At 39.6% G+C, this 57,671-nt stretch carries 51 protein-coding genes and 1 other annotated feature (1 of these 52 only partly in view); of the genes, 8 read left to right on the top strand and 43 right to left on the bottom strand.

The genetic code is table 11. The features are described 5' to 3' along the window. Positions 1-132: 132 nt before the first annotated feature. From ACYSNQ_RS12070 to arfA, 7 genes are all read right to left on the bottom strand, one after another. Positions 133-1,101 (bottom strand): glycoside hydrolase family 43 protein, encoded by a 969-nt coding sequence (locus ACYSNQ_RS12070; RefSeq protein ID WP_426083677.1) that lies wholly within the window; start codon positions 1,099-1,101, stop codon positions 133-135. Positions 1,102-1,110: 9 nt separating this feature from the next. Next, positions 1,111-2,631 carry an alpha-N-arabinofuranosidase gene (locus ACYSNQ_RS12065; RefSeq protein WP_426083675.1) on the bottom strand — a complete coding sequence of 507 codons (1,521 nt, stop codon included), beginning with the start codon at positions 2,629-2,631 and terminating at the stop codon, positions 1,111-1,113. Beyond that, positions 2,628-3,197: a DUF624 domain-containing protein gene (locus tag ACYSNQ_RS12060; RefSeq protein WP_426083673.1), complete on the bottom strand. Its 570-nt coding sequence runs from the start codon at positions 3,195-3,197 to the stop codon at positions 2,628-2,630. The genes ACYSNQ_RS12065 and ACYSNQ_RS12060 overlap by 4 nt, the downstream gene beginning before the upstream one ends. Positions 3,198-3,207: 10 nt before the next feature. Next, positions 3,208-4,074 carry a carbohydrate ABC transporter permease gene (locus ACYSNQ_RS12055; RefSeq protein ID WP_426083671.1) on the bottom strand — a complete coding sequence of 289 codons (867 nt, stop codon included), beginning with the start codon at positions 4,072-4,074 and terminating at the stop codon, positions 3,208-3,210. A 12-nt stretch (positions 4,075-4,086) separates the two neighbouring features. Continuing rightward, positions 4,087-4,983, bottom strand: coding sequence for a carbohydrate ABC transporter permease (locus ACYSNQ_RS12050; protein ID WP_426083669.1), 897 nt, complete (start codon positions 4,981-4,983; stop codon positions 4,087-4,089). Between the two features lie 222 nt (positions 4,984-5,205). Next, positions 5,206-6,477 carry an ABC transporter substrate-binding protein gene (locus ACYSNQ_RS12045; RefSeq protein WP_426083667.1) on the bottom strand — a complete coding sequence of 424 codons (1,272 nt, stop codon included), beginning with the start codon at positions 6,475-6,477 and terminating at the stop codon, positions 5,206-5,208. Positions 6,478-6,505: 28 nt separating this feature from the next. After that, a complete protein-coding gene (gene arfA / locus ACYSNQ_RS12040; protein ID WP_426083693.1) occupies positions 6,506-7,987 on the bottom strand; it encodes an arabinosylfuranosidase ArfA in 1,482 nt (493 codons plus the stop codon). A gap of 221 nt (positions 7,988-8,208) precedes the next feature. Here arfA and ACYSNQ_RS12035 point away from each other — a divergent pair, with 221 nt between their 5' ends. Continuing rightward, complete coding sequence (locus tag ACYSNQ_RS12035) at positions 8,209-9,099, top strand: ArsR/SmtB family transcription factor (RefSeq protein ID WP_426083665.1); 891 nt, start codon at positions 8,209-8,211, stop codon at positions 9,097-9,099. A 425-nt stretch (positions 9,100-9,524) separates the two neighbouring features. On the opposite strand, the gene ACYSNQ_RS12030 is transcribed toward ACYSNQ_RS12035, so the two are convergent. Beyond that, complete coding sequence (locus tag ACYSNQ_RS12030) at positions 9,525-10,604, bottom strand: GntR family transcriptional regulator (RefSeq protein WP_426083663.1); 1,080 nt, start codon at positions 10,602-10,604, stop codon at positions 9,525-9,527. A gap of 204 nt (positions 10,605-10,808) precedes the next feature. Continuing rightward, a complete protein-coding gene (locus tag ACYSNQ_RS12025; protein WP_426083661.1) occupies positions 10,809-11,540 on the bottom strand; it encodes a GntR family transcriptional regulator in 732 nt (243 codons plus the stop codon). 167 nt (positions 11,541-11,707) lie between these two features. Here ACYSNQ_RS12025 and ACYSNQ_RS12020 point away from each other — a divergent pair, with 167 nt between their 5' ends. The 3 genes from ACYSNQ_RS12020 (at position 11,708) to add (ending at position 15,298) form a co-directional block, all read left to right on the top strand. Beyond that, complete coding sequence (locus tag ACYSNQ_RS12020; RefSeq protein ID WP_426083659.1) at positions 11,708-13,000, top strand: PTS sugar transporter subunit IIC; 1,293 nt, start codon at positions 11,708-11,710, stop codon at positions 12,998-13,000. Beyond that, the gene (locus ACYSNQ_RS12015) at positions 12,993-14,012 is read left to right on the top strand and encodes an ADP-ribosylglycohydrolase family protein (protein ID WP_426083657.1); all 1,020 of its coding nucleotides are present in this window, start codon (positions 12,993-12,995) and stop codon (positions 14,010-14,012) included. The genes ACYSNQ_RS12020 and ACYSNQ_RS12015 overlap by 8 nt, the downstream gene beginning before the upstream one ends. 266 nt (positions 14,013-14,278) lie before the next feature. Continuing rightward, positions 14,279-15,298, top strand: coding sequence for an adenosine deaminase (gene add, locus ACYSNQ_RS12010; RefSeq protein ID WP_426083655.1), 1,020 nt, complete (start codon positions 14,279-14,281; stop codon positions 15,296-15,298). Between the two features lie 764 nt (positions 15,299-16,062). Here the strand turns inward: add and ACYSNQ_RS12005 are convergent. From ACYSNQ_RS12005 to ACYSNQ_RS11965, 9 genes are all read right to left on the bottom strand, one after another. Continuing rightward, entirely contained in the window at positions 16,063-16,191 is a 129-nt protein-coding gene (locus ACYSNQ_RS12005; protein ID WP_426083653.1) for a hypothetical protein, read from the bottom strand. A gap of 272 nt (positions 16,192-16,463) precedes the next feature. After that, positions 16,464-16,649 (bottom strand): hypothetical protein, encoded by a 186-nt coding sequence (locus ACYSNQ_RS12000; protein ID WP_426083652.1) that lies wholly within the window; start codon positions 16,647-16,649, stop codon positions 16,464-16,466. A gap of 29 nt (positions 16,650-16,678) precedes the next feature. Then, positions 16,679-18,388: a metallophosphoesterase family protein gene (locus tag ACYSNQ_RS11995; RefSeq protein ID WP_426083650.1), complete on the bottom strand. Its 1,710-nt coding sequence runs from the start codon at positions 18,386-18,388 to the stop codon at positions 16,679-16,681. A 243-nt stretch (positions 18,389-18,631) separates the two neighbouring features. Next, positions 18,632-19,660 (bottom strand): FUSC family protein, encoded by a 1,029-nt coding sequence (locus tag ACYSNQ_RS11990; RefSeq protein WP_426083648.1) that lies wholly within the window; start codon positions 19,658-19,660, stop codon positions 18,632-18,634. 354 nt (positions 19,661-20,014) lie between these two features. Further along, the gene (locus ACYSNQ_RS11985) at positions 20,015-21,829 is read right to left on the bottom strand and encodes a DUF262 domain-containing protein (RefSeq protein ID WP_426083646.1); all 1,815 of its coding nucleotides are present in this window, start codon (positions 21,827-21,829) and stop codon (positions 20,015-20,017) included. A 223-nt stretch (positions 21,830-22,052) separates the two neighbouring features. Beyond that, positions 22,053-22,445, bottom strand: a complete 393-nt coding sequence (gene rpsI / locus ACYSNQ_RS11980; protein ID WP_426083644.1) for a 30S ribosomal protein S9 — start codon at positions 22,443-22,445, stop codon at positions 22,053-22,055. Between the two features lie 13 nt (positions 22,446-22,458). Beyond that, complete coding sequence (gene rplM / locus ACYSNQ_RS11975; protein WP_426083691.1) at positions 22,459-22,887, bottom strand: 50S ribosomal protein L13; 429 nt, start codon at positions 22,885-22,887, stop codon at positions 22,459-22,461. Between the two features lie 283 nt (positions 22,888-23,170). Further along, positions 23,171-23,587 carry a DUF3788 domain-containing protein gene (locus ACYSNQ_RS11970; RefSeq protein ID WP_426083642.1) on the bottom strand — a complete coding sequence of 139 codons (417 nt, stop codon included), beginning with the start codon at positions 23,585-23,587 and terminating at the stop codon, positions 23,171-23,173. Positions 23,588-23,603: 16 nt separating this feature from the next. Next, positions 23,604-24,173 carry a GNAT family N-acetyltransferase gene (locus tag ACYSNQ_RS11965; protein ID WP_426083640.1) on the bottom strand — a complete coding sequence of 190 codons (570 nt, stop codon included), beginning with the start codon at positions 24,171-24,173 and terminating at the stop codon, positions 23,604-23,606. Positions 24,174-24,316: 143 nt separating this feature from the next. Between ACYSNQ_RS11965 and ACYSNQ_RS11960 the strand changes: the two genes are divergently transcribed. Together ACYSNQ_RS11960 and ACYSNQ_RS11955 are read left to right on the top strand one after the other, a co-directional pair. Beyond that, positions 24,317-25,294 (top strand): N-acetylmuramoyl-L-alanine amidase, encoded by a 978-nt coding sequence (locus ACYSNQ_RS11960; RefSeq protein ID WP_426083638.1) that lies wholly within the window; start codon positions 24,317-24,319, stop codon positions 25,292-25,294. 251 nt (positions 25,295-25,545) lie between these two features. After that, positions 25,546-28,593, top strand: coding sequence for a M6 family metalloprotease domain-containing protein (locus ACYSNQ_RS11955; RefSeq protein ID WP_426083636.1), 3,048 nt, complete (start codon positions 25,546-25,548; stop codon positions 28,591-28,593). 223 nt (positions 28,594-28,816) lie between these two features. Here ACYSNQ_RS11955 and ACYSNQ_RS11950 read toward each other — a convergent pair whose 3' ends face one another. From ACYSNQ_RS11950 to ACYSNQ_RS11895, 12 genes are all read right to left on the bottom strand, one after another. Continuing rightward, entirely contained in the window at positions 28,817-29,647 is an 831-nt protein-coding gene (locus tag ACYSNQ_RS11950; RefSeq protein WP_426083634.1) for a histidine phosphatase family protein, read from the bottom strand. 301 nt (positions 29,648-29,948) lie between these two features. Beyond that, on the bottom strand, positions 29,949-30,716 hold the full coding sequence (trpA, locus tag ACYSNQ_RS11945; protein ID WP_426083632.1) for a tryptophan synthase subunit alpha: 768 nt from the start codon (positions 30,714-30,716) through the stop codon (positions 29,949-29,951). After that, positions 30,688-31,908, bottom strand: a complete 1,221-nt coding sequence (trpB, locus tag ACYSNQ_RS11940) for a tryptophan synthase subunit beta (protein ID WP_426083630.1) — start codon at positions 31,906-31,908, stop codon at positions 30,688-30,690. The genes trpA and trpB overlap by 29 nt, the downstream gene beginning before the upstream one ends. Next, positions 31,908-32,507 (bottom strand): phosphoribosylanthranilate isomerase, encoded by a 600-nt coding sequence (locus ACYSNQ_RS11935; RefSeq protein WP_426083628.1) that lies wholly within the window; start codon positions 32,505-32,507, stop codon positions 31,908-31,910. The genes trpB and ACYSNQ_RS11935 overlap by 1 nt, the downstream gene beginning before the upstream one ends. Beyond that, positions 32,504-33,268, bottom strand: coding sequence for an indole-3-glycerol phosphate synthase TrpC (trpC, locus tag ACYSNQ_RS11930; protein WP_426083689.1), 765 nt, complete (start codon positions 33,266-33,268; stop codon positions 32,504-32,506). The genes ACYSNQ_RS11935 and trpC overlap by 4 nt, the downstream gene beginning before the upstream one ends. Next, positions 33,265-34,278, bottom strand: coding sequence for an anthranilate phosphoribosyltransferase (gene trpD / locus ACYSNQ_RS11925; protein WP_426083626.1), 1,014 nt, complete (start codon positions 34,276-34,278; stop codon positions 33,265-33,267). The genes trpC and trpD overlap by 4 nt, the downstream gene beginning before the upstream one ends. After that, positions 34,262-34,852 (bottom strand): anthranilate synthase component II, encoded by a 591-nt coding sequence (locus ACYSNQ_RS11920; protein ID WP_426083624.1) that lies wholly within the window; start codon positions 34,850-34,852, stop codon positions 34,262-34,264. The genes trpD and ACYSNQ_RS11920 overlap by 17 nt, the downstream gene beginning before the upstream one ends. Next, positions 34,849-36,216, bottom strand: a complete 1,368-nt coding sequence (trpE, locus tag ACYSNQ_RS11915; RefSeq protein ID WP_426083622.1) for an anthranilate synthase component I — start codon at positions 36,214-36,216, stop codon at positions 34,849-34,851. Before trpE ends, ACYSNQ_RS11920 begins: the two co-directional genes overlap by 4 nt. Positions 36,217-36,598: 382 nt before the next feature. Further along, positions 36,599-36,828: a binding site (T-box leader), on the bottom strand. A 107-nt stretch (positions 36,829-36,935) separates the two neighbouring features. After that, positions 36,936-37,898: a siderophore ABC transporter substrate-binding protein gene (locus ACYSNQ_RS11910; RefSeq protein ID WP_426083620.1), complete on the bottom strand. Its 963-nt coding sequence runs from the start codon at positions 37,896-37,898 to the stop codon at positions 36,936-36,938. 95 nt (positions 37,899-37,993) lie between these two features. After that, positions 37,994-38,752, bottom strand: a complete 759-nt coding sequence (locus ACYSNQ_RS11905; RefSeq protein WP_426083618.1) for an iron ABC transporter ATP-binding protein — start codon at positions 38,750-38,752, stop codon at positions 37,994-37,996. Further along, positions 38,749-39,717: an iron chelate uptake ABC transporter family permease subunit gene (locus ACYSNQ_RS11900; RefSeq protein WP_426083616.1), complete on the bottom strand. Its 969-nt coding sequence runs from the start codon at positions 39,715-39,717 to the stop codon at positions 38,749-38,751. The genes ACYSNQ_RS11905 and ACYSNQ_RS11900 overlap by 4 nt, the downstream gene beginning before the upstream one ends. Continuing rightward, the gene (locus tag ACYSNQ_RS11895) at positions 39,714-40,661 is read right to left on the bottom strand and encodes an ABC transporter permease (RefSeq protein WP_426083614.1); all 948 of its coding nucleotides are present in this window, start codon (positions 40,659-40,661) and stop codon (positions 39,714-39,716) included. Before ACYSNQ_RS11895 ends, ACYSNQ_RS11900 begins: the two co-directional genes overlap by 4 nt. A 203-nt stretch (positions 40,662-40,864) precedes the next feature. On the opposite strand from ACYSNQ_RS11895, the gene ACYSNQ_RS11890 reads away from it, so the two are divergent. Continuing rightward, positions 40,865-41,302, top strand: a complete 438-nt coding sequence (locus ACYSNQ_RS11890) for a YueI family protein (protein ID WP_426083612.1) — start codon at positions 40,865-40,867, stop codon at positions 41,300-41,302. 24 nt (positions 41,303-41,326) lie between these two features. Next, positions 41,327-41,734 (top strand): hypothetical protein, encoded by a 408-nt coding sequence (locus tag ACYSNQ_RS11885; protein WP_426083610.1) that lies wholly within the window; start codon positions 41,327-41,329, stop codon positions 41,732-41,734. A 211-nt stretch (positions 41,735-41,945) separates the two neighbouring features. Here ACYSNQ_RS11885 and ACYSNQ_RS11880 read toward each other — a convergent pair whose 3' ends face one another. The 13 genes from ACYSNQ_RS11880 to ACYSNQ_RS11820 form a co-directional block, all read right to left on the bottom strand. Beyond that, the gene (locus tag ACYSNQ_RS11880) at positions 41,946-42,641 is read right to left on the bottom strand and encodes a glucosamine-6-phosphate deaminase (protein WP_426083608.1); all 696 of its coding nucleotides are present in this window, start codon (positions 42,639-42,641) and stop codon (positions 41,946-41,948) included. Positions 42,642-42,922: 281 nt separating this feature from the next. Continuing rightward, the gene (locus ACYSNQ_RS11875; RefSeq protein WP_426083606.1) at positions 42,923-44,917 is read right to left on the bottom strand and encodes an FtsX-like permease family protein; all 1,995 of its coding nucleotides are present in this window, start codon (positions 44,915-44,917) and stop codon (positions 42,923-42,925) included. A gap of 6 nt (positions 44,918-44,923) precedes the next feature. Then, positions 44,924-45,679, bottom strand: coding sequence for an ABC transporter ATP-binding protein (locus tag ACYSNQ_RS11870; RefSeq protein ID WP_426083604.1), 756 nt, complete (start codon positions 45,677-45,679; stop codon positions 44,924-44,926). 132 nt (positions 45,680-45,811) lie between these two features. Beyond that, entirely contained in the window at positions 45,812-46,804 is a 993-nt protein-coding gene (locus tag ACYSNQ_RS11865) for a sensor histidine kinase (RefSeq protein WP_426083602.1), read from the bottom strand. Position 46,805: 1 nt separating this feature from the next. Continuing rightward, positions 46,806-47,483 (bottom strand): response regulator transcription factor, encoded by a 678-nt coding sequence (locus ACYSNQ_RS11860; protein ID WP_426083600.1) that lies wholly within the window; start codon positions 47,481-47,483, stop codon positions 46,806-46,808. Positions 47,484-47,712: 229 nt separating this feature from the next. Beyond that, complete coding sequence (locus ACYSNQ_RS11855; RefSeq protein ID WP_426083598.1) at positions 47,713-48,675, bottom strand: hypothetical protein; 963 nt, start codon at positions 48,673-48,675, stop codon at positions 47,713-47,715. Positions 48,676-49,096: 421 nt separating this feature from the next. After that, complete coding sequence (gene gshAB, locus ACYSNQ_RS11850) at positions 49,097-51,370, bottom strand: bifunctional glutamate--cysteine ligase GshA/glutathione synthetase GshB (RefSeq protein WP_426083596.1); 2,274 nt, start codon at positions 51,368-51,370, stop codon at positions 49,097-49,099. Between the two features lie 170 nt (positions 51,371-51,540). After that, positions 51,541-54,183, bottom strand: a complete 2,643-nt coding sequence (locus tag ACYSNQ_RS11845; RefSeq protein WP_426083594.1) for a YfhO family protein — start codon at positions 54,181-54,183, stop codon at positions 51,541-51,543. A gap of 15 nt (positions 54,184-54,198) precedes the next feature. Further along, positions 54,199-54,906 carry a signal peptidase I gene (lepB, locus tag ACYSNQ_RS11840; protein WP_426083592.1) on the bottom strand — a complete coding sequence of 236 codons (708 nt, stop codon included), beginning with the start codon at positions 54,904-54,906 and terminating at the stop codon, positions 54,199-54,201. A 14-nt stretch (positions 54,907-54,920) separates the two neighbouring features. After that, positions 54,921-55,724: a signal peptidase I gene (lepB, locus tag ACYSNQ_RS11835; RefSeq protein ID WP_426083590.1), complete on the bottom strand. Its 804-nt coding sequence runs from the start codon at positions 55,722-55,724 to the stop codon at positions 54,921-54,923. A gap of 24 nt (positions 55,725-55,748) precedes the next feature. After that, entirely contained in the window at positions 55,749-56,414 is a 666-nt protein-coding gene (locus tag ACYSNQ_RS11830) for a hypothetical protein (RefSeq protein WP_426083588.1), read from the bottom strand. A 21-nt stretch (positions 56,415-56,435) separates the two neighbouring features. Next, a complete protein-coding gene (locus ACYSNQ_RS11825; RefSeq protein WP_426083586.1) occupies positions 56,436-57,527 on the bottom strand; it encodes a DUF916 and DUF3324 domain-containing protein in 1,092 nt (363 codons plus the stop codon). A gap of 85 nt (positions 57,528-57,612) precedes the next feature. Continuing rightward, on the bottom strand, positions 57,613-57,671 hold the 3' end of the coding sequence (locus tag ACYSNQ_RS11820; protein ID WP_426083584.1) for a WxL domain-containing protein. Its footprint extends 703 nt past the window's final position; the window shows 59 of its 762 coding nt (coding positions 704-762); the start codon falls outside the window, past its right edge; it ends in the stop codon at positions 57,613-57,615.

Raw genomic sequence — 57,671 nt, 5'->3', positions numbered from 1 at the left:
AAATCAGTTATACTTCTCTTTCTCTGACTTACCTTACAGATAAAAGCTTTTTCTTGTACACTGGATCATTTAACAGGACTTCTATTGATTTTATGAAATAATTATTTATGCTGGACTACCCATTCATCAAGACTATAGCTCTCTTGTATACGGTTCTGGCTCGCCAAACACTGGAAAGCCCTCCTCATTCCAGGTAAACACTTGTGCATTTGCATGTCTGTTTGGATTATCCAATGGATCTCCAGCCTTGTTTTTTTCCGGACGGGCATGATAAATCAAGACATCTTCTGTATCATCTTCACTGCGGGTAAAAGAATTATGGCCTGGACCAAATTGACTATGTTTCTCTGACGAAACAAACACCGGTTCCGGCAGCTTATGCCAAGAATAGCCATCCAGTAAGTCCGCCGCCTCATCCGCCCACAGCAGACCCATTGCATAATTTTCATCCGTCGCACTACCCGAATACGCAATAAATACTTTGCCGTTTCTGCTAATAACAGCGGCTCCTTCATTGACGGAAAAGCCTATTTTTTCCCAATCATATTCCGGTATAGATAATAGTACCTGCTCTCCTTTAAGCGTCCAGGGATTTTCCATCTCTGAAATATATAGATTCGAATTCCCGGGAATCCGCGGGTCCTGCTGTGCCCAAACGTAGTAAAGACGCTCTCGATGAACAAAAGCTGTACCATCCAAACTAAAGCTGTCAAATTTTGTTTCCAGCTGCCCCTTCACAGTCCAGTCGGTATTCATCGGGTCCTCATGTTTATTCTCAATTACAAACATCCGATGGTGATGGGTTCGGTCTCTAATTTCAGCATCATCACTTGCCGCAAAGTAGATATACCAGCAGCCATTAAGAAAATGAATTTCCGGCGCCCAAATTAGCTGGCTCATTTTTCCTGTTGCCGGCGCCTGCCAGACAGCTAGCCGTTCACTACTTTCAAGACCCTCTAGTGTTTTAGAACGGCGAAGCTCTATTGACTGATACCCTGGCACTGAGCCTGTAAAATAATAGTAGCCGTCTGTATGCTTATAGACCCAAGGGTCCGCTCGTTCAATCACAATCGGATTTTTATACGTCGTTTTTACTGTCATAACAATCCCTCATACTTTTTTTATTTTAAATACATTCCATGAATACTTGCCGACTTCCACTGTCACAGTCTGTTCTTTATCAATCGAAACAGTCTGTTTTTTTGGCTGAATTTTATCTGGTGTTTCCCGCCGATTTTTGTCCAGCAGTTCTTCACTTTGCAGCTGGATGTGTTCCCCATTTTCTGCCAGTGAAAAATCATGATCGACGATTATTGTCTGCTTTTGGTCTGTCCGGTTAACGGCAAAAATGACCAGTTCTTTTTCATTCTCAACAACCACACTATCGACAAAGGGAACATTTTTAATTTTTTCACAATCATAGGTTGGACCTGTCGTGTTCTGAGATAGTACCCGTCCCTTGGCGTAATTTGATAAATGCGCCATGATATAGTAGGTTGGATTACACCAAGCTTTTCCTTCCCTATCAGTTAAAATTAACGGAATGGTGTTTACCAGCAGAGATTGACAGGCAATTTTTACCCGATCTGCGTGCCTCAAAATAGCAAGTCCTAAAGAACCAAACAACAAAGCATCTTCCATCGTGAAATAGCACCAGTCAATCGGACTGCCGATTTCAAAATCCTGATGCTGTTTTTCCGGCTGAGCATGAACATTCCATTCATCAAAAGCTAGGTACATCGTTTTTTCACTTCTTAAAAGACCCTTCACATAGTCACAAGCAGCAACTACCTCTTCTATTTGCCGGTCAAACCGATAGGATTTAGCCAAATAAGTGGGTGTATCATCCCGCTCATTCTTCGGCGGTTTTGTCAGATCATCCTCATCATATTTATCGATATAGTTATGCAGGGCAAGATAATCAACGTTTTCATACGCCTGCTCCAGAGCAATTCGATCCCATTCCGGATAGCTGGCAAGTCTTGGCGTTGAACTTCCCACAAGAATTGTTTCAATCGATTCATCTACCAGCTTCATTACCTTAGCCGCTTCATTGGCAATTCGCCCGTACTCGTAGGCACTTTTAGCCCCGATTTGCCAAGGACCGTCCAATTCATTTCCCAAACACCATAGCTTGATGTTAAACGGTGCTTCCTGACCGTTTTTTCTACGCATATCACTCCAGTAAGAATCCCTTGGATAGTTGCAGTATTCTACAATATTGCGGGCATCATCAATTCCTTTTGTACCTAGATTCACTGTAAAAATCGGCTCTGCCTCTGTGTGACTCAGCCAGTTAAAAAATTCATGCAGTCCAAAAGTGTTAGGCTCAATTCCCCGCCAAGCCAAGTCAATTTTTTTCGGGCGATTTGCTACAGGACCAATCGTATCCTGCCAATCATAACCAGAAGTAAAATTACCGCCTGGATAGCGGATAACTCCCAGATTCAGCTCTTTGATTAAGGCTAAAACATCCTGACGAAAGCCGTTTTCATCCGCTTGTGGATGCCCCGGCTCAAAAATCCCAGTATAGACAACACTGCCCATATGCTCCACAAAAGAACCAAAAAGCCGAGGACTGATTTCTCCTACTAAAAAGTCTTTACGTACCTTAATTATTGATTCGTTCATTTCATCACCTGACGTTTTCTAAATAGTATAAGCGCAATTACCTTCCAGAAGCCGCCGGCAAAAATAAAAATGAATGGCGGAAACAGAAAGACCAGCACTGTAAATGAAACGGTTAAGCCGCAGCATAATAAGTTTCTTAAGAAATATAGAATCAGCTCTAATGCACTCTGTTCAAACAGCTGGAAAACCGTTTGTTTTTCCAACCAGACACACTGATACATCCAGGAAAATAGAAACATTAAATAAACAATAGAAATAACATAGCCGCTGATAATTAATAGCTGACTACTTTCCGACATCAGGTTATTTACTATGGCAAAAATTCCGATTGTTAATCCACTTACTAATAAGTTCAGCGGAAGATACCTTTTGATTCCCTGAAAGAAGTAGCGAAGAATACTTCCTGTTGAGCTGCCTTCCCATTGTCTAATCACATACAATACCCCGACAGATGCAGGAATCACAGTTATTAGAGGCAGGGATAAAATTACCCATAACAGCCCTAACAGCAGGTAGTCGGAAATCATCATTAACTGTGAATAAATTCTGGTTTCTACCAGCTTCATTTTCCTTCACCTACTCTTTCATACCAGACATTGCTGTTCCTTGAACGAAGTATTTCTGTGCAAAAATGTAAATAATCAACAACGGCAGCATAGAAATGACTGTTCCTGCCATAACCGGTCCATAGAAGGAAATATTCTGACCTGTAAATAATGCTAACCCTGCAGGCAATGTCCGCATTTTAGAACTGCTGGTTAGAATCAGCGGATAAAGTAAGTCATTCCAGCTATTCATCAGTGTAAAGATTCCTAAGGACAGCAGCGTTGGTTTACTCAAAGGCAGCATGATTTTCCAGAAGATTTTAAACTCATTTAAGCCATCAATTCTAGCGGCTTCTTCCAGTGAATTTGGCAGCGTAATAAAGAAAGAACGCATCATGAAGATACCGAAAGCAGTCGTCATCCTTGGAATAATCAGTCCGGCATACGTATCCAGCAAGCCCATAAGATTAACTTCAATAAATAATGGAATCATAAATACTTGAAAAGGAATCATCATGGTCAGTAAAACAAAATAGAATAGTGCCGACTTGCCCTTAAAATTCATGCGGGCAAAAGCGTAGCCTGCCAACGAATCGAAAAACACGGAAGTAATAACCGTACCACCAGCAAAAATAACTGTATTTTTGATGTAGTCTAAAAGAGGAATGGTTGACCAGACCTTAATATAGTTATCCAGCGTATACTTATCCGCAAAAATTTTCGGAGGAAAGGAAATGATGTCCTTCTCATACTTAAACGAGGAAATAATCAGCCACAGAAACGGAAAAGCAATAATACACAGAACCAAAATCATTCCAATCGTACTAAGTATCTTTTTAGGTGTTGCTTTCTTCCGCTTTTTTACATTAGCGGGAACAAGGGTACTTTCTGTTGTCATTTTGGCTACCTCCTATTTCATTTGTTTTTCTTTACGGGACATATACAAGTTAGTGGAAATGGCGATTGCCGCAATAATCACGAACAGAACAGAGGAGAGCGCCGATGCATACCCCAGCTCATAAGGAGCGGTAAAGCCGCGGCTGTATATGTATTGAACAGCTGTTTCTGTCTTAAATTGCGGTCCGCCGGCAGTTGCAACATACACCTGATCGAAGACTTGCATAGAACCAATCAGATTGGTTAAGATACAAAAACCTAATGAAGGAACAATCTGCGGCAATGTAATGTTGAAAAATTGCTGTCTTTGAGTAGCTCCATCCATTTGTGCTGATTCATACAATGAAGGCGAAATTCCTTGGATTGCCGTCAACAGGATAGTCATTGTTACTCCGAAATTCTTCCAAACGGTCATAACTGCCACTGTGGGCATAGCTAAAGTAGGATCACGGAAAAATTGAGGAATCGGCAAGTTAAGCTGAGAAAACAGATAAGGAATTGCTCCGACATTTGGATCCAGCAGCATAGAGAAAATAATAGCAATTGATGTCAGCGAGCAAATTACAGGAATGTAGAAGGTGGAACGACAGAATTTATTGAACTTTGTATTCTTAGAAAGAACAACAGCAGCTAATAATCCGATAATAATTTGAGCGGGTGTTTCCAAAATCGTAAAATATAAAGTATGCAGCAGGGAATTAACCGCCCGCTCGTCACTAAAAATCCGCATAAAATTATCCAGACCCACTATATTTCTTGAAGTAAAGAAGATATTCAAGTCCGTAAAGCTGATAGCAAAGGTTCCCAGCAAAGGAACGACTGTGAACAGCAGCAGTACCAGAAAAGATGGTAGTAAAAATAGATAGGCTGCCCGTTTGGGCTGATTCCAATATCTGGCTAATGATTTCAACTAATACACCTCATTTTCATAAAAGATTTAAACACAGCTGGAACAGAGGGGAGCAGTCAAAAATTTAATCCGGTCTACTATTCTAATTTTCTTTTAAAATAGGCAAACACTATACCTGCCCGTTCCATCGACCATTTTTGATTGTGTTTCGTGCAGTAGTTTTCTGCCCGCACCTCTGTTCCGGCATTTATTTAAAATAGGGAACGATTCAGAACGACTAGCTTACTGGCTTAGTAAGTCATTGATTGCTTTGTCTGCATCATTCATTAGTTTTTCTGGATCTTCTCCAGCCAATAGCTTTTCAATCATCGGATTGATAATATCGTTATTGATTGCTGAAATTTTAGTAAATCCAGGTAGAAACGGCTCTGCGTAATCCATTTGCTTAGAAAGCTCAGAAACAATCTCATTGTTCTTCACTTCATCGTCTTCAGCTACAGAATTTAAGTATGCCGGGAAACCATTTTCGATACTCCATTTTTTACCAATTTCTGTTGTATTCCAATATTTCAGGAATTCATAGATTGCTTCTTTTTTCTTACTGTCCGTACTTGCTGGAATAGCATAGCCTACACCATCAAGAATAGCCGTTTGTTCACCACTCTCACTTGCTTGAGGCAATGTAGTCACACCGTAGTTGATTTCGTTTGCCTTTAGTCCGTTATTCAGCCATGGACCGTTAATTTCGATGGAAAGCTGCCCTGCATTCATCAAGTTATCCATCTCAGCACCAGAAATTGATTCCGGACCTGCCTTATCAACATGAATCATTTGCTGAATGGCCTTTAAGGTTTTTAAATTTTCTGGAGAAGCAAACTCAGATTTCGTATAGTCATCGTTAATCAGTTTGCCGCCGTTGGCAAGAATCCAATTGTAAAGAGGAGCCGTACCATCCTTGTTAAATACAAATCCTGAAACATTCTTACTGCTGTCTGTCAGCTTCGGTGCCATCTCAGTCAATTCAGTCCAGGTTTTCGGCGGTGTTTCAGTATCTAAGCCAGCCGCTTTAAATAAATCCTTGTTCCAATACATGTACATACCCTGAACCTGCATAGGAATGAAGTATTGCTTGTCTTCTACTTTTCCTAAATCTACAGCTGTTTCGGTAAAGTCCGCTTTATCTACCCCGTCATAATCCCAAAAATCATCCAAGGACTGAACAGCGCCATTTTCAACATACTGAGCAAAATCAGGATAATTTAATGCAATAAAATCAGGTGCTGTTTTTGAAGAAATAGCTGGCGGCAGCTTTTCGTTCAAGTTTGCCCAAGTCATAACATCCATCTCAATTTTGATATTTTTATCATTGGTTTTATTAAAGTCATCAACAATGTTTTGTAAAATTTCACCATCCGAAGCAGTAAAGCCATTCCAGAAGGTTAACGTTACACCATCCTCTGAGCCTCCATCAGAAGAAGAACCTCCACCGCATGCTGCCAGCACTCCTGCTGCTAAAACTGCCATTGATCCTAATAAAAACTTCTTGAATCTCATTTTGACATCCCCCTTAAATTTTGTTCTACTATTTTAATAAGCAACGAACCATATTCCACGACAACGGCTGCAACTGACAGTTGATTTCGGCTTCTTCCAGTGTGTAGCTATCTGACTGTACTGGTTTGATTTTTTCTACTCCTTTCGTATTGACTTCTTTGATTTTAAAGCCGCTTAACTGCGAAAATTCTATTACTTCCTTTATAGCTAAGCCATTGGTGCCTATCGCAAAATCCATAAGCTCCCGACTACGGTTAACAGCAAATACCACCAGCTCGTTGGCTTCTTCATTCAATACAGCAATTGATTCCAAATAGGGTACTGCTTCGAAATCCTTTGTTTGATAGCTTTCTGATTCAATCAAAGGCTTTAAAACAGTGCCTCGACCAAAGTTGGATACCTGCATAAAGGGATAGAAAATGGTTTGTCTCCATGCTTCGCCATCTTTTTCAGTCATAATCGGTGCAATCACATTTACCAGCTGAGCCAGGCAAGCAATCTTTACTCGATCACTGTGCTTCAGCAAGGTGATAAGCAAGCAGCCTAACAGCAAGGCATCTTCAAAATTGTAGTGGTCCTCCAATAATGGCGGTGCAACCTGCCACGGCTTAACCGTTTCATCGTGCTCATTGCTGTGATACCAGATATTCCATTCATCAAAGGATAAATTCAGCTGCTTCTTGCTGTGTTTCTTCGCCTTCACTGCATCACACATTGCCGTAACTCCTGTAATAAAAGCATCCATATCCAACGAACGAGCGAGATAATTGTCTAAATCATCCTCTTGATTACCATAATATTGATGGAGGGAAAGATAGTCGACATAATCATAGGTGTGTTCCAGCACCTCCAGCTCCCAATCACCAAAGGTAGGCATATGACTGTGTGAGCTGCCGCAAACGACCAGTTCAATTGAATCATCTACCAGCTTCATCGCTTTCGCTGTTTCCGCAGCCAGCCGTCCGTACTCTTCTGCTGTCTTATGACCGATTTGCCAAGGACCGTCCATCTCATTACCCAAGCACCAGGTTTTAATATTCAACGGATCTTTCAAGCCATTTTTCTTTCTCAGGTCACTCCAATAGCTGCCTTCTTTATAATTGCAGTATTCTACTAAATTTCTTGCAGCATCAATTCCCCGTGTTCCTAGATTCACCGCCATATTGATTTCTGTCTCAGCTTTTTTCGCCCATTCGTAAAACTCATGGAGTCCAACTTCGTTAGTCTCCGTCGTCCGCCACGCTAAATCCAGGCGCTTGGGCCGTTCCGCGACAGGCCCAATACCATCTTCCCAGTTATAACCAGATAAAAAATTCCCCCCAGGATAACGAACAAGAGGTACCTTCAATTCCTTTACCAAAGCAAGGACATCCTGACGGAAGCCCTGTTCATCCGCTGACGGATGATTCGGCTGGTAAATTCCCTCATACACTGCCCGTCCCATATGCTCAATAAACGAACCATAGAGTCTTGGATCCACTTCAGAAATCGAAAAATACTTATTAATCATCAATTTCGCCTTCAAAATCTAGCCTCCTTTAATATTTAACTAAATAATAAATCAATTTGAAAACGCTGTCAATAATAATATTGTTAAATTAAATATTTTATTTAATGATTAAATTAACATTTATATTAATAATCAAGCATATAGAATAATCTTGTTTCACATAATTAACATATATGCTAATATAGTTACTAAGAAAGAATAATCAACGTGAGGTGATTCCCATGCAGTTGGAAATCAATGAAGAAGCCCTGCCGGTTTATGAAGCTTTAGCAAGTAATGTGCGAATTAAAATCATTCAGTTGCTGTCAAAAAACAAGATGAGCGTGAAGGAGCTGGCAACTGCGCTTGGACTGAGCAGTGCAATTGTAACCATGCATATCAAAAAGCTGGAAGAAGCGAATATTATCAAAACAGAAAAAATAGGGCAAAAGAAAATATCCAGCCTTCGGGTAGATAAAATCGATATTAATTTTCCCGAAAAAATCTTTAATGCCTTTGATTTCAAAGAAACCTTTATCCCTGTCGGACATTATACGAATTATCTGGTCGAGCCCACCTGTGGTTTGGCTACGATTAATGAATTTATCGGCGATGTCGATGAACCGAAATACTTTATGGATACTAGAAGAATGGATGCACGAATCCTGTGGTTTACTCAAGGCTTTGTAGAGTACCAAACACCTAATTTTTTATCGGAGCAGGAGAAGTTGGAAATGCTGGAAATTTCAATGGAGATTTCTTCTGAATTTCCATTTTCCAATGACAATTGGCCGTCAGATATTACCTTTAGCTTAAACGGCATTGAATTAGGGACCTGGACAAGTCCCGGCGACTTCGCAGATATACGTGGAAAATATACACCAGAGTGGTACCCGGATAATTTGAATCAGTATGGTCTATTGAAAACGATTCGTATTACCAAGCATTTAACAAATATGGATGGTGTTCCTTTATCCGATATTACTATTGCAGATATTCCCAACCACGAAGATACCTGGCATCTAAGGGTCGAGGTAAAAGAAAATGCCAAAAACATCGGCGGCTGTACTCTATTCGGTCGGGGCTTCGGCAACTACGATCAGGATATTAAAATTAAAGTCTATTACAGCTAAGCAGCATAGAAAAAAAGCAGAGCTCTTTTGGCTTTGCTTCAAAAAATAAACCGCAAGATACGAAAATGGCTACCAACATTTTCAGTATTTTACGGTTTATTTCTGATTGAGTAGTTACCTCTGCATGTCTAATGATTTTCGAGACAAATCGTCAGGTTCCTACAGGCTTTTTTTGATTCTCGAAACAGATAAAAATCAACCCTGTTTAGTCCATTTTAAAACACAGAAAAGAGTCTGGGACATAAACAAAATCCCAGACTTTTGACATCCCTAAAACCGAATAAACGGTATTCCAAAAGCAGCTTTCTCGGAAATAAGCCGAATCATCTCAAAAATATGAGAAGCTATTTTCGAATTATTCTTCTTATTTCTCGGAGCTGAACACTTTTGTCACAACCTTTTTTTCAATTAAAGAGAATGTTTTTCTATCTACTTATTTTTACAGATTTTCGTTCAACAACTTGAGGAGTATACAGGATACTCTCCCCAATCATTTTTTTCTCAATCGCTGTAACCATCCAGCTTGCTGCATCTTTTCCCAGCTGTTCTTTTGGATGAGTAATCGTTGTCAGTGCTACTTCTCCTGCCGTGCTTAAGTAAGAGTCGTCTTGTCCAATCACAGAAAAATCCTCCGGCACCCGCTTACCGGCAGCCGCCAGCTGCTGTACCAGTTGATTGGCAATCTCATCATTATAGCAGACCACCCCTTGTATAGCGGTGTCCTTTTCTAAACAAGCGACTACACGTTCAACCACAGCTGCCTTTTCTCCAGTAGCATAGGTGAAAATATTACTGGATTTAAAGGTGAGGTTCTCCTCTTCAAAAGCTTCGATAAACCCTTTCATCCGAAGCTTCCCTTGTAAATCATCAATTTTTACAATCAGAGCCAGTTCTTTCAGTCCCTGTTCAAGCAGGTAGGAAGTCGCTAAAAAGCCCGCTTTCACGTCATCCAGACTGATGAAAGGCAAATCAATTTCTTCATAACAGGAATTAATCATCACCACAGGTATCCCCCTTTCTTTAAAAGAAAGGTAGTAGGATAAATTCGGGTTGTACTGATTACTCTTAGTCGGTTCAACGATAAGCCCATCAACCTGCTGAGCCAGCATATTTTCCAAACACTTACGTTCTTGTTCTGGATCATTACTGGTACTGGCCAGTAGGAGTGAATATCCCCTCGTACGAAGCTCTTCTTCAATACCACGAATAATCGAAGGAAAAATATAATCAGATAGGTAGGTGGTAATCACTCCAATTGTTTTCGTCCGTTTTACTGATTCTCCTACTTCCTTGTAACGGTCATCCACATAGGTGCCAGAACCTTTTTCTTTACGAAGAAATCCCTCATTAACTAATAAAGCAATCGCCTGTCTAATAGTATGTCTGCTCACCTGACAGATTTCCTGCAGCTTAAGCTCCGGCGGAATCACAGAACCGTCAGGATACTCGCCGCTTAATATTTTAGCACGTAGTTCGTCAGCAATCTGCTGATATTTAGATACCATATTTTTCCTCCACATAAAATTTGTACGGTCATTTTTTATAATAGGTCTTTTTCATAGAGGAAGCAAGTCAATAATGCAGATTTTCAGTTACCTAGTTTCATTTCCTTTACTCTTTGCTCTAAAAGAAATTACCCCTTCACTAAAACAAAATAACTAATCTTAAATTTCAACTAACAACTCAAAAAAATGATAAGGACAGAACTGCTACTTCGCAGTATTTACGGATGTGTTGTAGGTAAATTTCTGATAATGATTTCTCACTATAGAGTACTCAAACGGAATCCCTGTTTCAGTGAACACAACTTCTTCTGTTACTGTTACAGGTTCATGTATTTCAAGGCCTAATTCCTTTTGATCTTCTTGATTTGACGGCATAGAAAAAATTGAAACATAAGAGTTTGTTAATAAAATCCCTAGTTCCTTAACTGCAAAATCATAAATAGAGTCCTTGATCATCTCCTTTGTCAAACGGGGAAACAGTTGGATAGGAATATAATCTGTCTCGATGGATACTGGGCTATTATCGATGTATCTAACTCGCTTAAAATGATACGTAAAATCACTTTCATTCAAAAGCAAAGCTTTTCGCACCTCTTCAGGCGGTAAAATCACTTCAAATAATAAGATAGTTGACCGAATCTCTCTCCCTTGTTCTGAAAAAGACTTAGTTAACCCAATCGGTCCTTTACGCTGATGGCTGTAATCTTCATAATTCTTTTTAAAAAGTAAATTTACAAATGTTCCAGAGCGTGCTTTTCGTAAGAGTAAGCCTTCTTCTACTAATGAATCAATTGCTTTTTTCATTGTGCTTCTGCTTACTTCAAATTCTTCACTTAAAACCCTTTCATTTGGGAGTTTTCCTGTTGCATACTGATCATTTAGAATATTTCTTTTTAACTGGTCAGCTATTTTTTCATATAAACTGAGAGAATCCATTTCGCCCTCCTTAACTGCAACTTTACTGTTTATTCTATTATAGCTAAGTATTTTTCTTTTTTCAATCAAATTGGTACGTTCCAAAAAATAATTTGGTTGACTCCAGAAAAAACATATGGTTTAATATTTTTGAAAGTGCTTTCTAAAAAAACAAAAGGAGAACTACTATGAAAAAGTTAACAGCTGTATTGGAAAAATATCTACTGCCTTTTGCTGATGTTTTTAGTAAAAACCGCTATTTAGTCGCAATTAAAGATGCCTTTTTGATTTCCCTGCCTTTTACTGTTTTCAGCTCTATTTTTACCGCAATTGCTAATATCCCATTTTTGCCAAATCTATTTGGTGAAGAAAATATTACACAATTCCAGACTTTTGTGTCCCCTACTTTTTCTTTAACAATGGGTGTTATATCTTTTATTGTTGCTGCAGGGATAGGCCATAGTCTATCCAATCATTATAAAATAAACGGAATTTACGGTGCTTTGGTGGGATTGCTGTCTTTCATCATGATCACACCTACTACCACTGTTACAGAATCCGGAGAACTAGTAGTAAGCGTCCTCCCTTTATCAGAAATTGGGGCAGTAGGCATGTTTTCCGCCATTATTATGTCAATTATTGCTACGGAAATTTATCGTTACGCTATTCAGCATAACTGGACTATCAAAATGCCCAGTAGCGTACCAAAACTTGTCTCAGATTCATTTTTTTCTTTTGTGCCAATAGCTGTCGCTTTAATCGCTGCCTTTACAGTAAGAAGTTTATTTGAACTCACTCCTTTTGAGACAGTCAATAATCTGATTTATCAGCTGCTACAAAAACCATTAACCTCTCTAGGTACCTCACTACCGGCAACCATCATTGTTGGGGTATTAGTAAATCTCTTTTGGTTTTTTGGTCTTCATGGACATGTTATTGTTGGAAGTGTGATGGTACCAATCTGGAATACCCAATCCTTTGACAATCTGACAGCTTTTCAAGCTGGAAAAGAACTTCCTCATATAGTAACTGGACAATTTACAGATTTCTTTGTACTGAACGGCGGCTATTTATCCATACCAGTACTCATTTCATTGTTGTTTTTCTTTAAAAAAAGATCCGATTGGAATGACCTCGGAAAGATTTCATTAGCTCCAGGAATTTTCGGTGTCTACGAACCGTTAATCTTCGGGCTACCAGTCATGCTGAACCCAATATTATTCATTCCGTTAGTAGCAACACCGATTATTACGACCGTTACTTCTTATTTTGCAATGAGTGTCGGGTTAGTTCCCCTCACCACTGGAGTAGCACTACCTTATACCATGCCCTTAATTATTAGTGGTGCTATTGTGACAAACTCTATCCGCGGTGCACTTTTACAACTTTTATTACTGGTTGTTCTAACATTTATGTGGTATATCTTCTTGAAAGTATTAGATGGACAAACTAGATTAAAAAAGGAGCAAATTAATGACTAAAGAAAAAATACTTGGAGCTCTTTATGGCGCTGCTGTCGGCGATGCCTTAGGTGCCCCAACAGAACTACGAAATACACGGCAAATTATTGAACACTTTGGGGGCTATGTAAAAGAATATCAAGAAGCTCCCAATGATACTTTTGCTAGGGAATATCCTGCTGGAACTATCACAGATGACTTTAGTATGTCCTATTACCTTATGCAGGCAATCCTTCAGCATCAAGGAATGTTCAATGAAAAAATCGCAAAAGAAGCCATCATTGCTTGGGGGAACGACGGATATTATTTTGATAAGTTTGCCGGGCCAACAACTAGAACAGCCATTGAAAAGATGCGATTAGATTTGCCAACAGATGTTGATCCATTTGGGCTAATTAACTATAGCGGGCTTGCTACAAATGGCGGAGCCATGAAAACCATTCCTCTGGCCGTTCTAGCCAAAGGAAATAAAAAAAGAGCTCTTGAGTACACCATCGCAATGTGTCAATCTACCCACTTTAACAGCAATGCTATCTCTGCCGCCGCTGCTATCTGCTGTGGTGCAACGGAGGCATTGACTAACGAAGCGACTCTCAAAACAATCATTGAAGCAGCATTATGGGGGGCACTAGAAGGGCGTAAATATGGAGAAGAACAACAGCACATCTCGGTTGGACCAGATATTGAATATAAAATTAGAAAAGCTGTTTACATAGGTAGACAGTCCAAGGATTTTGCTGACTTATTACAAAATACTGCGGATAAAGTCGGGACTAACTTTTGGGTTCAAGAATCTATACCTGCTGTTTTCAGTTTACTAGCTGGGACAAAAGGCCAAACCATGTCTGGAATTTATGCAGCTGTAAATGTTGGAGGAGATACTGATACCATCGCATCAATGTTGGGAGGTATCACAGGCGGATTAAACGGTATAGACTCTATCCCAAAAAGATATATTAGAAAAATGGAGCAAGCAAATCCCAAACTCTCCATCCAAAAAGTTATTCATGATTTTACTGCCCTCTGTTTATAATCGTTGCTCAATGTAAAATAAGTGTTTATCCCAACCTTACAACTCGCTCAAGAGAACCCAGATAAATAGTAGAGCATTAGCAGCACATAACTGGACTTAACTGCAGCAAGTATCCACAGAAGCAATCCCTTCGAAAATAAGCTGAGCTTAACACAAACTAAAAACATATTTTTTGTTAAGCTCAGCTTATGGCTCGGGACTATACATTTTCGTTCCAGTCCATATTAAATTACCCATGACAGATTTATTAAATACAAGGAGAAAATATGAATTCAACTGCTCAAAAGAAAACCATTCTTCATTTACCAAAAGTCGAACTTCATTGTCATTTAGACGGCTCAGTTTCAATAGATACCTTGAAGAAGCTGGCTAAAAAAGAGGGTCTGCCAACAGCAAACCTTGAAAAAGCTGCTGCGCCTAAAAAGTGTCTGAACTTAAAAGAATATTTAGAAAGCTTTGATATAATCCTCCCCTTGCTTCAAACAAAAGAGAGCCTGTTCACTGCCGCATATGATGTTATTAGACAGGCTGCTGCAGAAAATATCTGCTATCTTGAAATTCGCTTCGCCCCTTTACTTCATCAACAAAAAGGCTTATCCCTTAAAGAAATCATAACCGCTGTATACTCGGGAATAAATCAAGCAAAACAGGACTTTGCTGTCCACGTTAGTCTATTAATTACTGCCTTACGCCATCATACAGAAGAAGAACACAAGCAGCTAATAGATACTCTTGTTGAACTAAATCAATGCCCCATTGCTGGATTTGATTTCGCTGGTGATGAAGAGCAGCTGACGACCGTCAAGCTTAAATTATCCGCTGAACATGCCCAATCCTCCGGTTTGAATCTAACCATTCATTCTGGGGAATGCGGTTGTGCTCAAAATGTAATTGAGGCAGTTCACTTAGGTGCTTTACGTATCGGTCATGGGGTGGCAATCAAAGACAACCTTATTGCTCAACAGCTATGCCGAACCTCTGGTGTACTTTTAGAACTTTGCCCTTCGAGCAACCTACAAACAAATGCAGTGAAAAACTGGGCGGAATACCCCCTTCGTCATTTTTTAAAAGAAGATATTGCGTGCTGCATCAATACAGATAACCGTACAATATCTCAAACAACATTAACCAGAGAATATCAGCTTTTATTTGAACATTGCAAGTTAACCTATCTCGAAATGGAACAGCTGAATCTCCATGCCGTTAACCATGCTTTTACCGATGAGCAGACAAAAAGTGCCTTGCGAAAAAAGATAATATCAGCTTATGCAACAGTTACCAAATAAGAGAAAATATGATAAGGACGAAAAAGTCTCTATCTCAACATTAAAATATGATTCAGCAACATACCAGACCTAATCATCTCTTCGCCTATTATTACAAAAAGTGAGTAGAACAAACACCCATGGTGGGTTACCGCCACCAAACAGAATGAAAATAATCGACCTACACGCTATTTCCTGTCATACTAAAGAGAACAGGAGTAGCTTGTAGGTCGATTACTGATTGAGGTTCTTCTCCAAGTTGACCTTGAGGGACAAACTAGACCATTCTACTTATTTGTACCAATCATTCGGTCATAGAACCTGCGTATAATAAATAAAATCCCGAACGTTTAGTATGTCGAAACTCGAATAAACGGTGAGACAATAACACATATGGGCACTTAACTGCGACGAGTAACCGCAGGAGCACTCGCAAAGCACTTAACTGCGACGAGTAATCGCAGGAGCAACTTCTTCAGCAATAAGCCGAATTTGAACAAAAATTGGGAAAGCACCAGGTAGGAATCAGTCAACATCGAATGGTTTACTTCGTGTTTCCTGTCATTTTCGTAAATTCCTTCTCATTGCTTTGAATCACTGTGATTACTTACTATGTAAGTAGAGCTGCTGAAAAGTACCTACTTGGTGTTTGACGTTAACCGTTCTAGCGCAAACTCTATAGTTACCGTTACGAATAAACTCTTGATACATATACATTCTGATATTGATTGGTTCTCAATAGGTCTGGCTAAACCGGCTGTCTAGCAAATGCAAAAAAAGTTCGTCTATTTATTAAAAATCTTCGGACCTTTGCGCATGTTTTTAAGATCATTTTTAGGATTAGCCATTTTCTTAGAGCGGCCGCCTGCCTGTTTCTTTTTAATTAGCTCTAACATTTTTTCTTTTGAATTCATTTTCTACACCGCCTTTAACAGTATCATTATACACTCAAAACCGCATTGAAAGATACAATTAATTTTCTGAAACTGTAAGAAAAACGTTTGATCGGCTAGATTGGGAAATAGCTGGGCTATCTATCATTCTATCAACCCTAAAGGACAGTCGAACTTTACAGGCACTCATTTCAGCTAATTTCAATACGCTTTTTAAAAGAAATTTTTTATCCCTCAACAGAGGTTTGTTGAGGAAATTCTCCTCCTTCATTATAAAGGATACGGCCAATTCTTTAAGCAGCCCACTTCACATAAGCTTCATTGGAAATAGCATCACCTTCTACTTCTTCAATAACATTTAACTTTTTCAACACCTTATCATATTCTATCGTTCCATAGGTTAATTCATTTGGACCAAACAAATATACCACTTTTTCATCATCTTCATACTCTTTTGTCATTAACATATAGATTGCCATTACCCTTTTATCGCTCCATTCAAAATGCTTTATATGCTAGGATTAAACAGACTTGTCAATTCAAAGCCAGTGTTCATTTCAGAATAAATAGAACAAACAACAAACCGCTCTTTCCCTGCAAATTCCACTAGCTTATATCGGCCAAAGGCAGCTGGAATATGATGATGCCCATGAATCACGCCAATGATATTATACTGCTCAAACAGCTGTTCAATTGCCGGCTCTGAGCAAGTATAGTCCTTATTATACGACTTGCTTCTAGGAAAAAGCCTGCTTAGCTCGTTAAATAAAGGGGCATGGGAAACAATCACTGTCGGTATACTCTGATCCTTAGCAAGCAGCGGCTTTAAAGCCTTCAAAATAAAGCGCTGCAGCTCCTTTTTACGCCTAACCAGTGCTACCGGAATCGTCAATCCTATGTAGCGAATTCCGCCATGAACCACACTATCATTATTTAACACCTTCATTTTAGGGAACCTTTTTTCAAGCTCACCTTTCACAGCTTCATAATAATCATGATCTCCTGTCGGCAGCAGCGGCCATGCGTCATCAGGATTTTCCCGAATTAATTTAAACCATTCATAGTTAAGGAAAGGACGCCACTTCTCCCACTCTTCAGCCTTTGTATCAGGATTCTCTGGTAAAACAGCGACCAATTCATGATTTCCTATAACATAGACTCCACTGATTTTCTCGTTGGTCACTTTAGAATTCTGAACATCGCCAGCTAGTATATTAAAATGTTGATTACTGAAAGGAAATTTACCATCCAGTATATGAATATCCGAAACAACATTCACCAAGTTGGTGCTCTCTGTTGGCAGGACATTTTCAAAATACTGTTTTAGCTCTTGCGGATCAACGCTATGTGCAACGTAATTTTTTCGAACCTCAGACAGTTCGCTGCCAAATTCTGAGCGCAAAAGCGGCCGATTATTCGTAAGCATGGGCTGAGTGGTATTGATGATTGAATGATTAATCGTTTGTTTAATTTCCTGAGGAAGCAGCTCCAAAGCCGGCGTAATATCTGATTCAAAGGTGAGCTGTTTATACATCTCTTTATCCTCTAAGGAGGTATCCGGAGTCATCGATTCTAACAGCTGCAGATTTTTTCCATCGGTTGTGATTGGCAAAGACTGAGTAAGCTGAACAACAAAATTAAGATATTCAGAGACATAGCCTGCTATACCTGTTTTGGCATTTTCACTAAATAAAAACTTCCCAGCCAGATTTGCGGATAGAGGTCCCGTCTCATCATGTTGCAGCATCCGACCTAAAATTTGAATTTCAAGCAGCGGATTTTGCAGAATGGCATTGTACGCCCGCTGTACCTCGATAGAATCCTTCGCCACTCGCTTTTCTGTGACTTGAAAAATACTCAGCACTAAATACTGTTCAATATTTGTTTTATGCAGCTCCAGATAATGGCGTACCTCCTCCGGATGAAGCAGGTACTGAATCGCTGCACGTTGAATATAGCTTCGGGCCGTATCATAAGGAATGGCAGAATAGACAATATCTCCTCTAGATGAAACACTCATTGACTGTTCTCTCACATTATACGTCAATTGAAAGTAGTCATTTCTAAACAAGGTCTTGTTCACCGGCCGCCGTGTATTTTCCGGATAAAGCGCCAAACGAGCCCCCAGCTCCGGCGGCAACACAGCCTTTGATGCCAAAGGCATATCAGAAGGCTGCTTTTGTACAGCTAGCGAATCATTACTTTTATCTGATTTCACCAAATCACCTCACCTCTGTAAAATAATTACTGTTTCTCTTATTGTTCACTTCATCTGTGATTAATTATCAGGTTTATTATATCATGCCTAAAATAAAATCATTCCACAAAAAAACGCTTCACAATATGAATAGGAAACGTTTGTGCTGCTTATAGGTAAATGTAGACCAGTAGACTTTTACATGTCCAGCCTATAGGCATGCTCCTGCAATCCAGAAGATCAATCCTATAGGCAAAAAAATTGTCACTCATCTGCCGAAGCTTTATCCGGCTGTAGCTGCTGTAAACAATACTCCATCACGAAAATCAATAGCAGCGCCAGTAGACTGCCAATGATTGCACCGGACAAACGCATCGGGATCAGTCCTAGCGGTGTAAAATTCGTACCGATTGTCATTAACAGCAGAACCTGTGGATTGGTGAAGAAGTTCGCTACCATGTAATTGACAGGCATAAAGAACTCAGTCAAAATATTCAAAGCAACCAGTATCAGTGCTTTGAACACCAGCGGCAGCCCTAAGGAGACTAAGAAAAAACCCAACATAATCCCAACAACACCGCCCACTACCCGGCCAACCGTTCGATCTTTAATTTTGTTCATATGCTCACCCGCCAACACAGCTGCAGCTGAAATCAATATCCAATAACCGTTGCTTTCTCTCAACAAATAGGCAATGTAAGCCGCAATAAACAGAATCATTGAATAGTGCAGAGCCTTCAACAGCGTATTAGGGTGTTCATACATCGTCAGATAATATTTATCCATCATAGACAAGCGCTGAAAATGATCTTTAGGAATTCGATACGGCAGCTTTTCCAGCAATGAAATCAAACAACCAGACAACAAAGAACCGCCGATTCCATATAATAAATAGGTACTATGATGAAAAATCTCACCAAAAGAAGCCGCCTGAAAATTAAAACCCGTCGCATAAAGCATAATGACAAAAAAATAATCCGGTTTTGGAATGCGGAAGACCTTCGAAGTAATAAACGCAGCAAAAGACAAGGTGCTAATAATAAAAGGGGCACTCCAAGGAAACATAGCAGTGCCTGCACCTAATATAAATGCAGCCAGTAGAGCCAGACCATGAATAGAAATAGCCTTCATGTTATACGCAAATGAACGATGCTGAAACGCCAAATAAGAAAAAGCTCCCATCGTTCCCACTGAACTTATCCGCAAATCCTTCGTCAGGATACCTATCGCTAAAGGAACTGCCATCGCCAAACCAGAGCCCAGCGGACGCAAGATATTATTTTTATCCTTCATACATATCCTCCTTTTCTATTTATGTACTACAAGAACTATCTTTACTTTTATTAATAAAAAATGAGTGTTAATGACTATTGAAGCTCATTTTCCGATAAAATCAGCTTTTTTATTTAATTAAGCAGCAAATAAAAAGCGCAATGACTATCATAACACCCTTAATAATTATACGGAGAAAAACTTGGATTTACAAATGTGTTTGACCATTATATGGAATAGCTATTATCACTTCAAACAGAGGAACATCCATGATGTAAAAAATACCTTTCAAAATACGAAAGGCAGAAATTCGATGATTACTTAGACTACTAATAAAAACAATATTGCTGTACAACCAAAGATATTCGAGTAAATTTATTCAAGATTTTTAACAAGAGAATTTATAATTTCGCTCCCTCGATTTTTGATAACAGATTGTGTGTTCGAGTAATCACTACCTTTTGCTTCAATTTCTCTTTTAATCGATTGAAGATTTTTCTTTGATGGATAAAAATGCAAATCAATAAAACTTTGCTTAACCTCAAAAGCATCATCATCTACATATTGATACATAAATTGTTCTTTCTTACCTCTATTAGTAATTTGATCTAGAAACATCAAATTCCCTAAAGTTCCACCAGAAATCACTGCTCGATTTGGAGTTTTAGCTATTAGTTTGCGAGAAATTACATGTTCAAGATCATATTTTGAGCTAGTATATGCATTGCTATCAAAAGAAGCATTTACAGTGTAAAGCATTTTAGCAATTGGTTCGAAATTGATTGAACGTTTTTGTAATTGTTCATCATACCATTTCATTAAAGCATTATTAAGATTTTCTGATAGAATTTCATTCAAATACTTGTTATTATGATCAATAGCAATTTGATCCAGCTTAGTATCTCCTGAACCGGACCAATTACTTTCTACAATATCATAAAGATACCATTTCAATAAGTTCTTTTTAACACACTCATACTCCTTACTAGAACCTTTTCTTGATTGTAATGTTAAACGTTCTTTATTTAATTCATATCTGATATTCCAAAGTGCAGCGAAATATGACAAAATTTGAAAATTTGTTCCCAAAGCATATTTGAAATTTGATAAGTTGCCTGGTGTATGTAGATATTGTTGAAACAACATATTTATGTCTTTATAAATGACTAGTGCTGCTTCTAAAATTTCTTCGATTAAATCTGATTTACTAAACAAAGCTCTATTTTCTTCTGCAATAATTGTGCTCAACTCTTTATTTTTAACACCAAATATAATGGCCATTGAGGAATAGCCAATTTCGTTTGCAGTATCGCTCCCACTACCCTCCCAAAAAACAGGCGTTTTTTCGAGAATCATTTGTCCAAATGCAAAACAAAGCTCTGCAATATTTATTTCAGACTTTTCTCGCATTGTATCTGGTTCAAAATTTTCGATTTCAATTCCACGCTCATTTTCAAGCATCTCATACCAGTTAATTGTCTTCTCTAGAAGTCTTTTGTTATATTTTTCATCTGATAGTTTCACATCATACTTATACCATTGGGCAGCAAATACTTGATATTTGGATAATTTCTTACCTCCACGATTTAGATTCTCAAAAACTATAGCTAATTCTGTGTCTGAACCAGTAAAAACAATCGTAGGAATATCAATCCGTCTAATATCTAAATAATTTGTAATTGATTTAGTAAGATCATCTTTAATTTGAATTATTTCTCTTAGATGATCAGAAATTTGTGGGAAACTACTCAATAATTCTTCTTCAAGCAGATTAAACAAATCAAGTGATTGTGTATACTTATCTAAATCGTTGATATACTTTTTGAAGACTCTCTCAATTACTGCTTTACAGTTTGCCGTAGTTGTAGCCGGTGTATTCTCAGTTACAAACAGATTTAAAGTACGCTCAATAAACTCATTTATAGGAATATATTCTTGAGGATTATCCCTATAATCTCTAATAGTAGTAAAACGCTGTAATCCATCAATTAACGAAATTTTATCTTCATTTGGATACTGGTAAACTAAAATTGCACCGAACGGGTAGCCGTTATGTAGTGTTTCAATAAAATTTTTCTTTTCTGTTTTTGACCAAACCAGTTTGCGCTGAAATGAAGGCAATACTACTGTCCTATCTAACTCATTAAAGCCATATTTTTCAATTTTATATTTTGAGCCGATTGCGTCCATAAAAATCCTCCTTTTACATTCATTCACTTTTATTAGATCATAAAATAATCAATAATACCAGATAGATTTGAAATATGTACTTTAGAAATTACAATTTTTATAAAGTGTTTATTATTTAAAAATTTGCAACTTCGTATGAATACATTGAGAATTTAATAAAACGCATAAAAAAGACACCCTCCAAAATATGGAAAGTGTCTCGAAAGTCTTGATAATACAAGTCTTAACGTTTTGAGAACTGTGAAGCTTTACGGGCTTTCTTAAGACCTGGTTTTTTACGTTCAACCATACGGGCATCACGTGTAAGCAAACCAGCGCGTTTTAATGCAGAACGGAAATCAGGATCTACTTCCAGCAATGCACGAGCGATTCCGTGACGGATAGCTCCTGATTGTCCAGCGTAGCCTCCACCGTTTACGTTTACCATTACATCGTAAGCGCCTTTTGTTTCAGTCACGCCGAAAGGCTGATTGATAACTTCACGCAAGTCAGCGTGTGGAATATATTCTTCAACATCTTTTTTGTTTACAGTAATTTTACCAGTTCCTGGTACTAAACGTACGCGGGCAACTGCATTTTTACGACGGCCAGTGCCGATATATTGTACTTGAGCCAATGAATTTCCCTCCTTAAATTAGGTTAGTAATGTCTAATACTTCTGGTTGTTGTGCAGCATGTGGATGCTCTGCTTCACCATATACGTTCAATTTAGTAAATTGTTTGCGGCCTAAAGTATTTTTAGGAAGCATACCCTTTACAGAATTTTCGATTAGACGGCGAGAATTTTTCTCACGCAATTCACCAGCAGTAACAGATTTCAAACCACCTGGGTATTGGCTGTGACGGTAGTAAATCTTGTCAGTAGCTTTTTTACCAGTTAATTTCACTTTGTCAGCATTGATTACAATTACAAAATCTCCAGTATCCACATGTGGTGTGAATGTTGGTTTATTTTTTCCACGTAGTATAGATGCTACAACTGTTGAAAGGCGTCCCAAAGGAACATCAGTTGCATCTACTACGTACCATTTACGTTCTACTTCGCCAGCTTTGGCCATATATGTTGTACGCACAGTTCTTTCCTCCAATTTTCGTTTCGATGTTTGACATACACTTGAGTTTCCGGGGCTCATCGTGGGGCAAACAATACCATTTAACATAATACCCCGTATCCCTTGTAAAGTCAATGAATTTCTGATTATTTTTTCGATTACAACGGCTTTTTTTCACCATTTTCTGCAAATGTATTTCAGTTTACTTTCCTGCGCTCTTTTCCCTTTATCTTTTGAAAAATAAAAAGAAAAGAACAACAGAGCCATTCATTCTTTTCTCTTTTTTATTTTACTGTAGCCTAAATGCCATCAGCTTTCGTGCATCCTGTAGAATTTTTTCGTTATCTACATCGAAGAGCAGCCATTTGCCGCCGTTCATATACTCATAGGTTTCGTAGGCTTCTTGAATCTGTTCATCGCTTTTCTCAATTAAGGCTTCAATCTCAGCCTGATACTCTTTATTGGCAATAATCAATATCCGAAACGTTCCCTTTTTGGGATAAATGGTACATATGCTTTTTCCTCTTTTTTTAAATTTCAGGTTCCAGCCGGGGATCGAGCAACGGCTGTGCTCCAGCTTTGGTTTGATTTTGAGCTCTTCCGTCAGCTCATGTAACAGCTGTTCCCATTCTTTTGTGTGGATAAACGCAGTTACGTCCTCAAGCTCTGGTTTTGTTTCTCTATTAAATGTCTCATTCCAGTCCATGTTATCCCTCCTTCATCTATTGTCGATTTTTCTTCCAGTCTTCAATCGTCAGTCCTTTGATGACGTCTGTTACTGCCTTTCCTTTGGCTAGACGAGCGTTGGGAATGCGCCCTTCTTCCTTCATGCCGATTTTATCCATCACTCGACCTGAATTTGGATTTTCTTCATCGTGTTTGGCAAATATCCGTATCAGCTGCAGCTTTTCAAAGCCCAGCTCCAACAAAGCTTCACAGGCCTCTGGCACCAGACCATATCCCCAATATTTTCTACTTAAGCTATAGCCGATTTCGGCAATTTTATTTGCTGGTTCAACGCGTAAATCAATCGCCCCAATCAGCTTTTTATTTTCCTTTAGTTCAATACCATACTTTCCTAACGGGTTACTCATAAAATAATCAGCAATCGCCGCTTCTGTATCTTCCACTCGTTGATGAAGTGGAAAAACATATACAACTGTTTCTTCATCAGAGGCATATTCAAACATATCAGAAGCGTCGGCTAAAGTTACTGGGCGCAGAACTAGCCGCTCTGTCTCCAAACGTTGATTTTCAGCTAATATCAAATTATAATTCACCATTACTTCCATCTACATCACCTGCTTTTTATACTACTTTAACGAAGGATCGCTGAAAGTTCAACAGCGTTTTACAGAATTTTTTAATTTAAGTCAGGTTTAAGCTTCAATCATTATCGTTGAATCATCCCAAAGAATGAAGAGGTCTGCATCGTATGAGCATTCGTTCCCGAAAATTCACCCTGACAGTTTTATTATTGATAGGCTTCGCGGCTATTTTCTATTTCGATTTATTTCTGGCAATCATTGGCAACGGTACTGAAAATGCAGAGACAAATACATCAGCTGCTCAATTGACTTTAACCGCTGCAGAGAGTGAAGTCTCTGAGGTTAACCTAGATAGCCAGACCCTAACTGTTGTGCAGGTTGGAGAAGAAGATATAGTTTTATACAGTCAGCCGGATACCGGTAGTGATGTGATTACGACGGTGACACATGGTGAATATCTTGAGTATATTGATGAGATTAATAGCTGGTACCACGTGGTTGTCAACGATCAGTACGAGGGATATATTTCAAGTCTTTATAGTGAAAAAGCAGTAATTGATGTTGCAGCTCCCGCTACTTCACTAAAGAATACAACTGTCGTTTTAGATCCGGGACATGGCGGACAGGATACTGGAGCTATTAGCAACAACGGCTCTTTCTATGAAAAAGATATTACCTTAGCTACTGCGAAAATTATCAAAAACACGCTGGAAGCTGCTGGCTGTACCGTATTATTAACCAGAAATACAGATGCTACTATAGATTTGGAAGATATATGCAGTATCAGTATGCAGAATCAGGCAGATTTCTTTATCAGTCTTCACTATGATTCCACTGAATATATGAACGAAGCCTCTGGCACCACTACATACTATTATTATGAGAAATACGAAGCACTAGCTGAAGCAGTCAATGATTCTTTAAAATATATGCTGCCCTTGGACAACCGCGGCGTTGAAGTCGGCAACTTCCATGTCCTGAGGGAAAACACCCGTCCTGCACTTTTGTTAGAGCTTGGGTATATGAACAATGATTATGACTTAGCCGCTTTCACTACTGAAAATTATCAGCAGCAAGTAGCTGAGGGGATCTTAGATGGAATGAAAGAATATCTTGCTCAAGAAAATGAGGAGACTGGTAGATAATTACCATAAGAAAATAAAAATAAACAGCTAATTACTTCAAAAAATTGGAGTGATTAGCTGTTTTTTTGAAATAACTATTTTTTAGAGAGGAGAAAATAGCCAATAGCCCATTTATAGCTTTCAACGATTAATAACATAACTAGACTCAGAAAAAATTATATCGTTACAAAGGAAACAGAAGTTGCTATACTTAACAGTAAAGTGTTGTTTTGTTGGTATATAAAAAAATATTTATTTTAAAGGAGGAAATTATGAAAAAGAAGGTTAGGTTAAATGGGTTAAAAATAGGAGTGCTCGGAGTCCTTTTCTTTACATTTGGTTTAAAAGCGGAAGCTGCTCCTGCTCGAGAGCAGCCTTTAATCGTTCAACAGCCGACTGGAGAACAATTGACAATTACAGAATATGGGGATGAGCATTTCAACTATGTTGTTTCTGATTCAGGGGATATTGTAAAAAAAAGCACGGATAACTATTGGTATTATGTAACATCCGATTCGATACGAGCTAAAGAAGCTTCTCTGTCTTCAGCAAAATATGGAGTTGACCTCCGTCCATTCAACACGTTGACTGCAGAAACAATTCATGAGCATCAAGAAGAATTAACAAATAAAACAGAGGCTGCTCCTTTGCTGGCAACAATGAAACAACTGACAGGTTCTGAAGTACGCGTTTCTTCACAGGGAGCCCAAAAGCTTTTAGTCATTCTAGTTGAGTTAGAGGATATGGAGTTGAAATATTCTCCAGATGTATGGACCGAAAAAATTTTTAATAAAAATAAGCAAAGTTTAGCACATTATTATGAGGACGAAACTGGCGGAAGAACTCATATTATTCCTGCATCGGAAACAAATACAGGAGAAGCAGGGATAGTAAAAGTAAAGCTGGATATGAAACATCCAAATACTGAATTTAGTATCGATAATCCGATGATGGTAAAAAAAGCATTAGAAGCACTAGATGGAAGCATTGATTTCTCAACATATGATACAAATGGAAATGGTCAATTAGAAGCAAATGAATTGCATATCATGACGATTATTGCCGGCTATGAAAGCACTAGCAGCTTTCTAGCGCCAGCGGTTTGGGCTCATTTTGCATACTTACAGGGTCAGACTGCGCTTAAACTTGATGGTGTTTCTTTTAAATCCTACACTCAAGTAGGAGAACGCGATTACAATTATTACCAAGGACACTATTTTCCAATTGAAAGTCCAGTTAATTTAGGCGTAATTTGTCATGAATTTGGACATAGCCTTGGCCTGCCCGATTTATACCATTCTTCAGACGGTAGTTTTGGTCGAACTAGTTTAATGGGGGCTGGAAGTTCTGGTGCAAAGAATGGCGAACTAGCCGGGGCGACTCCTGTTGGATTAGATGGCTATTCAAAAATGAAACTAGGTGTCCCTGTACAAGAAGTCGATTTGAGCGAAGATAGCATGCTCGAAATTGATTCTAGTAATGCTAGTGAAAATTTAATCTATAAAATATCTACAGAAAATCCTTATGAATATTTTTTAATTGATAATAGGCAATTTGACGGCTACGACCAAGGAATGGAAACATTAAGTGTTGCCCATCCTGGTATTGGTCTTTACAAAGTAAACGAACAGTTTACTTCTTTTGGCCACCCCCAAGAAGCCATGCTGCTTTCAGCTGATAAAGCTCTTAAACAGTCAAACGATAAAAGTGATCCATTCTACTTCATAGGAACTGGAACCCATGGTAAACCTCAGCCTACAAGCTTTAATAAAAGTACAATACCTGCAAATCAGCTTAGTGATGGAAGTTATTCAAACTTTGAGCTTGAGGTTTTATCAAAACCTTCAGCAGCTATGGATGTAAAAATTACGAAACATCGTCCTGTTGAAAATATCTCATTTAATTTTTCAGAAAAAGAAATTGCTGTGAGACAAACGCTAACTGTAGCACCGTTATTCAGTCCAGAAAACGCGACGAACAAAACTGTTTTTTGGAAAACTTCTGACACATCGATTGCCACAATAAATGAAAATGGTCAGGTGACTGCCCATAAAGAAGGAACTGTAACTATTTTAGCAACTAGTCAAGATGGAAATAAAGAAGCAAGTTTTAATCTAAAAATTAATAAAGCGATAGATGATCACGGAAATAACTCCAGTGAAGCCACAGAGCTTCAGCTCAATACGCCTGTGCACTATACTGCAGACTTTGAAAGCGATTATGACTATTTCAGCTTTACTGCTCCAGTAGATGGGTATTATGCCACAAAACTAACATTGTTAGTTACCAAAGGGATACAGCCGGAAATTCGGCTCAAAGGCAGCAACATTGGAAATTGGTTTGATACAGAAAACAATGAAGACTGGATTGTTTACTCTCTGAAAAAGGGTGAGCGTGTTGCTGGTGCGGTAACATACCGATCATCGTCTATACCAGAAGGTTCTGAAGGAGAAGTCAGCATGGTCAAACTAGATCATTCTGTTGAGATTGTGCCGGAAGAAAAAACCTTAGCTCTTAACTTAGGGGAAGAAAAGTTGTTGTCCTATGAAGTAAATGTACCCGAGCAGCTGCCCGCTGCCTTATTAAGTTTTAAATCAAACAATCCTAAAGTTGTAGAGATAGACAATCAGGGAAATCTTAAGGCTGTTGGGAAAGGGCAAGCTTTGATTGAGATAACTTCCAGCTTCTTCCGCAACAACCGAGTAACTATCAATGTGACAGTTCGGGATGATCATGGAAATAACTCCAGTGAAGCAACAGAGCTTCAGCTCAATACGCCTGCGCACTATACTGCAGACTTTGAAAGCGATTATGACTATTTCAGCTTTACTGCTCCAGTAGATGGGTATTATGCCACAAAGCTAACGTTACTGGTTACTAAAGGAATACAGCCGGAAATTCGGCTCAAAGGCAGCAACATTGGAAATTGGTTTGATACAGAAAACAATGAAGACTGGATTGTTTACTCTCTGAAAAAGGGTGAGCGTGTTGCTGGTGCGGTAACATACCGATCATCGTCTATACCAGAAGGTTCTGAAGGAGAAGTCAGCATGGTCAAACTAGATCATTCTGTTGAGATTGTGCCGGAAGAAAAAACCTTAGCTCTTAACTTAGGGGAAGAAAAGTTGTTGTCCTATGAAGTAAATGTACCCGAGCAGCTGCCCGCTGCCTTATTAAATTTTAAATCAAACAATCCTAAAGTTGTGGAAATAGACAATCAGGGAAATATTAAAGCTGTTGGAAAGGGAGTCACATATATTGAAGTAACTTCTAGCTTCTTCCGTAACAACCGAGTGAATATTACTATAACGGTCAAGTAAGTGAATAGAAAACGTTGATTTTGACTCAATCAATAAAACTGGAAGAAAAATTTAAACTTAATTTCAGCTCCAATAATTAACTATTCTAATTCAATTTTGGACAAACAAAGTGTTGAAGATGTTGCTTTAGATTTCAGCCAAACTGCTTATTGATGTAACACGCTCTTTGACACCAACTATAAGAAAAGGAACAGGCTGTTTAACGACCTGTTCCTTTCTTCTATTATTTCTGCCCGTTCTCTACGTAGCTCATATCATTTACAGAGTTTACTGTGAATTTTCCATCCTTATAAGTCACAGTAGAAATACTGGCATTGCTTAATCCAGTTGGCGGCAGTTCTGCATTGCTGTCCAGTTGTCCTAGTAAGGTAATAATGCTCATGCCATGAGAAACAACCAGGATATTCTTATGTCCTTCTTTTTCTGCATCCTTCACAATATCATCCAGAGAAGCGGTCAGGCGGTCAATAATCGTCTGGCTATCTTCTGCCGGCCAGTTAACGCCCTCTTCTACATTGTCTTTATCCAATTCAGCTAAAACATCGGCAAAATGCAGAATTGATTTATAAAAACCGTCTTTCTGCATCCCCTCCATGAACTCTTCATATGTTTGACCATCGGCTTCTGCCACAGCCGTCTGCATCTCTTCATTCATCATCCCTTCGTAGGTTCCAAAGTTATATTCCCGCAGACGTTTGTCCTTGTTGATTTCCATACCATTCTGACCATTATTGGCTAAGACCAGCTCAGCTGTTTCAATAGCTCGTCCACTATTGCTGCTGTAAACCTTATCAAACGTAACGTCTTCCAGCCCTTTTCCTAGATATTCTGCTACCTCTACGCCAGCCGGCGTCAGCGGCGCATCAATCCAGCCCTGCGAACGGTCCACTGTATTTAACATCGTCTTCCCATGTCTGGCAAAATAAATGGTTATTTCCCCGCTCTCTGCTTTTTCGCTGCCTACCGTTTTATCCGCCTTCTCAGTTCCCCCAGCACAGCCTGTCACAACTAATGCTGCTGCGGCTAGTCCTACTAAAAATTTTTTCATGCTCATTCTTAAACTCCTCCTCATTAATTTATTGAAAGCGGACAATGATTTCTTTACATACCTCCCTTTAAAAAAATAAAAAACCTAATTATGCCGATTCAAGGAATCCGCATAATTAGGTTTAGCTTGCCGAAAACAATCACTATCCTGCATATTCAACTGATTTCATTATAACTTTTTATCACCAAAATGAAAACCTTTTCTTATTTATAAAATAGGGGATTTTACAGAATTTTTCAGTTCATTTGATTTTTAACAGTTTATTTTCCATCTGGAGCAGTTTGTCGACTTGCTCCGGCAAGTTTCATTAGATTCCAGCTATTTCACTGACAAATTGAGCGGCCTGCTCACCGCTGCCTTCGCTTAATAGCTGAACGATTTTACTACCTACAACAACTCCAGCACAGCTTCTTCTAAATCGTTGGGCATGCTCCTTTGTTGAAACACCAAACCCGGCTAAAACCGGCTTGTCGCTAATTTCTTGAATAAACCGCAAGTGGTCATCCAATTCTGCCTGATAGTCTCTGCCAATGCCTGTTACTCCGTTTACAGCTACTGCGTAAATAAATCCTTCCCCGTCAGTCACGAGTGTCTTAATCCGCTCCTGTGGTGTCGTCAGTGCAATTAACGGGACTAACGCAATGTCCGTATTTTTCAGCAGCGGCGTCAAGTAGCCACGATGTTCATAGGGAAGATCTGGAATGATTAATCCTTTTACTGGTGTCTCCTTTAGCTCAGCAATAAGCCTTTCCAAACCAAACGAGTAAATCGGGTTGAAATAGGTCATCAATACCAAGGGAATGTCTGTTTTTATTTCTTTCAATGTCTCAATGATTTTAGCCAGCGTTACCTCCTGCTTTAGCGCAGCTAGTCCAGCCGCTTGAATCACTGGACCATCAGCTACTGGATCTGAAAAAGGAATGCCCAGTTCAATCGCTCCTGCTCCGGCAGCTGCAAGCTGGTGAATTTCATTTGCCAGATTCTCCAGTCCTTGAGCCCCCGCCATGATATACGGAACGATAATCGTTTCGCCATTTTTCTGTTTTTTAGTCAGCTGTTTCGTTAATGTCTTCATTGTATTCCCTCTTTTCCAGTAATGTTTTAATTTGCTGAACATCCTTGTCTCCTCTACCTGAAAGGCAAATAATCAGTTGTTTTTCAGGTCCTAGCTCTTGGGCGACCTTCACGGCATGACTAATTGCATGAGAGCTTTCCAATGCTGGAATAATTCCTTCTGTTCGACACAACAGCTGAAAGGCAGCCAACGCTTCATCATCTGTAGCAAAGGCATATTGCGCCCGACCGCTTTCATTTAAATGACAATGCTCTGGTCCTAGTCCTGGATAATCTAAGCCGGCTGAAATCGAAAAAGCTTCCTGTACCTGTCCGGCATCATCCTGCAGCAGCTTCATCATTGCCCCATGAAGAATGCCTACTCTGCCTTTATTAATAGAAGCTGCATGAGCCCCAGTTTCCAAACCTAAACCAGCGGCCTCCACTCCAATTAGCGCAACCTCCTGATCGTTAACAAAAGGATAAAAAATCCCCATCGCATTGCTGCCGCCGCCTACGCAGGCAACGACTGCATCCGGCAGCTTTGCTTCTGCTTCTAAAAATTGACGACGAGCCTCTTCCCCAATAATACTTTGATAATCCCGAACAATTTCCGGAAACGGATGCGGTCCCAGAACCGAACCCATTACGTAATGGGTGTCCTCTACATTAGCAACCCAAAACCGCAAAGCCTCATTGACGGCATCCTTTAGGGTTTTACTTCCCGATTCCACACTCTCTACCGTAGCGCCTAAAAGCTCCATTCGAAAAACGTTCAGCGCCTGACGCTCTACATCGACTGCGCCCATAAAAATGGTACATTCCATACCGAACAGCGCCGCCACAGTAGCAGTAGCTACACCATGCTGTCCTGCACCTGTCTCAGCCACTACTTTGCTTTTGCCCATTTTTTTAGCTAGCAGAATCTGCCCGATGGTATTGTTGATTTTATGGGCTCCTGTATGATTGAGATCCTCACGCTTCAAATAGATTTTTGCCCCGCCGATTTCTTTCGTTAATCTTTCTGCATAATAAAGGGGATTTTCTCGTCCCACATACTGTTTTAAATAATAGGCAAGCTCTTCTTGAAACGAGGCATCTGTTTTGGATGCTTCATATACTTCCTCCAGTTCCTTCACTGCTTTCATCAGCGTTTCCGGGACAAACTGCCCGCCGTAAGAACCATAAAATCCTTTAGTTGGTTGACTATACATCACATTTCCTCCTTCGCTTTTTTTAAAAATTCGGCAATCTTCTCGCAATCCTTTTCGCCGTTCGTCTCTACTCCGCTGGAGATATCCACAGCATAGGGGTTAAACAATTGTCTGGCAGTCTGAACGTTATCCACAGTTAATCCACCAGCAATAAATACTTTTTTATCGCTCAAATCATTAAGCTGCAGCTTTTCCCAGTCAAAGGTCTGACCGTTGCCTCCCACGTATTTTTGAGGCGGGGCATCAAACAACAGATACTCTGCTGGATCATTAGCCAGTACAGCCAAGTCAAGCGTATCCTTAACAGCCACTGCCCGAATATGCGGAACGGAAAAGCGGTTTGCTGGTCGCTCTCCATGGATTTGAACAAGATCTAAATCAGCGGCAGTAATGATTGCTTCCAATTCATCTAGAGTGGGGGAAACAAAAACGCCGACTTTCTTCACACTCTTAGGAATCATTTTGCTGATTCGACGTGCATGTTTGGGTGTAATCCGCCGCCTGCTCTCAGCAAACACAAAACCAATGTAGTCTGCACCATTCCTGACTGCGGTCTCCACATCTCCCTTTGTTTTCAATCCGCAAATCTTCACCTTCATCTTGCCGCCCTCAGCTCTCTAACCTTTGCTTCTGGTGAAGCAGCCCGCATTAATGTTTCCCCTACCAAAACTCCCTGATAACGGTCACTGATTGCTGCTGCCTGAGCACCGGTTTCAAAGCCCGATTCGCTAATGTATACTGCGTTGGTTTTCTGATGCTTCCCTAGTTCAATACTTGTTTCAATCGTCACCTCAAAGGTCTTTAAATTTCGATTGTTTACGCCAATCAGGGGAGCCGCTAAAGCTTCTGCAATCGTCAATTCCTCTCGATTATGGACTTCCATCAAAACCTCTAATCCCAGATCCTGTGCTGCTTGGAACAGTTCTGCCAGCTTTTCTGGAGATAATGCCGCAACAATCAACAGAATCATTGTGGCCCCGGCATTTCGTGCTCGAATCAGTTGTTTTTCGTCAATAATAAAGTCTTTGCACAAAACTGGAATAGCCACAGCCGCTGCAACCTCTTTTAAGGTTTCTATCGAGCCTTTAAAAAACACTTCATCTGTCAAAACAGATATAGCCGACACCCCCGCTGCTTCGTATAGCTTTGCCTGCTTGACTGCATCTACTTCCATATTTATCTGTCCTTTTGAAGGTGATGCCCGCTTGATTTCTCCAATGATATGAACATACTCTGGTTCATTTCTGACCCGTTCACAAAACGAAGGAGTCTGACGCAGTGTCTTCAGCTTTTCTCTAGACATCTTTGCGGTTTCCTGTGCTTTTTCCTGAAGTATCTTTTCTAAAAAATCCGTCATCAGGCTACCTCCTTTTGGATACGAATAAATTCCTGCAGCTTGTCCATCGCTGCCCCATCTTTAATGCAGTGTCCTGCAATCGAAATACCTTCTTCAATTGTCTGCGCTTTTCCGCTGCTGAAGAAGCCTAGACCTGCATTCAACAGAACCGTATCCAGATAAGGTCCTGCTTCATTTTTCAAGACAGAATATAAGATTTCAGTATTCTGCTGAGCATCGCCGCCCCGAATGGCAGTTAACGGCAGCCGCTGAAAGCCTAGTTCCTCTGGTTCTATGGAGTTTAAGGTAATCCTGCCATTTTCCAGTAGTGCATAATGAGTGGTTCCAGCCAACGAAGCTTCATCCAAGCGGCCGCCGCCATTGACAACGACTGCCCGCTGGCGGCCTAAGCTTTTTAGTGTAGCCGCCGTTTCTTCCAACAAGTCCAGACGATAGGTTCCCATCAGCTGAGAAGTCAATGGAACCGGATTGGTCAGCGGACCAATCAAATTCAAGACGGTCGGAACGCCTAGCTCTTTACGAACCTTCATCACATGCTTCATATTCGGATGCATAGCAGGGGCAAAGAGAAAGGCCAATCCTACCTCGTCCAGCAGTGTACCGATTCTTTCAGGAGACAGTCGAATATCCACGCCTAAGCATTCAAACAGGTCAGCACTGCCGGAACGGCTGGAAATACTGCGGTTTCCGTGCTTTGCTACTGTTACTCCGCCGGCAGCCAGAACAAATGCTGCTGTAGTGCTGATATTGAAGCTCCCTGACTGATCTCCTCCCGTACCACAATTGTCCATCACTTCTTCAGCCTGACAATTGATTTTTAACGCCTTGCGCTGGATAGTCTCAGCTATGCCTGCCATCTCCTCTGCGGTTTCTCCCTTACATTTCAATGCGGTCAGAAAAGCTGCCAGCTGACTATCTGTTAAACGCCCCTCAAAAATCTCTTCAGCAATACCTGTGGTCTCTAGTTTAGATAAATGTTGTTTTTGATATATTTTTTCAAATAGCTCTTTCATACTTTTCCCCTCCACATAACTGAATAAATCTCTGTATCATACTTGCTCCATCGGCGGTCCCAATAGATTCCGGATGGAACTGCAGACCAAAAACAGGATATTTTTTATGTTCAACGCCCATCACTTCATTGTCTTCTTCTGAATAGCCGGTAATGCAAAATCCTTCTGGTACTGACTGCTGCTTAATAACCAATGAGTGATAGCGAATAACCTCAAATGCCGCCGGCAGCTGCTGAAATAAATAGCCTGCTGTTTGCCTGACTGTCGATGCCTTTCCGTGATAAATACGATTTGCCTGCTGAACTTGTCCGCCGAAAACTGCACCAATTGCCTGATGTCCCAGACAAATGCCCAAAATCGGCTTTTCTTTGTAAAAGCGTTCAATAATTGAAAATACTTGTCCAGTCTCTTCTGGCTTACCCGGTCCGGGAGAAATAATTATTCCGTCAGCCTCTTCAGCTTTTCTCAGCAATTCAGGCGCATCATTCCGCAGAATACAAATATCAGCAAATTGTCCAGCCAGCTGAGCAAGATTATGTGTAAATGAATCATAATTATCAATTAGTAAAATCATTGTCCTACCTCCAATAATGCTTTTGCTTTTTGTAGGGTTTCTTCGTACTCTTTTTTCGGATCGGAATCATAAACAATCCCCGCACCTGCCTGTACATATGCTTTTTTCTGATGGATGACCATTGTCCGTATGGCTATGGCAAAATCCGCCTGATCATCTTTAGATAAATAACCAACCGCTCCGGCGTATATTCCCCGTTTAACCGGCTCCAGTTCATAAATACGCTGCATTGCTCGAATTTTCGGGGCTCCGCTGACTGTTCCTGCCGGTAGAGTGGCTTTTAACGCATCCATCGCTGTGCAGTTCTTTTTCAGCTTACCCGTAACAACAGAAACAATATGCATAACAAAGCGGTATTTTTCAATCGTCATATACAGAGGAACTTCTACCGAACCAATTTCGCTAATTTTTCCAATATCATTCCGGCCTAAATCAATTAACATCAGATGCTCGGCCCGTTCCTTTTCATCGGCAAGCAGCTCCTTCGCTAGTCGGTTGTCTTCTTCTGGCGTCGCTCCTCTTTTCCTCGTTCCAGCAATCGGGTTGGTTGTCACTGTCTGATTTTTCACACTCACTAAACGTTCTGGAGAAGAACCAACTACATAAGTATCAGTAAAATCCAGAAAATATAAGTAAGAAGATGGATTCTCCACTCGAAGTCTTCGATAATAATCAAAAGGATTATCCGTACAATCAGCACTTAAGCGTTGGGAAGGTACCATCTGGAACATATCACCTTCAGCAATATAGCGTTTGATTTTCTTAACCGTCTCTTCAAATTGATGTTTCGAAAAATTACTGCGGTAGTCAAGCGGATTTAGCTCGATTACTTTTTGCTCCTCAGGTACAGGAGTTCTTAATTGTTCAGCAGTTTGAGTTAACGCCTGTTCCAACTCTGCTTCTGTTCGTTGGGAATAGCTGTCAGCCTCTACCAGCAAAATGGTTTCTTTCAGATGGTCAAATAATAGAAATGAATCGAATAAATAAAAATGGATATCGGGAAGCCCCGTCTCATCATGGGGAATCGGTCCCAGCTCTTCATAACTGCCAATCACATCATAGCCAACATAGCCGATTGCTCCGCCCTGGAAAGGCAAGCCTTTGATAGGTGTCTCTGATACAAGAATCTGTTTTTCCAGCTCCTTTAACGGATCATCGATTTGATAAGATCCAACACCGGAAACCGTAAAGGTCTTTTCTTTTACGGTAATTTCTTTGACCGGACTCCAGGCAATAATTGTGTACCTTCCCTGGCTTTTATCTCTAGGTATACTTTCCAACATGCACTTGTTTTTTCCTTGTACTCTTAAGAATGCTGAAACAGCTGTTAAAAAATCGGCTTGTATTTCTTTTGTTTTCTGCATAATCGTTTCCCTCCATTTCTCTATTTGATACGCTCCGTTTCCTTTGTCCATCAGAAGCTTGCTTAGCTATGGTTCCGGTAACTACGCTCGCTTCGTTCGCCTAGTGCTGTTCATCATCTACTCTGCCTTCGGCAATCTCAGTGATTCCGCTCGGGTGACTACGCTCGCTTCGTTCGCCTAGTGCTGTTCATCATCTGCTCTGCCTTCGGCAATCGCAGTGATTCACAGCAAATAGCCCTCAAGAAACAGCCTGGCTATCCAGCTATTTCTTGAGGGCGAATAATTCGTTTATCCACGGTACCACCTCATTGAAAAGATTATTCAATCACTTCTGAACTGTCCCGAAAAAAACAAAAAACCCCCAAACCATAAAAAACTATGGTTTGAGGGTGAAAAGTCACGGTGCCACCTCAATTTGAAAGAATCCTTCTTTCCTCTCTGTCAGTCGTCCAACAACGACTTTTCTCTATAACGGGAGTTCCCGGAAATGCCTACTCTGATTCGGCACTTCGCTCGAAAGTCCATTCACAATCCCTTCCTTGCTGATTCCCACCGCCATCAGCTCTCTGTAAAGTACCGGAAATTGCTACTCCTCTTTCTCGAAGCTTTAATATTGTTACTCAGTTTATGCCAGTTCCTGTATTTTGTCAATAACTTTTTCTTACTTTTTTCAAAAAATTGAAAGTAGCTAGTATTTTCTAAGCTTAATTGTCTAAAAATTAGTCCAACGCTTTCATTGCATCTTCAATCATCAAGTGGGTTGATTCCAGTCCGCCCCCGCTCAAATACCAAACATCCGGCTGCAGGGTAATAACTTTACCGTTCTTACCAGCGTTTGTCTGCTTGATTAATTCATTATCTGTGATGTTGTCATTGGTTGTATCACCACCGATTGCCTGCGTCCGGTCAACAACAAACAAAATATCTGGGTTGTTTTCTAAAACATACTCAAATGAAACACTCTGTCCATGAGTTGATGCTTCAATGTTTTCATCGGCTTGTTTAAAACCAAATGTATCATGGACAATACCAAAGCGTGAGCCTTCCCCATAAGCAGAGAGCTGTCCTTCATTTAATAAGACAACGAGTGCCTTTTCGTCAGTAGCCTCAGCCTTTGCTTTTACCTCAGCAATTTCCTCTTCCAAAGAAGCAATTTTTTCTTTTGCTTCTTCTTGTTTGTCGAAGATTTCTGCCAAGGTCTCAATATTTTTCTTTGTAGAGTTCCATGTATCAGCTGCATCCACAGATAAATAAATCGTTGGTGCAATCCCGCTTAAGTCTTCTTTAAAATCGCTTTGACGGCCCGAAATAATAATCAAGTCAGGCTGAAGCTGATTGATTTTTTCCAAATCAGGTTCTTTGATTCCTCCAGCAGATTCTACCTCTGCATATTTATCTAGATAAGCAGGTAGATTGGCTGTTGGCGCACCAATTACTGTTTCCCCAACACCTAAGGCATCTAATGTATCTAGTGAGCCATTGTCGAATACAACGACTTTTTCAGGATTTTTTGGTACCTCAACAGAGCCGTCTGAATCCTCTACTGTAATTGTTTTAGCTTCCCCACTGCTAGCCGCAGTAGAGGAATCACCTGTTGCTGCTTTTTCTCCGCTGCCGCAGGCACCTAGTAATAAAACGACAGCCATTGAGCAGACTGCGAATGCTAATAATTTTTTCTTCATCTTCTTCCTCCAAAATAGTTATTTAGCCAGATAATCCCCTAGTTAATCCACTTGTTTTCTATCTGACTTTTTTCAAGCTTCTATTGCCTCGTTTCTCAACTAAAATACATACAGAAACGTTTTCCTTCAATTTCACAAATTCGGATATTCATATCATAGAGCTTATTCAGTGTTTTCGATTGAATAATTTCATCAGTAGTGCCATGAGCGAACATCTTGCCGTCTTTCATTGCAACAATCTCATCGGCATAGCTGGCAGCAAAGTTGATGTCATGAAGAACAATCACTACCGTCTTACCGAAATCATCCACCAGCCGACGCAGAATCTGCATCATCTGAACTGCATAATTCATGTCCAGGTTGTTCAAAGGTTCATCCAGCAGAATGTAATTGGTGTCTTGTGCAATGACCATTGCAATATACACCCGTTGAAGCTGTCCGCCGGATAAGGTATCAATCATGGCGTCTGCCAGCTCTGTTAAGCCAAGATGAGCCATCGCTTCTTCTATTTTTTCATAATCTTCTTTTTTTAGACGGCCTTTAGTATAAGGAAAGCGGCCAAAGCTAACAAGTTCTCTGACAGAAATTTTTAAATCAATATTATTTGCCTGCTTTAGAATCGACAGCTTTTTTGACAGCTCGCTCTGCTTCCAGGATTTTACTTCACTATGATCTAAATAGATTTCTCCGGTATCTTTAGGTATTAAGCGGCTCATCATTGAAAGCAGTGTACTTTTCCCTGCACCATTTGGCCCGATAAAAGCAGTCAGCTTTTGCTCGGCAACCGGCAGTTGAACCTCTGAAACAACGACCTTTTCTCCATAACGTTTTGAAACATTTTTGATTTCGATCATTTTTTCTGCTTCCTTTCACTGATGATTTTTCCGACAAAATAGACACCGCCGCCAAACTCTATCACAATACTCAAGGTTGTGTTCAAAGCAAAGATTTGCTCTACCAGAAATTGACCGGAGACTAGCAGTAAAATTGCCAGCAAACTACCGCCGATAAATAATTCCCGGTGACGGTAAGTGCCCATCAGCTGATAGCTCATATTTGCCACGATAAAACCTAAAAACGTTACCGGACCTACTAATGCAGTTGAAATTCCGACAATCCCGCTGACCGCTATCAACACAAGCAGCTGAAAGCCTGAAACTTCAATCCCCAGATTCATCGCTTGATCATGTCCTAGATGAAGGACATCCAGTGCATGACTTTGATGCCAAAGATATCCGGCAAAAACCGCCAGTAAAAGACCAGCCAGCAGCAGATAATGACTGTTGACGTTGCCAAAGCTGGCAAATAGTTTCCCTTGTAGTAAGTCATACTCGTTCGGGTCCATTACAACCTGTAAAAAGGTACTGATACTATTAAAAAATGTCCCTAATATCATTCCTATCATCAATAATAAAAATAAATCATTTTTTCCTCTACCCAATAAAAATTTGGAGAGCAGGATGCTGATTCCCATCATCAGCAGAATATTCCCCAGAAACTGAAGAAGCGATTCCTGTCCTAAAATTACTTGTCCGCCTAAAAAGAAAAATAAAACGGTTTGAATAAAAACATAGAGGGAATCTAAGCCTAGAATATTCGGTGTCAGAAAATGATTCTGTGTCATAGTCTGAAAGCTGATGGTTCCAAAAGCGGAGCCAATCCCTACCAGAATAAAAGCTGCCAGCTTCTTCCCTCTCAAAGCCAAAGCAAATGACCAATTTCCGTATGTTTTATACGTAAGATAAAGAAAACAAACTGCAATCACTGCCAGCAGCAGTAAAGCAATCTTTGTACTTGAACGTCCGGCTAATTTTCTCATACTGAACGCCTCCTTAACAGAAGTGCGATAAAGATGATACTGCCCAATACACCGACAACCACACTAACAGGAATTTCATACGGCGCTATGACCACACGAGCCAAAATATCACACAACAGTAAAAAGATGCTGCCGGCTATTGCAGTAATTCCCAGTGTATTTTTCATATGATCCCCATAACGCATTGCGACCAGATTCGGCACAATCACTCCTAAAAAAGGAATACTGCCGACCATTATCAGCACAACTGCACTAGCTAAGGCCACGATGCTTAACCCTAGAAGCTGCGTCCGCTGATAGTTCAGCCCAACACTTGTTGCCATATCTTCACCCATACCCGCAATCGTAAAACGGTAGGCAAAAGCATAAACCAGAATTAACAAGGGAATTGTCAGGTAAAGCAGCTCATAGCTGCCCTTCATCACTGTTGAAAAATTTCCCTGAAGCCAGCTGGACATGTTCTGAACCAGCTGAAACTGGTAGGCAAAAAAGGTAGCGATTGATCCAACGATATTTCCGAACATCACACCAATCAAAGGAATCATCACCTGATTTTTAGCTGGCAAAAAACGAGTCAGCGTTAGAAAAACCAAAGTTCCCGCCAAAGCGAAAATAAAGGCAATAAACGAACGGAACAACAGCGGAGCTGTAGGGAAAAAGACCATCACAACTAAAATACCCAAACGGGCGCTGTCCATCGTTCCAGCTGTACTGGGCGAAACAAATTTATTCTGTGTCAGGTGCTGCATGATTAGACCGGAAATACTGATTGTACTGCCGGCAATCATCAAGCTGACCGTTCTGGGAACTCGAGTAGTCAACAGTACCAGCTGCTGCTCGGAATCCCATTGAAAAAGCTGAGTAAAAGAAATGTCTTTCACTCCAACAAATATCGATATGAATGCTAAAAGGAGTAAAAACAAAAATAGGCCTATTTTTTTCACGCATATGCTCCTCTTTCTAATTGAGAATGATTTTCATTCTTAGTTTATAGTTTAGGCGAATTTCTGAGTAAATGCAACTGTTTTCAGAAGTTTTATTACTATTATTGTCAAAGCTTGCGGCTTCAAAAAAGCTGGTTTTACTGAATTTAGCTTTTTATTTATGCTATAATTTAGACAACTAAATCTAGTAAAGGAGGTCCCGCATGGGTGACGAACTGCAAAAACATTTAGACAACTCCCGTTATGGCACACCACAGCTAAAGCCTGATGAGCAAAGAAAATACTTAGGTACTTTCAAAGAGCGCTGCTATGTAACAATGACTCTGGCTCAAATGAAAAATGAAGAGGATAAAAAGAACTTCTTAAAGGAACTAGCTGCTCACCCGGCTGGTACAGTTTTGCTTAACGGAAAAATGGATACACCTTTACAAGCTGCTTATATTAAGCTGATTAATGAGCACAATGGTCGTTTTACGATTGTAAATGAGGCTAAAAACAGTGATCCCGATGCTATTGGCTTAATTCTAGCTGCAGATCAAGCAGTAAATGAAGACGAAATCGATATTGAAAAAAAATATCCTCACACAACAGATGAATCAAAATCTACGGAGAAAAAAAGTTTTTGGCGAAGTTTATTCTGATGATAAGAATGGAGGAGTACAGAAATGATTGAACAACATTTATTGAAAAGGGAACTGGCTGATGCTTTAACCACCCATATTCGCTTACTAAAGGATGTAGATGAAATCGAAATGGAGCATAGCGACGCACTGGCTTTTATGATGCGCAGCTTTGGCTTTATGCTGGACGGGGCGCCGGAAATTCTGGTTACCGAAGATGAAGAAGCCCTGTATTATATGATGTTTCAGTACTATAGTTTGTTAACTGAGCTAAAATATAATTTGATGCTGAACTTCCCTTATGCTCGTTTACAAGGTAGAGAAATTATGGCGGTGGTCAATGATTTCCCTGTTGCTTACGAACGTGAGATGAAGGAATGGTGGGAGCGCATGACTGGTCTGGAGGTAGAGGAAACAAAACAGACGATTGCTATTAAGGAATTGGATTATTAAAATTTGATTTTCTGTATCAAAAAATAAGTCTGGGATATAAATAAATTCCCAGACTTTTAATATCCTTAAAACTGAATAAGCGGTATTCCAAAAGCAGCTTTCTCGGAAATAAGCCTTACTATATTGAAAATGTGTAATCATTTTCGTATAGTAAGGCTTATTTCTTAAAGCAAATCACTTTGATACTGCCTCTTATTTTCTATTTAAAAACTTAATTCAAGGCACTAGCTGCCTCTTTATCTAATATCACAGTTAAATTAGGATGCAGCTGCAAAACGGATGCTGGGACATCTTCGCTAACAGGACCAGTTAATACTCTGCGAACCATTTCTGCTTTTTCAGAGCCGTTAACAATCAAAATCAGATGTCTTACTTTCATCACACTGGCAGGTCCCATTGTAACAAACTCCAGGCCTTTTTCCATCATCTCAGGAACAAACCAAGACTCGTCTCCCGTTACAGTAAGCTTGTAGGTTAGATTATTAAACTTTGTTGTTCCAGGCATATTTCCACAAAAATGCCCATCTTTTCCTAGACCAATCAGCATCCCATCCAAGCCGCCGACATTCTCCAGAGACTGGTCTTGCTCAGCATAGTTTTCTACTGTTAATGGATGAATATTTTTTTCATCAATTCCTGCTGGGGTTAAATATAAGCGTCTTAAGTCACTAATTGTTACCCCTTCAGCTTGCCCTTCCACTGGAATCTCATCAAAATTGTAGTAATGAACGTTCGTATAGCTAGAGTTGCCTTTCATAATATTTACCAGTTTTTCATAGACCTTGACTGGTGTATTTCCACCTGTAATGGACAGATTGACACGCTTAGCTTGTGACATATGGCCTAATAGAATATTTTTAGTTGTTTCGCTCATTGCTTCGAAATCGCTTTCAATAATGATTTTCATTTAAACACTCCATTCTATAGTAGCTATTTTTTCTATTATAAAATGTGGGAACATTCCCATGTCAATAGGAAAAACTGGATGAATCCATGAAGCTGGACATGAACTATATACCTCTCTCCAGCCTTTGCTGTTACTGAGTTTACAACCATAAATAGCATCTATTTCCTTTACTCGCAAGAAAAAATTTAACTTTAGGAAACTCAAAAAGCCATGGACGATTTTCAATCTGAAAATTCATCCATAGCTAAAAATGAATACCTTCACAATGGAACGGAGCATTTCTACCGCTCAACTAACTGATAATAAATTCTGGATGTGCGCCAGTAAATGATGAAGTAGCAGAGTGCAAAGGCACCTACACATAAGGTTGTTGTCATTAAGAGCAGGCTGCTGTTAATGAGTCCAAATAATACTAACAGCTTTTTAATAATTGGAAAAGCAATTGTCAGATGGAGCACAGCCACCGCAATCGGCAGGAAAAATACCAGGAGAATCTGATGCTGAATCGTTTGATGAACTTCCTTGTGACTCAGACCTACCTTCTGCATTATTTCAAACCGATCATGATCATCATTTCCTTCGGATACCTGTTTATAGAAAATAATCAGCGTAGTTGCGATAATGAAGCTTAAACCGAAAATTACCCCAATAAACAGGAAGCCTCCCATCAACGCCTTATTATCTTCACGATCCTCATCCAAAGATGAGACAAGATACGTACTACCGTCATTTTGCTGGGCGAGTATACTCAGTCTTTCCCGAAGCATACTTGGCAGGTTTATACGGTCTTTAAGAGAGCCCTCTGTTTCAAACATGAAGTTATTCTCAACCAGATTTTGGACTGAGTAAGCTCCAGTTTTAAAGTCTGCTTTTACCTGATCTAAAATCTGCTGAAACTGCCCATCAGAGACTACCAGCAGAAAAGAACTAATTGTTTCATCCTCTTTTTTAGGCGATAGACTGAACTCCTCCAGAACTTCTTTCACTGAGAAATCTTGTGAGCCAATATGAATGTCCTTTGATTCATAGCTGCCATAAATCGGATAGACAAGTACTTCATTTTCTGTTAACTTTTTCTCGGTCTGCTCAATTCGATTGTATTCGCTTAATGGGATAAACTGAAAGCCGGTCATATTCTTAAAATCACTCATGGCTTCTTTGGCAGCTTCGAAGCGGTTCTCTTTTGCTTTGATTGTGACCACTGCTGTTGACGTACGAAGCGTCTGCAGGTTTTTCACAGTTAGATTATTATCAACTGCAGTCTGCTGAAGCAGCTCCTCTACTTCGGCTTCTGGTATATCGGCAGTCTTGATTGTATTTTGAAATGGATTTCTATTACGAACAATGTCCTCACGCCCAACATATAAAGAGACTGTGGAGGAAATTGTCACTAGTGCCATTGTACACAGGATGCAAATCGTTGCTAAGCCAGCACCGTTCTGTTTCATTCGAAAAATCATACCCGAAACAGAAATAAAATTTGACGGTTTATAATAGAAGCTTTCTCTTTTCTTCAATAGCTTCAGCAAGGTAATACTTCCAGCAATAAATAGACTATATGTTCCAATAATCACTAAGACTACCGCTACAAAGAACAGCGTCAAGGCTTCTACTGGCGACTGAATGGTCAAGGATATACCGTAGCCGGTACCTAGACAGACCAGTCCGACTAAGGCAAACAACCATTTGGCTTTAGGCTCTTTTTCACCAGCTTTTGACTGTCCTAGAAGCTCTATCGGTTTCGTCTTACGAACCTCCCACATATCGTATAAAAATGTACAGAGAAAGATTCCAGCGAACAAGACGATGACTCTTACTACTGATTCAAAGGATAGCAGATACGTAAAATCCGTTCCAATTCCCATCAGTTTTTTTAATACCAAAAACATTAGCTTAGAAAAAATCACACCTGAAATAATACCCAGAATCAGCGTAATTACCAGTGCATAGATGTTTTCAAAGAGCATCATTACCGTTAAATTGCTTTTATCCATCCCTAAAATGTTATATAATCCCAGCTCCTTTTTTCTCCGCTTGATAAGGAAGCTGTGAGTATAGAACGTAAAGACAAATGAAAAAATCATGATGACTATACTACCAAAACCAAACATCATCTTAACCGAATCTGCCTGAGGCAAATTATCCATCCCTTTGTTGTAAAGCATCACCTGCATAATAATATTTAAAACAACAGTAAATATTGTTGCTAGGACAAATGGAATATAAACTGTCCGATTTTTCTTCAGATTATTATAAGCTAAACGCATATACAGCATCTATTCTCACCCCTTCGCCAGCAATGTCGTCATTGTCTTGGAAATATCTGCCAGCAGCTCTTCATTCGTCCGCTGCCCCCGATACAACTGATGAAACACTTGACCATCTTTAATGAACAAAATTCGATTGGCCCGGCTAGCAGCCAGCGCACTGTGTGTAACCATCAAAATCGTTTGATTTTGCTGATTGATTTCTTGAAATAATCCCAACAGATTTTCCGAACTCTTCGAATCCAGGGCACCTGTCGGCTCATCGGCTAAAATAATCTGAGGCTTCATGATTAACGCACGGGCAACTGCTACCCTTTGCTTTTGTCCGCCGGAAATTTCATAGGGATATTTTTCCAGAAGATCACTAATTCCCAATATTTCTGCCAGAGGCTGTAGACGGCGCTTCATCTCACCAACTGCTGTCTTAGAAAGAACCAGCGGCAGAAAGATATTGTCCTTAACAGAAAAATTGTCCAATAAATTGAAGTCCTGAAATACAAATCCCAGGTTCTCCCTTCTAAAAGCTGCCAGCCGTCCTTCTGGAATTTCAGTGATATTCATTCCTTTTAGCTGTACAGCTCCTTGTGTAGGGATATCTAAAGTTGCCAGAATATTCAATAGTGTACTCTTGCCTGATCCCGATTCTCCCATTATGGCTATGTATTCTCCTTCTTCTACTTGAAAAGAAATATCCTTCAAGGCTATTACCTGATTTCCGCCAAAACGGGTCTGATATATTTTTTGTAAATGTGTAACCTCCAACATCGTCATTGCTGCTCCTCCTTCAGTTATCAAAATAAATCGGCCTTTTAAACTGGCTGATTTCCTCTTCTTTATATTAAAACAAAACAGCCGCCAAAGACCACTTACACTTTGACCGCTGTTCTTACATTGCTGTAAGCTTTATTCTATTTGGTATCGGTATTGACTAAGGTCCAGCCAGACCTTGGTACCCACACCAACCTCTGAGGTCAACTGAATCTGATGCCCTAGATTTCTCATGACTTCTTTGCTCATTGATAGTCCCAAACCAGAGGCTTTCTGATGATTGTGTCCATTATACCCGGTATAGCCTCTATCAAATACTCGGGAAATATCTTCCGGCAAAATGCCAATACCTGTATCTTCAATGACAATTTCCTTTGGTTTGAGCGGATTACTGTAAATACGAATACCGCCGCTTTCTGTATATTTAATCGCATTAATTAAGATTTGCTCAACTACAAACTGCAGCCATTTTTTGTCGCTGATTACCTTTTGACCCGTATCTTCCATTGAAAAAGACAGCTCTTGATAAATAAAAAAGGTGGCGTACTTTTTAATCGTTTCCTTGATGAGCCGATCCACATCTACTTCTTCAAAAACAAAATCCGTTTCTGTATGACGCAAGCGCAGATACTGCAGCATCATCTCCAGATACTGATCAATTTTGAACAGCTCCTGCTTTAATACGGTATGATCCAGTTTGTTCTCCTGCATCTTCAAATTTAAAACCGCCAGCGGTGTTTTAATTTGATGGCTCCACAGACTATAGTAATTCATCAGCTGATAGTTGGCATTTTTCGTTTCATCAATATCCTTTCGATAATCCTGATCAAGCGACTTAAGCAGTTCTTCGTATTCTTCTTCAAGTAAATATCGGCTGCTCTTTTTACTTTGAACATAAAGCTTAACCGACTTCTTACCAAGCTCCAGCTGCTTATATTTTCTAACATAACAGTAAAACTGAAGACTCATCATGATAACCAGAAAAAATAGTGAAAACAGCAACGCATCACTATAGACAACAAAAGGGACATCATATAAAAAGAAGGTTGTGCAAAACAGCAGAACCATCCCTATATAGGTAAGAATTGTTATTCTTCTATCTGATAAGTAGCGGAAAAATAATTTCATCTTAGTCTTCCTTTCCTAAAAGGTAGCCTTTCCCTTTCTTCGTCTGAATGTACTGATCCAAACCAATATCACTGACCTTCTTTCTCAAACGAGTCATATTCACCGATAAAGTATTGCTGTCGATAAATGCCTCGTTCTCCCAAAGCTTCTCCATAATTTGCTCTTTAGGTACAAGTTTTTCCGGCTGCTGAAACAACAAATCCAAAATCTTAGTTTCATTCATTGTAACTGGCACGCACTGTTCCCGATGACAGACTTCAAAGGCCTCTAAATTCAACACATAATTCTCATAGCTCAGTACCCTTGCTTCTGTGAATCCGGGATTTCTTCTGAGAATTGCCTGAATTTTTGCGACAAGCACCTCCAAGTCAAAGGGCTTTACAATAAAATCATCGCCGCCCATGTTCATCGCCATTACAATATTCATATTATCCCCTGCTGAGGATAGAAACACGATCGGCACCTGGGATTCTTTACGAATTTCTGTACACCAATGATACCCATTATAAAAAGGCAGTGAAATATCCATTATCACCAAATCCGGCTGACAGGTGCGAAATTCTTCTAATACTGCTTGAAAATTCTGTGTAGACTGCACCTCAAAATTCCATTTTCTTAGAAAATCTGCTACTGTCTCAACAATGTGCCGATCATCTTCTACTATATATATTTTTTTCATCTAATGACTCTCCTCTCCACACGAAACTGCTTCTTTTTCAGTGTACCATATTTAAATTTTATAGAGACAGCTATTTAGAAAATCAAGATGATTACTGCGCTGTTTGTGACAAATTGACATCTTTTAGCAGTTAAAGAGCCTTAAAAACACCTGCCGAAATCGACAGGTGTTCCAAAATCTATATTTATTTGAATACTAAGTTCTGATTCTACTTAAAAGATTTACAGCACTATCTCCAACGAATAGGGATTTGTGCTTCACCTGAAAATTCGTTATTTCCTTTTTTAATTGACCAGTTAAATAGTAAGAATTCTTCAGTTCCAGTTAGTCCTTCCCACTTCAACTCTTCGCTGCTTTCATAAGGTTCAAAATCATAATTATCCACAATCTGGGATACATAATTCATTGTTGCACCATCAAACTGACTAGATGAAATAATCGGATCATACAGTTGATAGCTTGTTGTTCCTCGCTTCAAGGTAATCGTAGGCAAGACACCTTTACTATATACTCGAACTGAACTCAAATTGGTTGCATTTGACAATGCAGAAATATCAGTCAATGCAGCTTGAGTGTAAAGCGGCATGCTTTTGTCTTGCTCTCGTGCGTGCTGCTCCGCTTCTTCCCTCTCTTCTTCAGAAGCAAAACCTTCACCAGATAAACGCAAAACTTCTAGATTAGTTAATTTTTTAAACTCTCTCAACGTGGCTTGATCTGCGTATTGAACCCAGATTTCTTTCAGCGTAGTCAAGTTTTGAATCGGTCTAAAATCAACAATCCCATTGATAAATTCTCCCCCCAAGGATTCTAAATTTTCAGCATATTCAAGACCATGCAAATGAGCATCTTCCCAATCATAATCGATTTCTCTCATTTCTTTTACTGTATCTTTTTTTATCAAACTAAACTGATTAATCAATTCTTCTTCTTCAATTCTTGCCTGCTCCAGCTGCTCATATTGCTCATTAAATTCTTCAGATGTCAGCTCCCCATTACCAAACCGTTCTGAAAGTACCTCCATTTTTTCATACCACTTCTCTGAAGATTTATCAGTTGTTTCACGAATCAAACGATCCTTTAATGTATATCCTGGAACATGAATATATTCTTCTCCTTCTGCATTTACTCCCATAGGAGAAGCAAACACCAAACCTAACCCAATAGTTCCAACAAGTTTTTGCCATCTTTTCATTTTTACCATCCTTTCTTTTTACAAAAAAATTATAACATAAATTTTATAAACTGCTCTATTTAATTTGAAATAAATTTGTTTTTTTATGCTATTATTCAAATTTTTATGTTCAAGCTGGCCCAAAAATCTAATGGTATCTTCGTGAAAATTTACAGAAACGGATTGGCTTTTCCCAGCGGCCAGTAGAGAGAGGCTCTTACTCATAGGAAACCGAACAAACGAGGGGGAGCAAAAATCTCTTCTTAACAAACAAGCTGAAATGCTCAAAAAATTGAAGAGCGGCGAACAGGATATAGCCAACAAAGACTCGCTTACCTTCGTGCTTCCTTTCATTTTCGTACATTTCAGCGGACTCTCGGGATAAAACACTTCTTTTAAATTCGTTTTACCTTAAAGATTTATTTAAATCAGCTCTTTTCACTCATTGTTCAAACACTTCCGGATACAACAATTTTAATACATCCATAGTGAGTCTTCGACCAGTACCAGCATAAGTATACGCATGCATATGCATCGCTGGATTAAAATTTGCTTCAATGATACCATACGTATTTTTCCCCTGATTAGCTGGAATAGACTTGTCCGGTATGATTAAATCAATCCCGCAGATTTTCGCTCCCAGCTCTTTGACTGCAGCAACAGCTATCTGCTTGTAGCTGTCATCAATCTGATCTGTTACATCAATGGAATCCCCGCCAGTACTAATATTTGAATTTTCTCTTAAATAGACAATCCTGTCTTTTTCAGGAACCGAATGAATAATCAAGTCCTGCTCCTTAAGCATTAGCTGTTCCAGCTCACCTAACTGGATCAATTCCAGCGGTGCACGGTGATTTGTTCCTCTAAGCGGATGAAGATTCTTTTCTGCTACCAGTTCCTCCACTGAACGGATACCGTCTCCCACAACATTGGCAGGAATTCTCTGCAGGATAGCTTTGACCTGATTATCTAATACAAAGAAGCGGTATTCTGTTCCTTCAATAAACTCTTCCACCAGCACCGACTTATCCTCTCTAAAAGCTAATTTCAATGCTTCCTGATAGTCTTTTCCAGAAGCGCCCTCTTTAAAAATAGAAATGCCTAATCCATAATTTGTTGACTTTGGCTTAACTACAAAAGCTTGTTTTTCATACCGCAGATATGCCCGTTCCGCTTCCGCTTGTGAAGCAAACTCATCACCCCGAGGGACTCTGAACCCTGCCTTTGCCAAAACTTTTTTAGTCACTGTTTTATTTTCCATAATCAACGGAACAATATAACTATCTTTACTAGTCATATTCGCATTTTTAACATATTCTACATGTTTTTTATGCTTCAGCTTCAGAAATTGCTCCTCCTCATCTAAAATCTCAATTTCCAATCCCTTTTGAATGGCATCGAATAAAAAGAGCTGAGTGGATAACTCCATATTTCTAAAGCCAGCTAGCTGATAAGGACGCTCAAAGGCTTTTAGCTGATATTCTTTTCCATAAACAATTCCCAGCTCATTGTTGGAATTTGCTTCAATAATTGTCCACATTTTTCCGGAAACTGTCATGTGCGGTGCTCTCAGCTGCTCCTGATAAGTTGTCAACAGCTCTTTTCTGCCGTAAATCCCCAACTCAGTAACCATTTCACTCATTTCTGTAAAGATACGGTCGCCCTCTGAAAGTAAATTAATCATCGAGTATGGATGTCCCATTGCTACCTGCTCATTAAGGAATTCTCCTGTTGCTACCCATTCATCCGCACTTTCCTTTTCCTCTGTCCATAAAAGAAACAGCATAAACAATTGAAGAAAATCCAACGTTTCCTCATCAATACCAAAAATAGCGAACGGATTCAAATCAATATTTCTCAATTCAATATAGCGAATACCTTTACCCGGTAAGTCTGCCATGCTCTTGCCGCCTCGAAGTCTGACTGATGCATAAAATTCCTTTTCCTCCGATAGAATACCGTTCTCAACCATCGTCTGAATATCCTCAATATACCCTTCAAGAGAAGCATAAGAAACCTTGACATTTTCCCGGTTTCGATAGCCGAACGAGCTATTGCGGATGCTTCTAACAGGCATTTCCGGCTGTTCTTCATTCTCATCAAAAAAGCCTTCCTCACTCACTGGAGACGCACCAAATAAATAAGTAATCAGCCAGCGATAACGCAAGTAATTTCGTGAAGCTTTCATATACAGCATATTTTTAAACTGTTCAATCGTTTTATACTCTTCCTGAGCCTGATACATTTGAACAACTAGGCTTTCAGCATATTCAAAATTGAAATGAATACCGCTAACCATTTGTTTTCTTTTTCCGTATTCTCTGGCAAGATAACGACGATAGAGAACATCCTCGTACTTATCTAATTTAGCAATTTTAATTTCTTTATTGTCATTCGGCAGCTTCGGCGGCATGCTTAACGGCCAGAGCATTTCCTGATGACTCATCGAACGGAGTGCGACATCGTGAACTGCGGCTAAATAGCGTAAAACGCCTGTGACAGAATCTGCAACAGGGGTTATCAGCTCCATTTGCGTTTCACTAAAATCGGTCTGAATATATGGATGATAGGATCTATTACCTAATACCTCAGGATGATCTGTCTGCGCCAGCTGACCATCCAGAGTCACACGCTGACTTTCTTTCTCAATACCAAAACGTGCAGCCATTGCATAAGGACGCACAGTATCTTTTATTAATAGCTCTTTTAACTTCATCTTATCGCCTTTCTGTTCATAGAACTGTTTACATTACTTACTATTATATAGAAAAACCTTCTGAAAGAGAATCTTTCTGTTTAATTAAATAATATGAAGTCGTCCGCAGATTAAAATAAGCCCTTGAAAGCTGCTTTACTCACCACCTTCAAGGACTTATTTTCATTATTTTATTCTTCAGTAGAATCTTTCCAGTAAGGGTCTTTTGCTTTTTGCTTTAACCACCACAAATAGCCAATAAATCCAGCTATACAGAGAATTAATAATACAACACCAATAATTAGCCCTTCTGGCAAGAAGACAAATTCAACCGTATGTTTTCCGGCACTAATCGGCAGCGTCAACAGCGCTTGTTTAAAGGTTGGGATATCCACACGTTTTCCGTCAATATATGCTTTCCAGCCTTTGTCATAAGGAATACTGGTAAATAATACCTGATCTTCGTCTAAGTCAACCTCGGCAGTCGCTCGACGACCGGTCACCTCTAAATCCACGCCCTTTTCCTTTGCTTTTTCTACAGCATTTACAAATTTATCTGTATCTAAAAAGGCAGCATCCGGCTGAACAATTTGAAAAACATCCTTTTCGTCTTCTCTAAGATTAGAAATCGTCATTTTAAAGGTTACTTTTTTGGCTTGCTCATGGTAGCCCAATGAGTAATATTGACCAGTTTCCGCCACAGAGCTTTCATATCCTACACCATCTACCTCTAATTTTATTACTGGTATTCCAAAAGTAAAATAGTCTACTGGATAGATACTGACGTAAGCTTGCTTTTTCGCTGGTACATCTACAGCCCATTCTAGTTCAATCGGCTCATCCCAATTCTGAGGCGTATAAGTCACAACATCTGTCACATTTATTTTATCTTTTTCTATGTCCACATTTTTAGCAGAAACTAGTTCAAGATCATCAAAGGTAAAGAAATCCTCATTTGTTTCAGCTAAATGATTCAAAAGCGTTGCCTGCGTTTCCACAGCTCCGTCCTCATAAATACCATCATCTGTCAAAATACCTAGAGGAAGCGCGTTTTTGTTCTCATAAAGACTAAAGTCGCCATGCTCGCCAATTTTTTGATAACCAAATTTTAAAACATCTTCCCGTGCCATGTTATATTTGATTGCCGTCAACGAATCCATTAACAGTGTATTGTTCGCATATCGTACATTCAGGTTGGTTCCTAATGAACGATAGCCTAACGCATTCAGATAATAGGAAGAATGTCGATTTCGAATAGAAGAAAACATATTTATCCCGCTATAGCCGTAATTAAACCCATCATTAGCAGAAACAGGATTCAAGTTTTCCATTCGATAAAAGGATGTATTGTCTTCTTTTGTTTGATTTACCAGTGTTTCAATTGATTCATATGGATCTGCGTAATAGCTGCGGCTTGGATAATGCCATTCCACAGCAATCCCATTAATAATGCCATAACCGTTCAACCCAGCCTCTAAACAAACAATTAGAACCAACAGAGCACCTAGCCATTTTTGTCCTTTGATTTTTTTAATAAAAAAGAAGCTGAATAAATAGAACATCAGAAAAACCAGAGTTAAGACAAAACTAAACCAGCTTAAGTAGCTATATTTCCCGTCGTTGTTTGTTAATAGCCTTACGACTAAGTAGGCACCCAAAAGACCCAGTACCAGGGTAACAAGCTGATCAAAGTCTTCCTTTTCATACTTTTCCCAGCCATATCCAGCTAGCGTCAATACTAAAAATGAAAAAAGAAAACTAAAACGGAAATTAAACATGTTCGGTACATGTAGTCCTTGCCACAATAAATTCAATGGTTCTATATAGAAACTGACAATCAACACAATAAGGAGACCGGCAAAACAAAGTTTTGTTTGACGCGGAATTTTTTTTGTCAGAAAGAAGAAAAGACAAAATAGTAATCCAAGTAAGCCCACATAAATGAATGGGGTAGAATACAATTTTGTACTATCATAAACACCAATCATATTCTTAATCACTAAATCCCATGGACCAGTTGTTTGTGTTTTCAGTCGTGTAATTGTGCTAAGAGCTTCTCCATTATTTCTTAAATCAAGAATCGTTGGTAAAATCATGACCATGGAAGCCCCGCCTGCTAATAAGGAGGTAATAAAATACATGGTAATGCTTTTTCCATAGCGCTCGCGATCAGTGAATAGTCTGGTGAAATAATAGAAGAAAGAAAAGATTCCTACCATAAACGCCATGTAGAAATTCGAGATAAATAATAAAAAGTAGCTGATAAATAATAAGGCCGGTTTTTTCTTATCCATCACTCGGTGAATGCCTAAAGTAATCAAAGGAAGATACATCAAAGCATCCAGCCACATAATGATTTCTGAATACGCCAGCGTAAAGGACATTAAGGCATAAGAAACACTCAATATCACGTGACTCCATTTTGGTAAACGGAAGGTCTGCGCTGAAAAGACCCAGAACGCTCCGCCAATACAGCCTATTTTCAGCAATGTCAGATAGTATAGAAAGTCCGGCATTTGCAGGTTATTGAAAAAAACAACCAGCGGACTAAAAATTCCTCCTAAATAATAGGCCATAAATGCCCAGTAATTTAAGCCCATTGAACTATTCCAAATATAGAAAATACTCTGCTCTCCCTTGAACACATTATTCAAGCTGGCAAAGAAATTGGAATATTGTGAGAAAGCATCGCTGGCTAAAATCGTTCGATGTTCGCTTCCTGGATAAACACCAATTTTTGCATAAACAACCACCATAATAATAACTGGCAGCACAACACTTAAGCTGATAAATATCCCTTGTGTTTTAATAAATGATCCTATTTTTTTCTTCATAATACCCTCCATTCGTTAGTGGACAAAACCAAAACGGTCAAATGGATAGAAGCGAAAATTAACTACACCTTCTATTTGCTCTTGATTAATCAGCCCGATAGAGCGACTATCCTTAGAATTGCCCCGGTTATCGCCTAAGACAAAGTATTGCTTCTCAGGTATCTCTACCTTATTTTCCAGTGCTGCTTGACTTTCTTCTGAAAGGGCAACAACTGTTGTACTGTCAGGCAGCTGTCCAGCTTCTATCTGCTTGGCAATATCAGCTTGACTAAGCCCATTTCTAAAAAGATACAGGCGGTTTTCCTTCACATAGATGGTGTCGCCGGGCAACCCGTATACCCGCTTCACATAAGAGCTGCCCGGCTCATCTGTTGGTTCAAAGGTCACAATGTCATAACGCTGGATATCCTGCCCCTTATGCGTTAACAAGCGGTCGCCATCCTGAAAAGTCGGCAGCATCGATTGTCCATCTACTTCATGAGACCTAAAATTAATCATAAAATAGAGACACAGGCAGACAAAAAGAAGAAAAATCACTGTTTCCATTATTTCTGCAGCCTTTTTTACTCGTTGCTTCCACAACCGCAGCTTTTTCTGTTGCTCAGTCTCTCTTTTTTTTACCGCCGTTCGTTTTCGCCGCCGCTTCTGCGGAACTGGCTTCCGTTTCCTGCGTATTTTACTGATTTCAGACGAGCGACTGTTTTTCTTTTCATTATCCATCATTCATCCTGTCTTTCTTACAGTTTCATCATTTCATGGAGAGGAAACAGCTTCATTGTAGCCACTCCAATAATATCCTGTTCATCAACCAATCCATAAAAACGGCTATCTGAAGCAAAAGTTCGGTTATCTCCTAAAACAAGGTACTTTCCTTCTGGAATAACACCCCGTTCAGCTCCAGAAATATCCTGACTTGTAAAATCCTCTGTCAGCTGATACCCTGCTTTTTTTGCAGTCTGAACCTGCGCAATCAAGAACCGCTCCACTTTTTCTTCACCATTCACCCATAATCGGTCTTCCTTGTATGCTATCTCTTCACCGGGAAGCCCAACCACACGCCGAATCGAGACTTCTTCCTTACGTCCAGGTACTCGAAAGTAAACAAGGGAAAATCGATCGATTTTCCCTAGGCGATTGACAAATAAGCGGTCTCCCTCTTCAAGCACAGTCATCATACCGTAGCCAGATACTTTGGGGAGTGCAAAGGTAAACAACGAAATAGCATAAACAAGGATAACCACAATTACACTGCTTAAGAGTAATTCTGTCAGCAGTTTCTTATAATTTCTACCGCGCTTTTTTCTTTTTTTTGAAGACTGAGGTCCTGAAAAAAACGAACCGCGTCCAAATTCAAAAGGAAAAATACGAGAATCACTTTTTCGCTTCCTACTAACATTCTTCTTACTTTTAACTGAACTCTTTTGAGTTTGCCGTTTTTGGGACTGTTGAACTAAAATTTTTTTCTGTTGTTTTTTTTGTTTCCCTTGCTGCTCTGATTTTGATGATGTCCGTCTACTATTTTTTTTTGAAGATTGAGTCATCAGACAAACTCCTTTATTTCATCCTCACTTATTTTTCTTCAGTGAGTCTTCGTTGATACGGAAGTGTTCAAACACTTTCTTTTGATTCGTTTTTGTTTTCTCTAAATCAGCCTGATATGCTTCCAGCGTTGTCTGGTCACTTAACGTTTCAATCGTTTGACTCCCTAAGTTCAACCCTAGCTCCTTCATGTTTGCATAGAGGCGGTTTAAGTCTTTTTGCCCTTCTGCACTCAATCGGCCATCGGCTGTCCGCACACCATAATTCGCCAACCGAGCAGACAGGTCATAAATATTCCCCTGGATTTTTTTAGGATTATCGGTTCCTGGAATTTGATTCAGCTGCTCTTCAATGTTGGCGATGAGGTAATAGCCTTGAATCAGCGCTTCTGAGTCTTCTTTTCCCAGATTTGTTGCTTGATAATAACGGGCATAAAAAGCCGTCCCTCCTCCTAGAGAGGCCAACACAAAAAACAGGACAAAAGAACGAATCGAAGCACTCTTTTTCTTCTCAAGCATCCGGCAGGCACGACGCCAGCGTTTCCGCTTTTTCTTTTTCTTCGGTTTTGTCTGCTTCATTTTCTTTACTTTAGAACTGTTTACAAAAATTAGAACAAAGTAGACCAGTGCAAGAACCAGAAAGAGAATGGCAGCAGAAAGTGCGCCAATAAACAGCCAATCAAGTATTTCCATTAGTAAGCCTCCTCTATCACTCTACTTTTTCTTTTTGCGTTTTGAAGAGGCTTTTTTTCTTTTGTTTTGCTTGTTCTTCTTTTTAAGTAAACGTATCACTAAGAAGATGATCAAAATCAATAGTAGTAGTCCACCAACAATCATGATGATTAGCTGCCAGTTGATGCCGGCATCCTGAACCAAGGTCAAATCTTGTTCGTTGAACTTGTCTGCTTCTTCGTCTGTAATCTTGAAGTTTTCTTCCCATTGCCACTTGCCTCCGGCTTTGGTTGTTACGAGGATTTTCGCGCGGTAATCACCTGGTGTCATCCGTTCTCCGTTCATGGAAACTGGAAAATCAATCATCGAATTAGGAGCCATCCGCATATTGGCTTTTTTCGTGTCATACAAAACTTCATCGGAATCCTTGCCCATGATTTGCACATCCACGGTCATATCGTCTGTATATACTGGCTGAACATTGGAGAAATTAACAAAAATAGCATTACGGAAATTATTTAGCTCTGGATATACTCGATTTAATTTCATATCTGGACTGAGTTCATTAGAATCAGCTTCACTTAGCAGGATTCCTGTCTGATAGGCTAGTTTGTTCACAATCATTCCTTGATCTGTATTGGTCTCCTGTCCCTCTCCGTCTTTTTCTTGAATGGTTACTGCACCTGAAATATACCCCTCAAAGGAAGCCTCCGGCATGGTAATCTCCATGTTTAACATTTCCGAGCTGTTGGCTGGAACAACCACTTCTTCTGGTGCTTTCACTATATCCGCAAAGTCATATTTCAATGATGCATCATTTTCAATCTCATTTTCGCCATATTCAATTACACCGTTACTGTTGGTTTTTGCCCCATTTAAACTAACCATAATAGTTATTTCTTTATCTGAGCTGTTGTTTAGCTGCATTTGAATCGTTTGCTGCTGACTAGGCGTCATACGTAAATCGTAATAGCCTACGTCAGGATTATGTTGGTTTTCCGGTAAAACTACTTTGTAGGAAAATCCTTTTAATTCCTGCTGAGTTTCCGCTGCGCTAGCCGTTGTTGAAAACCCGGCAAGCATACTGATTATGTACACTAAGCTTACTAGCTTAATTGCTGCTTTTTTAATCATTCATTGTTCCTCTCTTTTCTTGAAAATAAGGCACCGATTCCGAAGAATCGGTGACCTTTCAATCAATTGCTAAATGAATCATAGATTAGATAACTTCTGCAATTGTCCAAGTAATTTCAGCTTTATATTCACTAGCTTTCAATA

It is taken from the genome of Enterococcus sp. LJL51, assembly GCF_054871795.1.
This window is presented reverse-complemented; position numbering and strand designations above follow the sequence as displayed.

Bases quoted from the DNA above. Each gene is read 5' to 3' on its own strand.
- ACYSNQ_RS11960 (WP_426083638.1), top strand. From the start codon at position 24,317: ATGAGCATTCGTTCCCGAAAATTCACCCTGACAGTTTTATTATTGATA.
- ACYSNQ_RS11825 (WP_426083586.1), bottom strand. From the start codon at position 57,527: ATGATTAAAAAAGCAGCAATTAAGCTAGTAAGCTTAGTGTACATAATC.
- ACYSNQ_RS11935 (WP_426083628.1), bottom strand. From the start codon at position 32,507: ATGAAGGTGAAGATTTGCGGATTGAAAACAAAGGGAGATGTGGAGACC.
- rplM (WP_426083691.1), bottom strand. From the start codon at position 22,887: ATGGCCAAAGCTGGCGAAGTAGAACGTAAATGGTACGTAGTAGATGCA.
- ACYSNQ_RS12070 (WP_426083677.1), bottom strand. From the start codon at position 1,101: ATGACAGTAAAAACGACGTATAAAAATCCGATTGTGATTGAACGAGCG.
- trpE (WP_426083622.1), bottom strand. From the start codon at position 36,216: ATGCAGAAAACAAAAGAAATACAAGCCGATTTTTTAACAGCTGTTTCA.
- ACYSNQ_RS11970 (WP_426083642.1), bottom strand. From the start codon at position 23,587: ATGGACTGGAATGAGACATTTAATAGAGAAACAAAACCAGAGCTTGAG.
- ACYSNQ_RS11885 (WP_426083610.1), top strand. From the start codon at position 41,327: ATGATTGAACAACATTTATTGAAAAGGGAACTGGCTGATGCTTTAACC.
- arfA (WP_426083693.1), bottom strand. From the start codon at position 7,987: ATGATTAATAAGTATTTTTCGATTTCTGAAGTGGATCCAAGACTCTAT.
- ACYSNQ_RS11950 (WP_426083634.1), bottom strand. From the start codon at position 29,647: ATGAGCATGAAAAAATTTTTAGTAGGACTAGCCGCAGCAGCATTAGTT.
- ACYSNQ_RS11990 (WP_426083648.1), bottom strand. From the start codon at position 19,660: ATGAAGGATAAAAATAATATCTTGCGTCCGCTGGGCTCTGGTTTGGCG.
- ACYSNQ_RS11955 (WP_426083636.1), top strand. From the start codon at position 25,546: ATGAAAAAGAAGGTTAGGTTAAATGGGTTAAAAATAGGAGTGCTCGGA.
- trpB (WP_426083630.1), bottom strand. From the start codon at position 31,908: ATGTATAGTCAACCAACTAAAGGATTTTATGGTTCTTACGGCGGGCAG.
- ACYSNQ_RS11910 (WP_426083620.1), bottom strand. From the start codon at position 37,898: ATGAAGAAAAAATTATTAGCATTCGCAGTCTGCTCAATGGCTGTCGTT.
- ACYSNQ_RS12035 (WP_426083665.1), top strand. From the start codon at position 8,209: ATGCAGTTGGAAATCAATGAAGAAGCCCTGCCGGTTTATGAAGCTTTA.
- ACYSNQ_RS11920 (WP_426083624.1), bottom strand. From the start codon at position 34,852: ATGATTTTACTAATTGATAATTATGATTCATTTACACATAATCTTGCT.
- ACYSNQ_RS11905 (WP_426083618.1), bottom strand. From the start codon at position 38,752: ATGATCGAAATCAAAAATGTTTCAAAACGTTATGGAGAAAAGGTCGTT.
- lepB (WP_426083592.1), bottom strand. From the start codon at position 54,906: ATGATGGATAATGAAAAGAAAAACAGTCGCTCGTCTGAAATCAGTAAA.
- add (WP_426083655.1), top strand. From the start codon at position 14,279: ATGAATTCAACTGCTCAAAAGAAAACCATTCTTCATTTACCAAAAGTC.
- ACYSNQ_RS12020 (WP_426083659.1), top strand. From the start codon at position 11,708: ATGAAAAAGTTAACAGCTGTATTGGAAAAATATCTACTGCCTTTTGCT.
- trpD (WP_426083626.1), bottom strand. From the start codon at position 34,278: ATGAAAGAGCTATTTGAAAAAATATATCAAAAACAACATTTATCTAAA.
- ACYSNQ_RS12000 (WP_426083652.1), bottom strand. From the start codon at position 16,649: ATGGCAATCTATATGTTAATGACAAAAGAGTATGAAGATGATGAAAAA.
- ACYSNQ_RS12015 (WP_426083657.1), top strand. From the start codon at position 12,993: ATGACTAAAGAAAAAATACTTGGAGCTCTTTATGGCGCTGCTGTCGGC.
- ACYSNQ_RS11870 (WP_426083604.1), bottom strand. From the start codon at position 45,679: ATGACGATGTTGGAGGTTACACATTTACAAAAAATATATCAGACCCGT.
- ACYSNQ_RS12060 (WP_426083673.1), bottom strand. From the start codon at position 3,197: ATGAAGCTGGTAGAAACCAGAATTTATTCACAGTTAATGATGATTTCC.
- trpA (WP_426083632.1), bottom strand. From the start codon at position 30,716: ATGAAGACATTAACGAAACAGCTGACTAAAAAACAGAAAAATGGCGAA.
- ACYSNQ_RS11875 (WP_426083606.1), bottom strand. From the start codon at position 44,917: ATGCTGTATATGCGTTTAGCTTATAATAATCTGAAGAAAAATCGGACA.
- ACYSNQ_RS11845 (WP_426083594.1), bottom strand. From the start codon at position 54,183: ATGAAGAAAAAAATAGGATCATTTATTAAAACACAAGGGATATTTATC.
- ACYSNQ_RS11900 (WP_426083616.1), bottom strand. From the start codon at position 39,717: ATGAGAAAATTAGCCGGACGTTCAAGTACAAAGATTGCTTTACTGCTG.
- lepB (WP_426083590.1), bottom strand. From the start codon at position 55,724: ATGACTCAATCTTCAAAAAAAAATAGTAGACGGACATCATCAAAATCA.
- ACYSNQ_RS12005 (WP_426083653.1), bottom strand. From the start codon at position 16,191: ATGAATTCAAAAGAAAAAATGTTAGAGCTAATTAAAAAGAAACAGGCA.
- ACYSNQ_RS11965 (WP_426083640.1), bottom strand. From the start codon at position 24,173: ATGGAAGTAATGGTGAATTATAATTTGATATTAGCTGAAAATCAACGT.
- gshAB (WP_426083596.1), bottom strand. From the start codon at position 51,370: ATGAAGTTAAAAGAGCTATTAATAAAAGATACTGTGCGTCCTTATGCA.
- ACYSNQ_RS11855 (WP_426083598.1), bottom strand. From the start codon at position 48,675: ATGAAAAGATGGCAAAAACTTGTTGGAACTATTGGGTTAGGTTTGGTG.
- ACYSNQ_RS11880 (WP_426083608.1), bottom strand. From the start codon at position 42,641: ATGAAAATCATTATTGAAAGCGATTTCGAAGCAATGAGCGAAACAACT.
- ACYSNQ_RS11830 (WP_426083588.1), bottom strand. From the start codon at position 56,414: ATGGAAATACTTGATTGGCTGTTTATTGGCGCACTTTCTGCTGCCATT.
- ACYSNQ_RS12025 (WP_426083661.1), bottom strand. From the start codon at position 11,540: ATGGATTCTCTCAGTTTATATGAAAAAATAGCTGACCAGTTAAAAAGA.
- ACYSNQ_RS12030 (WP_426083663.1), bottom strand. From the start codon at position 10,604: ATGGTATCTAAATATCAGCAGATTGCTGACGAACTACGTGCTAAAATA.
- ACYSNQ_RS12055 (WP_426083671.1), bottom strand. From the start codon at position 4,074: ATGACAACAGAAAGTACCCTTGTTCCCGCTAATGTAAAAAAGCGGAAG.
- ACYSNQ_RS11865 (WP_426083602.1), bottom strand. From the start codon at position 46,804: ATGAAATTATTTTTCCGCTACTTATCAGATAGAAGAATAACAATTCTT.
- ACYSNQ_RS11860 (WP_426083600.1), bottom strand. From the start codon at position 47,483: ATGAAAAAAATATATATAGTAGAAGATGATCGGCACATTGTTGAGACA.
- ACYSNQ_RS11985 (WP_426083646.1), bottom strand. From the start codon at position 21,829: ATGGACGCAATCGGCTCAAAATATAAAATTGAAAAATATGGCTTTAAT.
- ACYSNQ_RS12045 (WP_426083667.1), bottom strand. From the start codon at position 6,477: ATGAGATTCAAGAAGTTTTTATTAGGATCAATGGCAGTTTTAGCAGCA.
- ACYSNQ_RS12065 (WP_426083675.1), bottom strand. From the start codon at position 2,631: ATGAACGAATCAATAATTAAGGTACGTAAAGACTTTTTAGTAGGAGAA.
- ACYSNQ_RS11890 (WP_426083612.1), top strand. From the start codon at position 40,865: ATGGGTGACGAACTGCAAAAACATTTAGACAACTCCCGTTATGGCACA.